The 57,671-nt window shown below is 39.8% G+C and carries 55 protein-coding genes, 1 pseudogene and 1 riboswitch (2 of these 57 cut by a window edge); of the genes and pseudogenes, 47 read left to right on the top strand and 9 right to left on the bottom strand.

Annotated elements, in window-relative coordinates; translation table 11 throughout:
- Window positions 1-126 carry the end of a TetR/AcrR family transcriptional regulator gene (locus ACZ5B7_RS16760; protein WP_464490196.1) on the top strand. The gene continues 510 nt to the left of window position 1, outside the view, so the window shows 126 of its 636 coding nt (coding positions 511-636); its start codon lies beyond the left edge, outside the window; it ends in the stop codon at window positions 124-126.
- Window positions 127-556: 430 nt separating this feature from the next.
- On the opposite strand, the gene purF is transcribed toward ACZ5B7_RS16760, so the two are convergent.
- Window positions 557-1,936 carry an amidophosphoribosyltransferase gene (gene purF / locus ACZ5B7_RS16755; protein WP_464490195.1) on the bottom strand — a complete coding sequence of 460 codons (1,380 nt, stop codon included), beginning with the start codon at window positions 1,934-1,936 and terminating at the stop codon, window positions 557-559.
- A 212-nt stretch (window positions 1,937-2,148) separates the two neighbouring features.
- Between purF and purK the strand changes: the two genes are divergently transcribed.
- The 10 genes and pseudogenes from purK (at window position 2,149) to ACZ5B7_RS16705 (ending at window position 11,911) form a co-directional block, all read left to right on the top strand.
- The gene (gene purK / locus ACZ5B7_RS16750; RefSeq protein ID WP_464490194.1) at window positions 2,149-3,276 is read left to right on the top strand and encodes a 5-(carboxyamino)imidazole ribonucleotide synthase; all 1,128 of its coding nucleotides are present in this window, start codon (window positions 2,149-2,151) and stop codon (window positions 3,274-3,276) included.
- A gap of 66 nt (window positions 3,277-3,342) precedes the next feature.
- A complete protein-coding gene (gene purC, locus ACZ5B7_RS16745; RefSeq protein WP_464490193.1) occupies window positions 3,343-4,062 on the top strand; it encodes a phosphoribosylaminoimidazolesuccinocarboxamide synthase in 720 nt (239 codons plus the stop codon).
- The gene (gene purS / locus ACZ5B7_RS16740) at window positions 4,055-4,309 is read left to right on the top strand and encodes a phosphoribosylformylglycinamidine synthase subunit PurS (RefSeq protein WP_464490192.1); all 255 of its coding nucleotides are present in this window, start codon (window positions 4,055-4,057) and stop codon (window positions 4,307-4,309) included. The genes purC and purS overlap by 8 nt, the downstream gene beginning before the upstream one ends.
- 12 nt (window positions 4,310-4,321) lie before the next feature.
- Window positions 4,322-5,005 (top strand): phosphoribosylformylglycinamidine synthase subunit PurQ, encoded by a 684-nt coding sequence (gene purQ / locus ACZ5B7_RS16735; protein ID WP_464490191.1) that lies wholly within the window; start codon window positions 4,322-4,324, stop codon window positions 5,003-5,005.
- On the top strand, window positions 4,992-7,280 hold the full coding sequence (purL, locus tag ACZ5B7_RS16730) for a phosphoribosylformylglycinamidine synthase subunit PurL (protein WP_464490190.1): 2,289 nt from the start codon (window positions 4,992-4,994) through the stop codon (window positions 7,278-7,280). The genes purQ and purL overlap by 14 nt, the downstream gene beginning before the upstream one ends.
- A 13-nt stretch (window positions 7,281-7,293) precedes the next feature.
- Window positions 7,294-8,328, top strand: coding sequence for a phosphoribosylformylglycinamidine cyclo-ligase (purM, locus tag ACZ5B7_RS16725; protein ID WP_464490189.1), 1,035 nt, complete (start codon window positions 7,294-7,296; stop codon window positions 8,326-8,328).
- Between the two features lie 2 nt (window positions 8,329-8,330).
- Window positions 8,331-8,909, top strand: coding sequence for a phosphoribosylglycinamide formyltransferase (gene purN, locus ACZ5B7_RS16720; RefSeq protein WP_464490188.1), 579 nt, complete (start codon window positions 8,331-8,333; stop codon window positions 8,907-8,909).
- Window positions 8,906-10,438 (top strand): bifunctional phosphoribosylaminoimidazolecarboxamide formyltransferase/IMP cyclohydrolase, encoded by a 1,533-nt coding sequence (gene purH, locus ACZ5B7_RS16715; RefSeq protein ID WP_464490187.1) that lies wholly within the window; start codon window positions 8,906-8,908, stop codon window positions 10,436-10,438. Before purN ends, purH begins: the two co-directional genes overlap by 4 nt.
- A 14-nt stretch (window positions 10,439-10,452) precedes the next feature.
- Window positions 10,453-11,714, top strand: a pseudogene (purD, locus tag ACZ5B7_RS16710) (phosphoribosylamine--glycine ligase).
- Between the two features lie 47 nt (window positions 11,715-11,761).
- On the top strand, window positions 11,762-11,911 hold the full coding sequence (locus ACZ5B7_RS16705; RefSeq protein WP_464490186.1) for a hypothetical protein: 150 nt from the start codon (window positions 11,762-11,764) through the stop codon (window positions 11,909-11,911).
- Between the two features lie 504 nt (window positions 11,912-12,415).
- Here ACZ5B7_RS16705 and dapB read toward each other — a convergent pair.
- Window positions 12,416-13,180, bottom strand: a complete 765-nt coding sequence (gene dapB / locus ACZ5B7_RS16700; protein ID WP_464490185.1) for a 4-hydroxy-tetrahydrodipicolinate reductase — start codon at window positions 13,178-13,180, stop codon at window positions 12,416-12,418.
- A gap of 330 nt (window positions 13,181-13,510) precedes the next feature.
- Here dapB and ACZ5B7_RS16695 point away from each other — a divergent pair, with 330 nt between their 5' ends.
- Window positions 13,511-13,756 carry a hypothetical protein gene (locus tag ACZ5B7_RS16695; RefSeq protein ID WP_464490184.1) on the top strand — a complete coding sequence of 82 codons (246 nt, stop codon included), beginning with the start codon at window positions 13,511-13,513 and terminating at the stop codon, window positions 13,754-13,756.
- Window positions 13,757-14,162: 406 nt separating this feature from the next.
- Here ACZ5B7_RS16695 and ACZ5B7_RS16690 read toward each other — a convergent pair whose 3' ends face one another.
- The 3 genes from ACZ5B7_RS16690 to ACZ5B7_RS16680 all read right to left on the bottom strand — a co-directional run bounded on the left by ACZ5B7_RS16690 (window position 14,163) and on the right by ACZ5B7_RS16680 (window position 16,702).
- The gene (locus ACZ5B7_RS16690) at window positions 14,163-14,660 is read right to left on the bottom strand and encodes a P-loop nucleotide/nucleoside kinase family protein (protein WP_464490183.1); all 498 of its coding nucleotides are present in this window, start codon (window positions 14,658-14,660) and stop codon (window positions 14,163-14,165) included.
- Between the two features lie 289 nt (window positions 14,661-14,949).
- Entirely contained in the window at window positions 14,950-15,540 is a 591-nt protein-coding gene (locus ACZ5B7_RS16685; protein ID WP_464490182.1) for a GNAT family N-acetyltransferase, read from the bottom strand.
- 163 nt (window positions 15,541-15,703) lie between these two features.
- Window positions 15,704-16,702, bottom strand: coding sequence for a hypothetical protein (locus ACZ5B7_RS16680; protein WP_464490181.1), 999 nt, complete (start codon window positions 16,700-16,702; stop codon window positions 15,704-15,706).
- A gap of 138 nt (window positions 16,703-16,840) precedes the next feature.
- On the opposite strand from ACZ5B7_RS16680, the gene ACZ5B7_RS16675 reads away from it, so the two are divergent.
- From ACZ5B7_RS16675 to ACZ5B7_RS16650, 6 genes are all read left to right on the top strand, one after another.
- Complete coding sequence (locus ACZ5B7_RS16675) at window positions 16,841-17,110, top strand: hypothetical protein (protein WP_464490180.1); 270 nt, start codon at window positions 16,841-16,843, stop codon at window positions 17,108-17,110.
- A 30-nt stretch (window positions 17,111-17,140) separates the two neighbouring features.
- Window positions 17,141-17,431, top strand: a complete 291-nt coding sequence (locus ACZ5B7_RS16670) for a hypothetical protein (RefSeq protein WP_464490179.1) — start codon at window positions 17,141-17,143, stop codon at window positions 17,429-17,431.
- Window positions 17,421-17,705, top strand: coding sequence for a hypothetical protein (locus tag ACZ5B7_RS16665; protein ID WP_464490178.1), 285 nt, complete (start codon window positions 17,421-17,423; stop codon window positions 17,703-17,705). Before ACZ5B7_RS16670 ends, ACZ5B7_RS16665 begins: the two co-directional genes overlap by 11 nt.
- Window positions 17,706-18,574: 869 nt before the next feature.
- Window positions 18,575-19,006 carry a hypothetical protein gene (locus ACZ5B7_RS16660; RefSeq protein WP_464490177.1) on the top strand — a complete coding sequence of 144 codons (432 nt, stop codon included), beginning with the start codon at window positions 18,575-18,577 and terminating at the stop codon, window positions 19,004-19,006.
- 36 nt (window positions 19,007-19,042) lie between these two features.
- Window positions 19,043-19,945, top strand: a complete 903-nt coding sequence (locus ACZ5B7_RS16655) for an Rpn family recombination-promoting nuclease/putative transposase (protein ID WP_464490176.1) — start codon at window positions 19,043-19,045, stop codon at window positions 19,943-19,945.
- A gap of 622 nt (window positions 19,946-20,567) precedes the next feature.
- Entirely contained in the window at window positions 20,568-21,191 is a 624-nt protein-coding gene (locus ACZ5B7_RS16650) for a class I SAM-dependent methyltransferase (protein ID WP_464490175.1), read from the top strand.
- 198 nt (window positions 21,192-21,389) lie between these two features.
- Here the strand turns inward: ACZ5B7_RS16650 and ACZ5B7_RS16645 are convergent, their stop codons facing one another.
- Window positions 21,390-22,187 (bottom strand): SDR family NAD(P)-dependent oxidoreductase, encoded by a 798-nt coding sequence (locus ACZ5B7_RS16645; protein ID WP_464490174.1) that lies wholly within the window; start codon window positions 22,185-22,187, stop codon window positions 21,390-21,392.
- A 490-nt stretch (window positions 22,188-22,677) separates the two neighbouring features.
- Here ACZ5B7_RS16645 and ACZ5B7_RS16640 point away from each other — a divergent pair, with 490 nt between their 5' ends.
- The 3 genes from ACZ5B7_RS16640 (at window position 22,678) to ACZ5B7_RS16630 (ending at window position 24,834) form a co-directional block, all read left to right on the top strand.
- The gene (locus tag ACZ5B7_RS16640) at window positions 22,678-22,947 is read left to right on the top strand and encodes an HU family DNA-binding protein (protein ID WP_464490173.1); all 270 of its coding nucleotides are present in this window, start codon (window positions 22,678-22,680) and stop codon (window positions 22,945-22,947) included.
- Window positions 22,948-23,112: 165 nt separating this feature from the next.
- On the top strand, window positions 23,113-23,313 hold the full coding sequence (locus tag ACZ5B7_RS16635) for a cold-shock protein (protein WP_213145849.1): 201 nt from the start codon (window positions 23,113-23,115) through the stop codon (window positions 23,311-23,313).
- A 69-nt stretch (window positions 23,314-23,382) separates the two neighbouring features.
- Window positions 23,383-24,834 carry a DEAD/DEAH box helicase gene (locus ACZ5B7_RS16630; RefSeq protein WP_464490172.1) on the top strand — a complete coding sequence of 484 codons (1,452 nt, stop codon included), beginning with the start codon at window positions 23,383-23,385 and terminating at the stop codon, window positions 24,832-24,834.
- 129 nt (window positions 24,835-24,963) lie between these two features.
- Here ACZ5B7_RS16630 and ACZ5B7_RS16625 read toward each other — a convergent pair whose 3' ends face one another.
- Together ACZ5B7_RS16625 and ACZ5B7_RS16620 are read right to left on the bottom strand one after the other, a co-directional pair.
- Entirely contained in the window at window positions 24,964-25,182 is a 219-nt protein-coding gene (locus ACZ5B7_RS16625; protein WP_464490171.1) for a helix-turn-helix domain-containing protein, read from the bottom strand.
- Window positions 25,183-25,192: 10 nt separating this feature from the next.
- On the bottom strand, window positions 25,193-25,678 hold the full coding sequence (locus ACZ5B7_RS16620) for a DUF2975 domain-containing protein (RefSeq protein ID WP_464490170.1): 486 nt from the start codon (window positions 25,676-25,678) through the stop codon (window positions 25,193-25,195).
- Window positions 25,679-26,130: 452 nt separating this feature from the next.
- Between ACZ5B7_RS16620 and ACZ5B7_RS16615 the strand changes: the two genes are divergently transcribed.
- Complete coding sequence (locus ACZ5B7_RS16615; RefSeq protein WP_464490169.1) at window positions 26,131-26,556, top strand: hypothetical protein; 426 nt, start codon at window positions 26,131-26,133, stop codon at window positions 26,554-26,556.
- Window positions 26,557-26,711: 155 nt separating this feature from the next.
- Here ACZ5B7_RS16615 and ACZ5B7_RS16610 read toward each other — a convergent pair whose 3' ends face one another.
- Entirely contained in the window at window positions 26,712-27,452 is a 741-nt protein-coding gene (locus ACZ5B7_RS16610) for a hypothetical protein (RefSeq protein ID WP_464490168.1), read from the bottom strand.
- A 362-nt stretch (window positions 27,453-27,814) separates the two neighbouring features.
- Here ACZ5B7_RS16610 and ACZ5B7_RS16605 point away from each other — a divergent pair, with 362 nt between their 5' ends.
- The 25 genes from ACZ5B7_RS16605 to ACZ5B7_RS16485 form a co-directional block, all read left to right on the top strand.
- The gene (locus ACZ5B7_RS16605) at window positions 27,815-28,456 is read left to right on the top strand and encodes a DUF1510 family protein (RefSeq protein ID WP_464490167.1); all 642 of its coding nucleotides are present in this window, start codon (window positions 27,815-27,817) and stop codon (window positions 28,454-28,456) included.
- A 1,004-nt stretch (window positions 28,457-29,460) separates the two neighbouring features.
- Window positions 29,461-31,605 carry a hydantoinase/oxoprolinase family protein gene (locus ACZ5B7_RS16600; protein ID WP_464490166.1) on the top strand — a complete coding sequence of 715 codons (2,145 nt, stop codon included), beginning with the start codon at window positions 29,461-29,463 and terminating at the stop codon, window positions 31,603-31,605.
- Between the two features lies 1 nt (window position 31,606).
- Window positions 31,607-33,796 (top strand): hydantoinase B/oxoprolinase family protein, encoded by a 2,190-nt coding sequence (locus ACZ5B7_RS16595; RefSeq protein ID WP_423798118.1) that lies wholly within the window; start codon window positions 31,607-31,609, stop codon window positions 33,794-33,796.
- Window positions 33,797-34,044: 248 nt separating this feature from the next.
- Window positions 34,045-34,234: riboswitch (cobalamin riboswitch) on the top strand.
- A 168-nt stretch (window positions 34,235-34,402) separates the two neighbouring features.
- On the top strand, window positions 34,403-35,383 hold the full coding sequence (locus ACZ5B7_RS16590; protein ID WP_464490165.1) for an ABC transporter substrate-binding protein: 981 nt from the start codon (window positions 34,403-34,405) through the stop codon (window positions 35,381-35,383).
- A complete protein-coding gene (locus tag ACZ5B7_RS16585; RefSeq protein ID WP_464490164.1) occupies window positions 35,380-36,420 on the top strand; it encodes a FecCD family ABC transporter permease in 1,041 nt (346 codons plus the stop codon). Before ACZ5B7_RS16590 ends, ACZ5B7_RS16585 begins: the two co-directional genes overlap by 4 nt.
- 3 nt (window positions 36,421-36,423) lie before the next feature.
- Complete coding sequence (locus tag ACZ5B7_RS16580; RefSeq protein WP_464490163.1) at window positions 36,424-37,260, top strand: heme ABC transporter ATP-binding protein; 837 nt, start codon at window positions 36,424-36,426, stop codon at window positions 37,258-37,260.
- Window positions 37,261-37,555: 295 nt separating this feature from the next.
- The gene (locus ACZ5B7_RS16575) at window positions 37,556-38,386 is read left to right on the top strand and encodes a cobalamin-binding protein (RefSeq protein WP_464490162.1); all 831 of its coding nucleotides are present in this window, start codon (window positions 37,556-37,558) and stop codon (window positions 38,384-38,386) included.
- Window positions 38,365-39,753 carry a cobyrinate a,c-diamide synthase gene (locus ACZ5B7_RS16570; protein ID WP_464490161.1) on the top strand — a complete coding sequence of 463 codons (1,389 nt, stop codon included), beginning with the start codon at window positions 38,365-38,367 and terminating at the stop codon, window positions 39,751-39,753. Before ACZ5B7_RS16575 ends, ACZ5B7_RS16570 begins: the two co-directional genes overlap by 22 nt.
- The gene (gene cobT, locus ACZ5B7_RS16565) at window positions 39,750-40,793 is read left to right on the top strand and encodes a nicotinate-nucleotide--dimethylbenzimidazole phosphoribosyltransferase (RefSeq protein ID WP_464490160.1); all 1,044 of its coding nucleotides are present in this window, start codon (window positions 39,750-39,752) and stop codon (window positions 40,791-40,793) included. The genes ACZ5B7_RS16570 and cobT overlap by 4 nt, the downstream gene beginning before the upstream one ends.
- Before the next feature lie 29 nt (window positions 40,794-40,822).
- Window positions 40,823-41,374: a cob(I)yrinic acid a,c-diamide adenosyltransferase gene (gene cobO, locus ACZ5B7_RS16560; protein WP_464490159.1), complete on the top strand. Its 552-nt coding sequence runs from the start codon at window positions 40,823-40,825 to the stop codon at window positions 41,372-41,374.
- Between the two features lie 33 nt (window positions 41,375-41,407).
- On the top strand, window positions 41,408-42,922 hold the full coding sequence (locus ACZ5B7_RS16555; protein WP_464490158.1) for a cobyric acid synthase: 1,515 nt from the start codon (window positions 41,408-41,410) through the stop codon (window positions 42,920-42,922).
- Window positions 42,916-43,887, top strand: coding sequence for an adenosylcobinamide-phosphate synthase CbiB (gene cbiB, locus ACZ5B7_RS16550; RefSeq protein ID WP_464490157.1), 972 nt, complete (start codon window positions 42,916-42,918; stop codon window positions 43,885-43,887). Before ACZ5B7_RS16555 ends, cbiB begins: the two co-directional genes overlap by 7 nt.
- 13 nt (window positions 43,888-43,900) lie before the next feature.
- On the top strand, window positions 43,901-44,989 hold the full coding sequence (gene cobD / locus ACZ5B7_RS16545) for a threonine-phosphate decarboxylase CobD (RefSeq protein ID WP_464490156.1): 1,089 nt from the start codon (window positions 43,901-43,903) through the stop codon (window positions 44,987-44,989).
- The gene (locus tag ACZ5B7_RS16540) at window positions 44,986-45,534 is read left to right on the top strand and encodes a bifunctional adenosylcobinamide kinase/adenosylcobinamide-phosphate guanylyltransferase (protein ID WP_464490155.1); all 549 of its coding nucleotides are present in this window, start codon (window positions 44,986-44,988) and stop codon (window positions 45,532-45,534) included. The genes cobD and ACZ5B7_RS16540 overlap by 4 nt, the downstream gene beginning before the upstream one ends.
- Window positions 45,534-46,292, top strand: coding sequence for an adenosylcobinamide-GDP ribazoletransferase (cobS, locus tag ACZ5B7_RS16535; RefSeq protein WP_464490154.1), 759 nt, complete (start codon window positions 45,534-45,536; stop codon window positions 46,290-46,292). Before ACZ5B7_RS16540 ends, cobS begins: the two co-directional genes overlap by 1 nt.
- Window positions 46,244-46,870, top strand: coding sequence for a histidine phosphatase family protein (locus tag ACZ5B7_RS16530; protein ID WP_464490153.1), 627 nt, complete (start codon window positions 46,244-46,246; stop codon window positions 46,868-46,870). The genes cobS and ACZ5B7_RS16530 overlap by 49 nt, the downstream gene beginning before the upstream one ends.
- Window positions 46,825-47,253 carry a bifunctional adenosylcobinamide kinase/adenosylcobinamide-phosphate guanylyltransferase gene (locus ACZ5B7_RS16525; protein WP_464490152.1) on the top strand — a complete coding sequence of 143 codons (429 nt, stop codon included), beginning with the start codon at window positions 46,825-46,827 and terminating at the stop codon, window positions 47,251-47,253. The genes ACZ5B7_RS16530 and ACZ5B7_RS16525 overlap by 46 nt, the downstream gene beginning before the upstream one ends.
- Before the next feature lie 1,051 nt (window positions 47,254-48,304).
- On the top strand, window positions 48,305-49,021 hold the full coding sequence (locus tag ACZ5B7_RS16520) for a FadR/GntR family transcriptional regulator (protein WP_464490151.1): 717 nt from the start codon (window positions 48,305-48,307) through the stop codon (window positions 49,019-49,021).
- A gap of 48 nt (window positions 49,022-49,069) precedes the next feature.
- The gene (locus ACZ5B7_RS16515; protein ID WP_464490150.1) at window positions 49,070-50,047 is read left to right on the top strand and encodes a fumarylacetoacetate hydrolase family protein; all 978 of its coding nucleotides are present in this window, start codon (window positions 49,070-49,072) and stop codon (window positions 50,045-50,047) included.
- Window positions 50,048-50,514: 467 nt separating this feature from the next.
- Entirely contained in the window at window positions 50,515-52,089 is a 1,575-nt protein-coding gene (gene mhpA, locus ACZ5B7_RS16510; RefSeq protein ID WP_464490149.1) for a bifunctional 3-(3-hydroxy-phenyl)propionate/3-hydroxycinnamic acid hydroxylase MhpA, read from the top strand.
- Window positions 52,090-52,290: 201 nt separating this feature from the next.
- Window positions 52,291-53,175, top strand: coding sequence for a VOC family protein (locus ACZ5B7_RS16505; protein ID WP_464490148.1), 885 nt, complete (start codon window positions 52,291-52,293; stop codon window positions 53,173-53,175).
- 27 nt (window positions 53,176-53,202) lie between these two features.
- A complete protein-coding gene (locus ACZ5B7_RS16500) occupies window positions 53,203-53,493 on the top strand; it encodes an antibiotic biosynthesis monooxygenase family protein (RefSeq protein ID WP_464490147.1) in 291 nt (96 codons plus the stop codon).
- 153 nt (window positions 53,494-53,646) lie between these two features.
- Window positions 53,647-54,828 (top strand): acetyl-CoA C-acetyltransferase, encoded by a 1,182-nt coding sequence (locus tag ACZ5B7_RS16495; RefSeq protein WP_464494510.1) that lies wholly within the window; start codon window positions 53,647-53,649, stop codon window positions 54,826-54,828.
- A gap of 41 nt (window positions 54,829-54,869) precedes the next feature.
- Window positions 54,870-55,658 (top strand): enoyl-CoA hydratase/isomerase family protein, encoded by a 789-nt coding sequence (locus ACZ5B7_RS16490; RefSeq protein WP_464490146.1) that lies wholly within the window; start codon window positions 54,870-54,872, stop codon window positions 55,656-55,658.
- 83 nt (window positions 55,659-55,741) lie between these two features.
- Window positions 55,742-57,671, top strand: the 5' portion of a protein-coding gene (locus ACZ5B7_RS16485; protein ID WP_464494509.1) for an acetoacetate--CoA ligase. Its footprint extends 47 nt past the window's final position; the window shows 1,930 of its 1,977 coding nt (coding positions 1-1,930); its start codon is at window positions 55,742-55,744; its stop codon lies off the right edge, out of view.

Here is a 57,671-nt window from a genome sequence, read left to right as displayed (position 1 = left end):
TCGATGTTGTCTGATTACCACGAAAAACGGTTTAGGTCTTTTATGACGATAGAAGATGACATTGAACTAACACCTGAAAATAAAATTACTTTTATTTTGAACTCTATAAAGGTGTTTTTTAAATAAATTTTCCTTTTACACAATTGGATGGTTACATGAGAAAGGAAGACGATTAAGATGAATAAATTCTATGCACTGAGCCAATCAGTGCATTCTTCTATAACTGGTTTACAGGGATTACATAGAATAGAATTACTGTCTTTGCTAAAATTTTAAAAAGGATAAATCTACAAACATATTGCAATTAAATTATAGGAGGATCTTACCTCCCCCCCCCTAGAGGGAACCGTGAAGTGTTGTATTTTCATCATTTATACGATTCTGGTAACTATATGATATCAGGTTAGGTAGAATTACTCGAATCACGCAATTATAATTTGGAGCAAATTCGGGGTTGAAAAAAGGTAGCATACTCCCCCAAATTCATCGTCACCTGCATGAATTAGGGGGAGTATGCTAACCGCTATCTTCATAGTAAATTGGTACGAATCTTTGTTCATTTTAAATACAAATTGGTTGGATAAGCCCCGCTAAAACAGGCTATACAACGACTGCTAGTATCTGCAAGATCTACATCAACAGCCTCTAATAACCCTTCGGTGCTTAAAAAGGCCAATGAATCGGCTTCGATCACTTGTCCCATTGCTCGTTCATGTTCATGCTTATTTGCAAAAAGCTCATCTTTTGTTGGCATATCCACACCATAAAAACAAGGGTTTTTAACCATTGGTGATGTGATTCTTACATGGACTTCCTTTGCTCCTGCCTGGCGAATCAACTGGACAATTCGCTTGCTTGTGGTTCCTCGAACAATCGAATCATCGACAAGTACGACTCTTTTACCCTCGAGGAGCTCATGAACGGGGCTTAATTTAAGACGGACGGCTAAATCGCGTAATTCTTGAGTTGGTTCAATAAAGGAACGTCCTGCATATGGGTTTTTGATGATTCCCATTTCATAAGGAATTCCCGATTGCTGGGCATAGCCAATAGCGGCAGGAACACTCGATTCTGGAACAGCAACCACAACATCAGCTTGCGCAGGGTGTTCTTTAGCTAAAATTTGCCCTAATTCTTTCCTGATGGCTAATACATTTCTTCCGTGAATCACGCTATCAGGGCGGGCAAAATAAACAAATTCAAAAGAACAAAGGGAAACCTCCCCCTTTTCCGCAAATCTCCCCGTTTTTATTCCATTCTCGTCTACAAGAAGCCATTCACCGGGCTCAACGTCTCTCCAGAACTTGGCATCAACTGCATTTAAAGCACATGTTTCGGAAGCCGCTATGATAGACTCTCCGATTTTTCCGAGACTGAGAGGACGTAACCCATGACGATCCAGGGCAATAAGCATTTGTTTTTCAGTCATAATGAGCAAGGCAAATGAACCGTCCAGGCGTTTAAGAACGTCTGGTCCAGCTTCTGAAAAATACTTTTTACTGGAACGCGCTATGAAGTGAGCAATAATTTCCGTATCCGTTGTTGTCTGAAAGATGGCACCTTGTTGTTGCAGGACATTACGCTCAATTCTTGCATTTACAAGGTTGCCATTATGAGCAACAGCCAAATCCCCCTCACTATACTTAAATACAAGGGGCTGAGCATTTTGGAGTAAGCTTTCTCCAGATGTGGAATATCGTACATGACCAATGGCCATATTTCCGCTAAGCCCATCAAGGGTTTTTCGGGAAAATACTTGGGTTACTAAACCCATTCCCCGATGATGCCTAAATGTTTTTCCATCACTTGCTACTATCCCGGCACTCTCCTGTCCACGATGCTGAAGGGCATGAAGCCCGTAATAAGTTAAATCAGCCGCTTTTGGGTGATTAAACACTCCAAATACTCCGCATTTCTCCCGCATTTCCTCAACCATATGCGTAAGCCTCCCCGTCCCTATTCATTCTATTATTTTTGTCGAGTGATGATTTTCTATCCTAAATAATTTATTGCAGTCTTTGTTTATTCAATGGTACCAACAGAAAAAACTTTTTTGGTGTTTAATAGTGCGGATGAGGAGAACATAAAAAAATGAAAAGTTTGAAAAAATTAGAAGCATTTATAGGCTGTTGAGGGAGGCGAACGCTAATGAAAATAATTAAACCTGGCTCTACGATCGGTATTTTAGGGGGAGGACAGCTGGGAAGAATGATGTCACTTGCTGGGAGAAATATGGGATATCGCTTCATTACTTTGGATCCAACACCGGATTCTCCCTGTGGACAGGTGGCTGATCGACAAATCATCGCTCCGTTTTCCGAGTTAAAAGCAGCAAAAGAGTTAGCGGATTCCTCAGACGTTATTACTTATGAATTTGAGAATGTTGATTCTAATGTAGCCTCCATCTTAGAAACAACGTCTTTCGTACCACAAGGAAGCGGGCTCCTAAAAATAACCCAAAATCGTATTCGTGAGAAGACCGCGTTACAGACTTATGATGTGCCTGTTGCCCCCTTCAGGGTTATAGAATCTGAAAGTGATATTCGCTCGGCAATTGATGATTTTGGGATGCCTTGTGTCATGAAAACAGCAACAGGTGGTTATGATGGCAAAGGCCAATGGGTGATTCGAGATAAAGATCAACTGTCAACGGCTGTTGAGGCTATCGAAAATTCAGGTGTGGAAATGATTATGGAACAATGGATACCCTTCAGCAAAGAATTATCGGTGATTGTTGCCCGCAATTTATCAGGTCAGGCTAAGACCTTTCCTGTTGCTGAAAATATCCATATCAATAACATTTTGCATCAGTCCATCGTGCCTGCAAGAATCACGGATGATCAGCGAAGTAACGCAGAAGTCATCGCATTAAGAATTGCCGATTCCCTCCAAATCGTTGGATTAATTGCCATCGAAATGTTCCTTACGAATGAGGGGGATATTATCGTAAATGAGCTAGCCCCAAGACCTCATAATTCAGGTCACTTTTCAATGGATGCTTGTATCACATCACAATTTGAACAGCATATTCGGGCCATATGTGGACTGCCCTTAGGAGATACTACCCTTTTAAGTCCAATTATCATGGTGAATATTTTAGGTCAGCATGTAAGGAAAGTGTTAGATAAAATGGATCAACTTCCTAGTACGGCTAAACTACATTTATATGGGAAGAAGGAAAGCGTAGAAAATAGGAAGATGGGCCATATCAATTTTTTAGGTGCAACTTTGGAGGAAGTGGTCGAGCAAATCAATAAACTCCAAATTTGGTCCTGAAAAATGAAGTGTCATTTATAGGTATGGAAGTTATCGAAACGGGCTTTTAGAACAGGAGGGATAATCTTGGAAAAATTAGAACAGCTTTATGAAGGAAAAGCCAAAAAGGTGTTCAAAACATCAGAGCCTGGAAAGTATTGGATTGAGTATAAAGATGATGCCACTGCCTTTAATGGCGAGAAAAAAGCACAAATTGCGGGAAAAGGAAAGTTAAATAACGAGATTAGTACCATTTTTCTTAGTTTATTGAAGGAAAAAGGAGTGGACAATCATTTTATTAAAAGAATCTCAGCAACCGAACAAATCGTCCAGCAAGTGGAAATTATCCCCATTGAAGTGGTGGTTCGAAACATTGCGGCTGGATCACTGGCCAAACGGCTGGGATGGGAGGAAGGAAAGGATCTCCCACAGCCCATTGTGGAGTATTACTTTAAAAATGATGAGTTAGGGGACCCTTTCATTAACAATGATCATATTGCCATTCTTGGACTTGCAACAGAACCAGAATTAACTGAACTTCGAAGACAATCCCTGATCATCAATGAGATTTTAAAAGAGTATCTGTTAAACAGAGATATTATCCTAGTTGATTTCAAATTGGAATTTGGGAAAACTCCCGAAGGCAAATTAATCTTGGCGGATGAAATCTCTCCGGATACGTGTCGATTCTGGGATGCCCATACAATGAAAAAGTTAGATAAGGATAGGTTTAGACGAGATTTAGGGAATGTTGAGGAAGCCTATCAAGAAATCCTGCGGAGAATTGGGGGTAGTGTAAATGTTTAAAGCGACGGTCTATGTAACATTGAGGGAAAGTGTGTTAGATCCACAAGGGAATGCCGTTCATGAGTCGCTCCATTCTCTTGGCTATGACGAGGTTGGGGATGTTCGAATAGGGAAATACATGGAGATTGAAGTGAATAGTGATGATCAAAAGGCGGCGGAGGAACGGGTAAGGGATATGTGTGAGAAGCTGTTAGCCAACACCGTCATCGAAGACTATAGGTTTAATCTTAACAGGCTGGAAGGTTAGGAGGGGAACAAGTTGAACTTTGCTGTACTGGTTTTTCCTGGTTCAAATTGCGATATAGATATGTATAAAGCTGTTTTAGATACGATTGAACAACCTGTCGAATATGTATGGCATCCTGAGACGGACCTGGCAAAGTATGATGCGATTCTCGTCCCTGGAGGGTTTTCTTATGGGGATTATTTGCGTCCAGGAGCTGTAGCGAGTCTTTCTCCTGTTATGGAGCAAGTAAAAATAGCAGCGGAAGAAGGTAAATTGGTGCTTGGGGTCTGCAATGGATTTCAGATCTTAACGGAAGCAGGATTATTGCCAGGTGCTTTACGGAGAAATCAACGCTTAAAGTTTCACTGTGACACCATCGATTTAAAAGTAGAAAACAACAAAACACCATTCACCTTAGAATACCTGGAAGGCGAAACAATCCGTATTCCCATTGCCCATGGGGACGGAAATTATTATTGTGACGAGGATACACTAAAATCTTTGGAACAGAACAATCAAATCGTATTCAGGTATAAAGGGACGAATCCAAATGGTTCCATTTCTGAGATTGCCGGGGTAATAAACGAGAGAGGTAATGTTTTAGGTTTAATGCCGCACCCTGAGCGCGCCGTTCATAAATGGCTGGGGTCAGATGACGGAAGGCGGATGTTTTCTTCTATATTAAGTTACTGGAGGCGACAGCATGGCACAGTATAATGAACCGACTCCTGAGCAAATTGTTGAGCAAAAGATCTATCGAGAAATGGGATTGACGGACGAAGAGTTCGATAAAGTAATCGAGATTCTTGGGCGGAAACCCAATTATACGGAAACGGGCATATTTAGTGTCATGTGGTCCGAGCATTGCAGCTATAAAAATTCAAAGGTAGTACTCAAACGTTTCCCCACTTCCGGTCCTCACGTGCTGCAAGGACCTGGAGAAGGAGCGGGAATTGTTGACATTGGCGATCATCAGGCGGTTGTCTTTAAAATTGAAAGCCACAATCATCCATCGGCCATTGAGCCCTATCAAGGTGCAGCTACAGGGGTTGGCGGTATTATTCGTGATGTTTTTTCGATGGGAGCAAGACCGATTGCTTTATTGAACTCACTAAGGTTTGGCGAACTGGATAACCCAAAAACCAAATATATTTTTGAAAATGTGGTTGCGGGTATTGCCGGATACGGTAACTGTATGGGAATCCCTACTGTTGCTGGAGAGATCTACTTTGATTCATCCTATGAAGGAAATCCGCTGGTTAATGCTATGTGTGTTGGCTTAATCGACCATGATCAAATTCAAAAAGGGGTAGCCAAAGGAATTGGCAATCCTGTCATTTATGTTGGGGCATCGACTGGAAGAGATGGGATTCATGGAGCGACATTTGCTTCAGAAGAGTTGAGTGAAAATTCCGAAGCGAAACGCCCAGCGGTTCAAGTGGGCGATCCATTTATGGAAAAATTGCTGCTGGAAGCGACCCTTGAATTGATCACCTCTGGTCACGTTGTCGGTATTCAGGATATGGGGGCGGCGGGATTAACCAGCTCCAGCTCTGAAATGGCCAGTAAAGCGGGAAATGGCATTGAACTCGACCTGGACCTTGTTCCTCAACGTGAAAAAGGTATGACGGCCTATGAAATGATGCTCTCAGAATCCCAAGAAAGAATGCTGGTTGTGGCGAAAAAAGGGAAAGAAGAGGATGTAAAAAAGATTTTTGATAAATGGAGATTACACTCTGCTGTAATCGGCAGGGTCACAGATGATAACCTGCTCAGGTTGCTTCATAAAGGGGAGGTCGTGGCCGAAATCCCGGCAGACAAGCTGGCGGAGGATGCGCCGGTATATTGTAAGCCATCAAAAGTTGCTCCTTATTATGAACAGTCCTCCTCATTTGATCCGGCTGCAGCCATTGAAGAACCTAGCGACTATCATTCCGTCTTAAAGCAGCTGTTGGCGTCTCCTACGATTGCAAGTAAGGAGTGGGTCTACCAGCAGTATGATTATATGGTTCGAACCAATACAGCTGTCATACCCGGGTCGGATGCCGCGGTTGTGGCCATTCGTGGAACACGAAAAGCATTGGCGATGACAACAGATTGCAACGGAAGGTATGTTTACCTTGATCCATACGTTGGCGGAGCCATTGCCGTAGCCGAAGCCGCTCGTAATGTCGTCTGTTCCGGTGCGGAGCCATTAGCTATTACTGATAACTTAAACTTTGGTAGCCCTGAAAAACCAGAAATCTTCTGGCAGTTTGAAAAAGCGGCAGATGGAATTAGTGAAGCGTGCCGTCAGTTGAATACACCGGTTATTGGCGGAAACGTCAGTCTTTATAACGAGACAAAGGGAGAAGCCATTTATCCAACACCAACGATTGGAATGGTCGGCTTAATTAAGGATATCGATCATATTACGACCCAGGAATTTAAAAAAGAAGGAGACCTCATCTTTTTATTGGGGGAAACCAAAGCTGAGATGGGCGGATCCGAATACCAAAAAATGGTGACAGGAAAAATTGAAGGCAGGCCGCCGCAGATTAACCTTGATTTGGAAAAGAATGTTCAGGCTTTTACCCTCAAGGCAATTCAAGAAGGATTGGTGCAATCAGCCCATGATACAGCAGAAGGCGGATTGGCCGTTGCTCTGGCAGAAAGCTGTATTGGCGGGAAGCTCGGCGCGGAAATTCAATTAACTGACGAACTTCGCCCAGACTTTAGCCTTTTTAGTGAATCGCAATCTCGAATTATTCTTTCCGTATCAGGCGAACACGCTGAGAAGATAAAGGAAATAGCGAAACAGCAGGGTGTGTCAATAAAAGAAATCGGGAAAGTGAGAGGCAAGGAATTGACGATTACACACAATGGAAGAAAGGTCATCTCAGAGCCAATTGCTACTTTGGAAGAAGCTTGGCGGGGTGCAATTCCAAACATAATGCGTTCAGGATTAGTAAAAAAGTTAAACATGCAGGAAATCTCGGCAAGTTTACCGTAAAGGAGTGAACCGGATGAGTGAGGCGTACCGTCAAGCGGGTGTCAATATAGATGCAGGTAATGAAGCGGTTGAAAGAATGAAAAAGCATGTGAAAAAAACCTTTCGTCCAGAGGTGTTAACCGGATTAGGAGGGTTCGGCGCTCTTTTTAAGCCAAACTTAACAGGGATCGAAGAGCCAGTGTTTGTTTCCGGTACGGATGGGGTAGGGACCAAATTGAAAATTGCCTTTGCCATGGACAAGCACGATACGATCGGAATCGATGCTGTCGCCATGTGTGTAAATGATGTCATCGTCCAAGGGGCCGAGCCCCTTTTTTTTCTAGACTATCTGGCCTGCGGCAAGATCATTCCTGAAAAAATTGAAGCCATCGTCAAAGGGATCGCGGATGGCTGTGAACAGGCCGGATGTGCCCTAATCGGCGGAGAAACAGCTGAGATGCCGGGGATGTACCAGGATGGGGAATATGATATTGCAGGTTTTACTGTAGGAATGGTCGACCAAAAACATTTAATTGATGGAACGAAAGTTAAGGATGGCCAGGTCTTGATTGGGCTGGCATCTAGTGGTGTACATAGCAATGGGTTTTCCCTTGTCCGTAAAGTGCTATTGGAGGATGCCAAGCTATCCTTACATGACTATGTGGATGAATTGGAATCTGAATTGGGACCAGTATTACTGGAACCAACAAAAATTTATGTGAAATCCGTCCTTTCAACCATACGGAAATACAATGTCTTTGGTCTTGTACATGTAACAGGCGGGGGCTTTTACGATAACATTCCTCGGATTCTTCCTAAGGGTTTACAGGCTGAAATTAGGGATGGATCATGGACGATTCCGAAAATTTTCTCCTTTATTCAAAAGGCGGGCAAAATTTCCGATTATGATATGTTTCGAACATTTAATATGGGAATTGGAATGATTCTGGTCGTAGATTCCGCAGATTCCGAGGGCATTATGGAGCACCTGCAATCGTTGGGTGAAGATGCCTATGTGATTGGTACTGTCCAAAAAGGTGCCGAAGACGTCGTGTTTAAGAAGGAGTAGGTATGAAGATTGCCGTTTTTGCTTCTGGTACGGGTTCTAATTTTTCAGCGATTCTCGAATCAATCCAATCGAAAAAAATCACGAACGTTGAAGTGGTTTTACTAGTCAGCGACCGCCCCGAAGCCCTTGCGGTTCAGAAAGCAAGGGAGGCAGGGATCCCAGTGTTTACTTTTAGAGCGAAAGATTTTCTAGACAAACGAGCCTCTGAAGAAAAGATCCTCGAAGAGTTAACACAAAGGCAGGTTGAGTTTATTGTATTGGCTGGGTATATGAGACTGTTAGGACATGTTTTACTCATGGCCTATGATGGAAAAATCATCAATGTCCATCCATCTTTATTACCTGCCTTTGCAGGTAAGGATGCCATTGGCCAAGCGCTCGATTATGGGGTCAAGGTGACCGGTGTGACGGTACATTATGTAGATGAAGGGATGGATACAGGTCCAATTATTGCCCAACAAGCTGTCAACATCGACCCGGATGAGACCAGAGAAACATTAGTAAAAAAGATTCAAGCCATGGAGCACCAATTATTTCCGGAAGTGATCCATCGTCTAGCGAATAGGGAGGCAGTAAAATGACAAGGGCTTTGATTAGTGTTTCCGATAAGGCCGGAATCGTCGAATTTGCAAAGGAATTAGAGAAGCTTGAGGTTGAAATCATATCGACAGGTGGTACGGCAAAATTACTTGCTGAAGAAGGTGTCAAGGTAACCGGAATATCTGAGGTTACTGGTTTTCCGGAAATACTGGATGGACGGGTGAAAACCCTTCATCCCAATATCCATAGCGGCCTTTTAGCGATAAGGGATAAGGAAGAACACCGAAAGCAAATCGAGGAACTTGGAATCCAGCCGATTGATTTAGTTATCGTGAATTTATATCCATTTAGAGAAACCATATCGAAGCCGAATGTTACCTATGAAGAAGCGATCGAAAACATTGATATTGGCGGTCCGACCATGCTGCGCTCAGCTGCTAAAAATCATGCCTTTGTGACCGTTGTCGTCGATGCGCTTGATTATCCAATTGTCTTGAATGAAATGAAAAATGGCGGAGTCACCATGGAAACGAAAAGACGGTTAGCAGCAAAAGTGTTCCGTCATACGGCTGCCTACGATGCCCTCATTTCTAATTATTTAACGAAGCAAACAGGGGAAGAATGGCCGGAGCAATATACGGTAACCTTTGAGAAAGAACAGGACCTAAGATACGGAGAGAACCCGCATCAAAAAGCGGCCTTTTACCGAAAGCCATTAGCTAGCTCCGGGACATTGTCCACAGCTGAACAATTGCATGGAAAAGAGCTGTCCTACAATAATATCAATGATGCTGATGCGGCTTTATCCATCGTAAAAGAGTTTGATCAGCCAGCAGTTGTTGCGGTCAAACATACAAATCCTTGCGGTGTGGGTATTGGAAACACCATTTTTGATGCCTATCAAAAGGCTTATGAATCAGATCCTGTATCGATTTTTGGAGGAATCATTGCCGCGAATCGGAAAATTGATCGGCCAACCGCAGAGAAGATGAAGGAAATCTTTCTTGAAATCATCATGGCGCCTGATTTTGATGAAGAGGCCTTGGAACTGTTAAAGGGAAAGAAAAACCTTCGCTTGCTCAGGCTCGGTGAGGTGAAAATGGCATCTCAGCCAGAATTCAAGCTTTCCTCTGTTTCAGGAGGAGTCCTTGTTCAAGAAGAAGATGTCAAGCAAATTCGTTCTGAAGATCTTCGTGTCGTTACCGAAAGAAAGCCTACCCAGGAAGAAGTGGAACAGCTTCTTTTTGCCTGGAAAGTGGTTAAACATGTAAAGTCTAATGCCATTGTCCTGACAAAGGGATTTCAAACAATTGGGGTTGGAGCGGGCCAAATGAACCGGGTGGGATCGGCAAAAATAGCGATAGAGCAAGCCGGAGGAAAAGCGGCAGGCTCCTTCCTAGCCTCCGATGCCTTTTTTCCGATGCCGGACACGGTCGAGGAAGCCGCAAAGGCAGGTATTACCGCCATCATTCAACCAGGTGGGTCCATTCGGGATGATGAATCGATTGAAGCGGCAAATAAACATGGAATCGCCATGGTGTTTACGGGCATAAGACATTTTAAACACTAGGAGGGGTCACCAGAATGAAGGTGTTAGTCGTGGGGAGAGGCGGTCGTGAACATGCCATTGTGTGGAAATTGTCTCAAAGTCCCAAGATTGAACAAATTTTTTGTGCTCCAGGCAATCCGGGAATCGCAGCATTAGCGAAATGCATACCCGTTTCTGTTTCAGAGATCGAAAAATTAGCTGATTTTGCAAAAAATGAACAAATAGATGTAACGTTTGTAGGGCCGGAGGAGCCTCTCTCAAAGGGGATTGTCAACCATTTTAAAAAACAGGGATTAGCGATTTATGGACCTACAAAGGAAGCAGCAATGATCGAGGGCAGTAAGGCCTTCGCAAAAGAATTAATGATGAAATATCAAATTCCCACTGCGAAATATGCTGCTTTTACAAATTATGAGGAGGCCCTAACCTACGTTCGCAGTGAGGGGGCGCCAATCGTCATAAAAGCCGATGGCTTAGCAGCGGGAAAAGGTGTGGTTGTAGCAAGAAGTCTGGATGAAGCTAAGGAAGCGCTAAAAAGTATGTTGAAAGATGTCACGTTTGGTTCGGCTGGAGCAAGAGTAGTTATCGAGGAGTATCTAGAAGGAGAAGAAATGACCTTACTCGCCTTTGTCAATGGGACCACTGTGAAGCCAATGGTTCCGGCCCAAGATCATAAGCCTGTGTTTGATGGTGATGAGGGGCCTAACACGGGTGGAATGGGAACGTACGCGCCATTACCGCAAATTGATTCATCCCTGGTTGAAAGGATTGTGCGAGAAATCGTCCAACCAACGGTAAGAGGAATGGAAGCGGAAGGCTGCCCCTTTGAGGGGATTCTTTATACGGGTTTGATGCTGACAAAGGATGGGCCTAAGGTGATTGAATATAATGCACGCTTTGGTGATCCGGAATCACAGGTTGTTCTCCCTCTTTTAGAAACAGATCTAATAGATATCGTAATCGCGAGCATCACCGGTGAATTAGAAAGTGTAGACGTGAAATGGAAAGACAAGTCGGCTGTTGCGTGATTATGTCTTCTGCCGGCTACCCAGGTCCATACGAAAAAGGCTATGTCATTCATGGATTGGATCAGGTTTCTGATCCGGCGATCGTTTTTCATGCTGGTACCTCTGAACAGGAGGGCAAAATCGTGACCAGCGGCGGACGTGTTCTGGGGATTACTGCAATAGGGGATACCTTGAAAGAAGCGAGGAATTTGGCGTACCAGTCCGTAGAAAAGATTTCTTTTGCAGGTGCTCATTACCGGACCGATATAAGTTCCAAGGCTTTTCAATAAACATGCTGGAAGCATATATAAATAAGTTGAAAGGAAGGAATGAAAGTATGGATAAAAACAAAGGGAAGACACCAAATATTTCAGGTAGTTTTCAAGTGGTTGCAGATGACCGAAAAGAAACTATTGAGGAATTGAAAAATGACAATAAATTAGATGAAGAAACAGAATACTACGCACGAATTTTTATGGAAGATTAGTGGTAAATGCTAGCGATTGGTTTTGCTAGTTTAATCGTAACCATTCTGTCATTTAACCGAAAAAAATAATCCACCCTTGAAGCGCTTGGATTATTCCCGCTTTCAGTCGACCCACCGAGGGAACCGTCTATTGCTAGACCGGACATGTTACTGCATGTTCGGTCCTTTTATTATCAATCGTGGGATGTAATGAACTTAAAGCTAATGGATTTTATGTTTTATTTAGAAAACACTTCTCAGCACACTGATTTTTAAATTCAAGTTAGATTGCCGAGGCAATTAGGAAATAAAATTTAAGAGCCTAAAATATGCAAGTTTTTTTGAATGCTTGCGTATTTTAGGCTCTTTTAAATTTATGAAAGACACTACCCTGCTATAGCCAAATATAATTTTTCTTTGAATATACGAGATTTGACACATTCCACTTTACGGGAAAGGGGTATTTTAGTTTTTAAAACAATTAATGTCAGATTTGAAAATAAATCAGGTCCGTAGTTTTTATAATTATATTAAATCTTTCATATTATATAATCCTGGCTCTTTTCCTTTTAAGAAAATGGCTGCGTTAACCGCCCCTACAGCAAATACTTCTTTAGAAGCTGCATGATGGGAAAGAGTTATGACTTCATCCCGGCCGGCAAAAATAATATCGTGTTCTCCAACGATCGTGCCCCCACGAATAGCATGAAGGCCGATTTCTTTCTTTGTTCTTTTTTCACGAACGCTGTGCCGGTCGTATGTATAAGAATATTGATGATCTAATTCTTCGTTAATCGAATCAGCAAGCATAAGTGCGGTGCCTGAAGGGGCATCGATCTTTTGGTTATGGTGTTTTTCAACGATTTCAATATCAAACTGATCACCTAAAACAGAAACCGCTTTTTTAGCTAGCTCGGCAATCAAATTTACACCAATAGACATATTTGCAGTGAAGAATAGAGGGATTTCTTTTGCAGCTCTATGGATCTTTTCAACTTCTTCTTTGCTATATCCAGTTGTTGCAATAACGAGTGCCACTCTGTTAGTGAGACAATAATCAAGTAATTCATCAAGAACGGATGGGTGAGAAAAATCAATAATGACATCCGGTTCAATTGAAAGAGAAGAGAGCTGTTTAGGAGTCGACACCACTGGAAAATCAGTGGAATCTTCTGTGTTCTTGTCAATTCCCGCCACAACTTTACTGTCGTCTCTAGTAGAAATGATATTATAAATCACTTTTCCCATTTTACCTGAACTGCCACAAATTATAATATTAGCCAAAATCATTCATTCCTTCCAACAGTTGATAGTTTGTTTTTATTTTACCAAGAATTTCTTTTGCCGACAGCTAATTTTTCTTTATCTCTTGAGACAGATGTTTTGCCATTTGAATCCTCCTGAAAGCGGTTTACTTTATTATTTTAGCTTACTATTTTGATAATTGATAACAAAATATCTTCCAGAGAAAAAGGCTCTAGCAGAAGGACAGGGGTGGGGGAGTGGCTGTGACTTGAGGGGGTGCGTTTTGTTGTCTTAAAAAATGTTATTTAGCTAATATTTTAGTAGAATGAAAGTATGATGCTCGTAAATAACTGAATCTTTGAATGGGGGATTTATATGAAAGATTATAATGAAATACAAGTAACAAAAAAAGTTTTGAAATCAATCACTTGCAACAAATGTGGAAAGTCTAAAAAAATTTCTGACTTCGGCTTCGAACAAGATGAATTCCATTCCTTTAATTTAACATTTGGATATGAATCAATGTATGATAAACAAAGATGGAAATTTGATCTTTGCGAAAGCTGCCTGGTTGATTTTGTAAAAACTTTCAAACATGCTCCCGACATCTTTGAAGACTAGTGTTTGCTAGAAAAAACAATCCACCCTTGAGTTAGAAACTCTGGTGGATATTTTTTCGTGTAATTTAATCAGAGACATTAAAGAGAATGATTATTTTCAATCGTCCTTGTTAACTCTATTTTGACTAACTTCACCAAATGTTCCCTATTAAGCGAATTATCATTCTTGGTATAAACATTAAGATGTTCCAAATCACTTCAAATATAAACTCAATTAGGGTATCTTTAAAAAAGCCGTCTCTACTTCTTTTTTTATTTTTCATCTTCTAACTCCCAATTAATCAATCGTTGTTTAACTATCGATTTTAGCACATTGAAACTTTTGGTAATCACATTTCATTTTATATCATATAGAGCACCTCCCAGAACAAAAGGTACTCTATACACACGAATCTTTGAACTCTGTGTTATTCTTTTCCGCTAAACTCTAAAATATTTAAACCCTCAGATGCCTCTGGTGCTTCAAAAAATTTAGTAACATGAATAAACACCGCTTCCGTGTCAAAAGCTGCTCTTTCGGGTTGTTCGTTACGCCTTTTTGCAATTTGGCGTAAGCATTGCTCGTTATTTAGATTAAGGAAAATTAGTTGATGGCTTGCATTGACCTCTGACACCATATCCAAAAACCACGTTCGCAGTTTTTGAGTGTTAGCCGGAAAATCCATCACTACATTTGTACCGACACTTAATATGTTTTGGACATGCTTTTTCACCAACGGCTTGAGCTGCGCTGAGAACTTTAGATAATCATCAAATGATGCAATCTGATTGGGATAAAGTGATGAAAGCCATTCATCCTCAGACAACAGTACCGCATGTTTATCTATCGCCAATTGTTTTGATTTAGTTGATTTTCCAGCTCCCATTTTTCCGCAGAAAAAGTATAGCGTCCCCATTTGTTTCATATTTTTTTACCCCCCGCGCTTATTTTAGTTTAAACTTTTTCCTTCGTTTAGTTCCCGTAGACTTTTTCTCTTATTAATATTTAGATGTTAAGATTTATATCCAATTTACTTATTCTATCAATTTGATTTATATTCCTTTTTTAACAAGCCTGCCGGTTACTTCAATAAGAAAAAGCATTACCGATTTCCAGTAATGCACCCGTTTAAGTGTAAAATTTCACAATTTTGGTTTTTAAAAAGCAACCCCTTGTCAATCCCTATGCTCCGTTAGTTAATATTAATTAATTAATTATTTGTTTATGTAGTCTTCATTTGTCATTGCATAAATTAAGTGGTTTTCCCAAGAACCATTTATATTAAGGTAATTTATTGCCAATCCTTCTTTTCTAAATCCATTTTTTTTAAGCACTCGAATAGATGCTATATTTTTTTGCATAACGGCAGCCTGAACTCTGTGGAGATTTAAATCCTCAAAAGCAATTTTAATGATTAAAGAAACTGCTTCAGAAGTATACCCCTTACCATTATGGTCTTTGTCTAAATAATAACCAAGATTCGCATTCTGAAAAGGTCCGCGAACAATGCCTGATAAAGTAATCCTACCAATTAGTTGTTCGGAAGTTTCTAAGAAAATACCATATGTATAAGTTTTGTCGTTTTCTACGTCAGATTTATATAAGCATATTTCCTTTAATTGTCCTTCAAAGGTATAGTGTGATTCGGGTTTTATTGGTTCAAATGATCCAAAGAAATCACGATTTCGACTACGAAGTTCAAGTAATTGCGCTACGTCACCTTCTTCTAAATACCTTAAATACACCTTATTATTCCTCATTTTATCATCCTTTTTTATATTATTAGTTTGCTTTTCTTTGTTCAACTATATTGCCGTTAGTTTAAGTGAAATTTCTCGCAATCTTCACTCTAAATTGCAACATAAATATCCAGTTATTAAGTGGTAAACTGTCTGTCATTCAGTGTTATTCTCTTGGTCATTCAGTGGTAAAGGCTATGACAAGGATGGTACATTTCATTGGCTGTAATCAAAGAGAATCATAGTAATCTCTATAGAAAACCTTTACATCTTTCATAGCCCTTTCCATTTCGTACTCATCATCTGTTTCTGGATCAAACGGAATAAGATGTGATATTGAACTTATTTGGATATCCATTGAGCTGACAGGCTTTGCTGAGTGGTAATCCTCTGGGTAGTCAATCGGGTTATAAACCTTTTCCTTTACTCTTTCCGCATCCTCAAGCTGCTTCATCATTTCCTGTATGCTAGGGAAACGGTCTAAATGCATCCTCCAATACTTCCATTCATTTTTTGTTATGTTCGTAACAGTGGATGCAAGTTCTTCGAGTGGAAACTTAAATTCCTTGGAGATTAAATATAATAATCTCAGTACTGTTATTTTCCTCGCTTTATAAAGTTTACGTTCAAATGTGCCTTCTGTTAGCAGATTATAATTTGTCTGTTGTGCATATAGCAAACTACAAAGGATGGTAAGAATTTGGTTGAATACTGTTGTTTGGAACCATTTTTCCTTAAGCGTTTTATCATAGGAATCAATTAATTCAAGTTCTTTATCTTCGAACTCCTCCTGTCGGGCAAATACGGCAAAACCATAGTTAATAACCTCAACAAGGGACTTCAATGGAGGGGATACGTCCTCAGGTAATTGGAAAGAAGAATGATTTTGATCCGATGTGAACTTTTCTACATACTCCATTAACATAGATTTATCTTCATCCAGCTTTTTTAAGTTGGTTTGATACTCAACATTTAGATTTTGTTTATCGGTAAAATACGCATTTATAATGGGGATTTGAGTGCAAAGAAAATGAGTAATCGTAAGGACAACCTCTGATTCAAAGAATGTCAGCTGTTTAAAGAACCTCTTAACGTCGTCATCATCACCAAAAATATCTGCTAATTCTTCCTCAGAAGATTTTATAATTTTTTCTAATTGTTCTGAGCTTTCCAAGTAACGGATTAAGGGAATAAATTTGGTACCTCTCATTCGTTTAATAGAAATCAATGGAGCATCCTCCTTTCTCAAATATTATATGCTTTTGTGCGTATTTCCGCACGAGAAAAAAGTGCTTTTCAGAAAAGAATATTTTATAGTTTAAGTGAGAGGAACAAGAGAACTTGTAAGATGGAAGGGGGAGAGGAAATGAATATTTATGATATTTTGCAAGAAGTGTATGAGGAAGCTCTTTGGATTGAACCTAAGTTTGGATTGCCAATTGATACGAATCTGCAGCGTCTAATGACAATAAGCTTTCCTTCTGTTTGCGAAGTAGATTTTATTATTGATGCAAAAAGTATCATTTTACCTGTTAATAGTGATTCTATCATTTATCCGTTTACCGAGTTAAACTACTCATATTTTAGTGAAAAAGAGCAAAAAATCATTCATTCACCACTTGTTACAGTTTGGTAATTTATAAAACTAAAGAAGGGAGGAAGCTCCATGGCACTGTATGTTAGCATGTTACAGGAAAAATTGGATGAAGTTATAGAGTCCCAAGGAAAATTGACTCCAATAATCGAGGATATTCAAAGCTTTATAGAATATCCTAATATCGTACAAGATGTCTTAAATAAAGAGGCTCGCTTATTAGCCAGACGAATGGAGGAAATCCAAGCTAAAATCGAGGAATATGATCGTGTTAACGAAGAAGAACGAGCAAGGATGGATATGACAGCCTGGTATTTTAAAGAGAAAGATAAACGGAAGGGGAGGGAGAGAAATGAGCTTTAATTGCTGGTGGTGTGATGAAACAAATCAAGATAATCAAAAAGTGACCCGTTCCTATCGAGGTGTTAGCGATGAATTATTTTGTCCAGCGTGTGCAAGGGAATTGGACCAATGGACAGAGGAAAAATGGGAAGAGCATTATGATAAACTTTCCTTTGGTGATGGGGGCTGGGTTCCGGCTGTTCCTAAAGTCAGAAGACGATGTCGGGTTGAGGGCTGTGATGGTATTCCTGAGCCAGATGAAAATTATTGTGATGAACATATTAGGGAACCTTAATTTCTTTAGTGGAGTGGAGGAAATACACTCTTTGTAGGTAGCATGGATGACTGCTCAAGCATAACAAGCTTTTTAAATAAAAAGCTCTGTTATAGCTTAATGTTGATTTAAATTTGTTTGAAGTAAACGGAAAAATTCCGTTTAACTTGGGGAATACCCTTATTTCCCTAAAAATAAAGGAAGATTTTCCGTTTATATGATCCAAATCTTTGGATTTTGTCTAATTTAGAGCAGTTAATCGGAATTTCTACGCTTATAGCTGCTTCTTAGTCTTCATCTATATACATTAGCCGGAAATTCTCCGCCTATGAATTCTCATGCCTACACGAAAATCAACAATGAATAATAACAGAGCCAAATAAAAAAGCGTAATATCAGAAGGCTCAGAGCATAAGACTCTGGGCCTTTAATAGTTACATTTTCTTCTTGCCGCATTTCTTTAATTACGTAGAAATATTGATTACTAGAAGCTTTTTGAGTCTAAGGAATTGCCACCTAGCCGATTCCTTTTTGAGGGAACCGGCTATTGATAGATGGACACCTTACTATCGAAAAATATGTCAAGCCAATTCTCTTCGACAGTTATTGACAATTTTGTGGATATTATCAATTAAATCTAATAATTTCATAATAAAATGTTAAAATATCTTTATCTTTAACATTCCTTTTAACAACGTACTTCAATTTTTATAACCACTCAATCCTCTTTTGATTCTGTCTTTTCTTCTGAATGGTCAATTATTCCAAAAATTCTTTTTCTATGTACATTTTATTATATTAGCTATTAGTTATTTCCATTAACCATTATGTTTTATTAGTTTCTTGGAAGGATTTCTTATTAAATAAAACTATAAAAAGGGTGATGATCAATGGATTTTCTTATACACAAGGCTTGTCCCCAATGTGGGAGAGCGGCAGTTGAAGATTATGATGAATTGAATGATGAAAAATTTGTTTACTGTGACTGCTGCGGCTACAATTTGACAAGAGAAATAAAATACGATGCAAAAGAAGGAAAATATTATCATAATGAAATAGAATTTAGGGGATATGGAGTGCTTGTTATTGCAAGAAAAAATGGAAGAGTGAGAGAAACGCTGTTGAATAGACCATTAACTGTCAAAGAGATAACTAGATACAGCGAACTATTTAAAAGTAAAAAATTAAAACGTAAAAAGAGCTACCTTGTTCTTTATCAAGCTGGTAAATTTAATATTATTTTTGGACAGATCCCGGAAAAGTTTCATTTATCATATGAGCAATTCAAAGAGGAATATAACGATGCCCCCTTTAACGAATAGATGCTTATTAATATCTAGAATAAAGGAGTGTCATTAATGGCAGATTACGACCGTTTATGGAAGGAAATAATTACTGAACTGTTTGAAGAATTTCTTTTATTTTTTGCCCCTGATTTATTTGAACAAATTGATTTTTCAAAGCCTCCTATTTCCCTTGAACAAGAACTTCACAAGATCTTCCCTAAAGCAGATTCGAAAAATCGCAGAGCTGATAAATTAGTTAGAGTTAATTTAAAAAGTGGTGTAGAACAATGGATTCTTGTTCATATTGAGGTTCAGGGCACTTCAGAACACAATTTTGCCAAGCGGATGTTTCAATATTTTTATCGAGTTATGGACCGCTACCAACAACAACTATACACGATAGCACTTTATACTGATGCAAGTGAAGATTTTAAACCAAACACTTATCAATATTCTTTTTTTGGTACGAAATTAGTCTACACATTTAATACATACAAAATTTTGGAACAAGAGGAGCAAGAATTACTTCAATCCCAGAACCCTTTTGCCTTAGCTGTCCTTGCAGGATTATATATGTTAAAATCTAGAAAACAGGATCAAAAGTATTTTAAAACCATTTTATTTAAATTATTGCTTACGGATAATCGGATTACTAAGGAAAAAATTCGTCCTTTGCTTATTTTTATTGACCATTTGATTGAGCTTCCTGAAAAGGATACGGAACAATTATTAGAAGAAATATCTGTATTTTTGGATGAGGGGGAAATAATCATGTCGCTTACATTGGATGACACATCTTTCGCTAAGTACTATAAAAAAATTGGGAAAGAAGAGGGGAGAGAAGAAGGCAGAAAAGAAGAAAAGATTGAAACAGCGAAAAAAATGTTACACGAAGGCATTGGTCTTGAAATTGTTATAAAAGTGACAGGCCTGAGCAAAGAAGAAGTATTGAAATTAGTGGAAAAGAATAGATAATCAGGACTGCTAGGAAGTCACAGCTCGATTCCGCAGTATCTGTAATTGATAATATTGCTCTAAGTCGCTCCCTTTAAGGTAACCGTCTGTTGTTTGATCGAACAATTGCTTGTGAATAAGGCTAATTGTTTAATCGTTGGGCCATTGTACGTTAAACACATGGAGTCATGGCTGATGACGAGATATGGTTGCTTCTAAAGGGAGAAAGAATAAAAAATCTTGATGTGACAATATGTAACTATTTATATTACCAAGACCAGAACAAATAAAATTAAAAAAGCATACCTTTTTTGCAAGTAAATCGCAGGAATGTTTTCATTGATTTACAACGTTTTATAAGATAATAACAACAAAATATCATAGCAAATAGCACTCCAAATAACATCTTGACAATAGATATTGTCATCGTGTGAATTAGGGTGCTATTTTACTTGTTATTTGATGCGATTTCAATCTGTTTCAGAAAACTCAAGGATTTATAACATTATATGGTGAAATATACTTAAAGATTATGAGAATTCAGTTCTTCAACTGCCCGATAGTTGAAGAAGGGAATACAGGTACGTTATGGAAATCATTTATATAATAATGTCCAAATAAATCAAAGGTGGAAGATAAATTAATGCGTTTTATTGATAACGTTAAGAAATTTATTGATAACCAGTATGCCAAACCAAAAGGGCTTATTGGAACTTACATTGGCGAAAAGATGGTTCGCCAACACAAACCAGAAACTTTGTGGACTATTGAATTACTAAATGTTAAACAGATCGATAGTATATTGGAACTTGGATGTGGTTCAGGATATGCAATGAAACTTATTATAGAACAAAAACAAGTAGATAAAGTAGTTGGATTGGACATTTCTCCTACTGTAATCAGGTCAGCCACGATAAGAAATAAAAAAGGAATAAATAAAGGGAAAGTAAAAATTGTTCAAGGAACCGTTAAGGAATTACCTTTCGAAGATGAAGTATTCGACAAAGTATTTAGCATACATTCTATTTATTTTTGGGAAGACTTGTCTGAAACAATATCAGAAATATATAGAGTTCTTAGTCCAAGTGGAAACTTTATTCTTACTCTTAGCGATGGGAAAAATGGCGAAGAATGGGAAGGAATACGAAATTTAATAGAAGAAAAAGTAATTCCTTTATTAATAAGTAAAGGGTTTGTTGATGTAGAATTAATAAAAGGTCCGAATTCAAGAGAATATCATACCGTTGCAGTTGTAGGTAAGAAATAATAAATCAACTTATTCAATTAACTGGTGTTTTAATTGAAGAAAAAACAACTCATACAAAACAGAAAGCTTGGGATATACCAAGCTTTTTTGTGTGTTAATTGTATTGCTAATACACTTGCTATTTATTCTACACGTATGTTATTTGGAATGCGATTTTAAGTTTTCTCCACATTTATCGAAACTACTTAATTTAAGAGGTCATTCTTTTTTGTCAGGTGTTTTGATTTTTTTTAAAATGAGGTCGGTTGCTTTTTTTGGATGTAAACGATATAGGAAGTCCATGATTTTTGCATCGTTTCCGGCTAATACTCGGTATTTATTATTTTCCATCCCTTTAATAATGATCGCAGCCGCTTCATTTGGACTGATCATCTTATAGGAATGGTTGTCAGTTCCTTCGAATTCTATTTTCGCATTTTGGACTAGGTTGGTGTCGACTGCACCCGGAAAGACGATGGTTACGCCTACATTGGTATCTCTAAGCTCTAAATGCAGGCCTTCCGTTAACATTTTGACCGCTGCTTTTGAAGCGGAGTAAATCGATTGAAGTGGTACCGGAAGAAATCCACCCATGCTCGATACATTGGTAATGTGCGCTTCTGGTCGAATTAAAAGGTATGGCAAGAACGATTTGCACATATAGAGCGTTCCGTAAAAGTTGACATCCATTACTTTTTGAATTTGTTCATAATCAAGATTATTGACGGTCCGAAACTGTTGAAGAATTCCCGCATTATTAATGATTCCATCTATGCAGCCGTGAGACGCGTTGATCTCTTCTGGAAGCTTTTCCACATCATCTCTGTTAGCTACATCAGCCATGTGTATCGAAATCTTATCGCCGTATACAGTAGCGAATGATTTTATTTCCTCTAGCCCGTTTTTGTGAATGATGGCAGCTACTTTAGCTCCTTTTTCCAGGAGTTGGAGGACGAGCTCTCTCCCAATCCCACCACCAGCACCTGTTACGACAATCACTTTATTGAATACTTTCATCCTATTCCCCCATATTTTTGTTATGTAAAATTACCTATTCATCATATGTGAGTAAAGTGGATGAAATTCTTCTTTTATGTGTAGAAAGTGACGACCCGTTCCTGCATCGTCATACGATACGTAACTGGGCAAAAATCATTGACACAAAGCGAATACTAATGATATTATAAAATTTTTGATAAATAAGACAGAATGTGGTATCCTAATAAAGGTAACAAATATTAAATGATTAGTTTCTTAAGTTTGTTTTTCCATCGTTATCCAGTTGCACATATTTTTAATGCGCCTCTTTATTTCCTCATAATCGATTATTTCTTATTTTTTCCGCACAAATCGATATTTTCTGAATGAGTTAATTAAGTAATTTTTTGAGTTTACAATCCTGATTCATACTGGCACGGTCAAGGAGCCGTAAGGATGAAAGAGAGGTAGGGCTTTCATTGTTTTAGAGTCAGGAAAGCAGGTTTTTGACAAAATGGAGGGATTACTTTTGAACAAAACAAAATTAATAAATGAAGTTTCAGCGAAATCAGAGCTGTCTAGGAAAGATGCAGAAACAGCTGTGGAGGCTGTATTCGATTTAATCACACAATCACTAGTTAGCGGAGATTCTTTTGCGCTTTCAGGGTTTGGTAAATTTGAAGTTTGTCAACGTGAAGCTCGTACTCGTATCGACCCTAAAACGGGGGAAGAATCGATCATTCAAGCAGGCAAAGTTCCTGTTTTCCGGGCAAGTAAGTCATTAATACAGCAAATATAGGTTTAAGGGTTATCCCAATTTAAGATGTGCCATGTGTTACGAAAATCAGCATTTGTTCCTTAAACTTCCCTTCTTGGATGGCTTCATATTAAATAATATACTGAATAAACTTTCATCTTTCTAGGTAATAATATAATCATATTTACACAATAGGAGGCAGCAATATTGGAAAAAGGTAAAGTAAAATGGTTTAACAGCGAAAAAGGTTTTGGATTCATCGAACGTGAAGGTGGAGAAGACGTATTTGTTCATTTCTCAGCTATTCAAGGTGAAGGCTATAAATCATTAGAAGAAGGTCAAGAAGTTACATTTGACGTAGAGCAAGGTCAACGTGGACCACAAGCTTCAAACGTTCACAAAGCTTAATAATAAAAAGAACGAATAAATAACAGCCTCTTTATGAGTCTGTTATTTATTTTTCAAAGGAGTTTTGATATGACAACATTTCAGGAAATGGGTATTCGTGAGCCCATTCAAAGAGCGATTACAGATATGGGATTCGAAGAAGCATCTCCTATTCAAGAGAAAGCCATTCCCATAGCTTTGACGGGTAAGGACATTATTGGACAAGCGCAAACAGGTACCGGAAAGACGGCTGCCTTCGCCATACCGATCTTGGAGAAAGTGGATACGAGTAAAAAATATGTTCAGGCGATTGCCATTGCACCGACAAGAGAATTAGCTATTCAGGTTTCAGAAGAGATCAATCGACTGGCGAAATACATGGGCATAACCTCTCTCCCGATTTATGGAGGGCAGTCGATAGATCGCCAAATTAAGGCATTAAAAAAGGGACCCCACATTATTACGGGAACACCCGGAAGACTTTTGGACCACATTCAACGGAAGACGCTAAAGTTAGACCGCATCTCTATGGTGGTATTGGATGAAGCTGATGAAATGTTAGATATGGGCTTTCTCGAGGATATCGAACGAATTCTCAAAGAGACCCCTGAAGAAAAACAAACCTTGCTGTTCTCCGCAACCATGCCAAAACCGATTCAAAATCTTGCGGAAAGGTTTATGAGGGATCCAGAGCTCATAAAGATGAAAGCCAAGGAAGTTACCGCTCCAACTGTTAAGCAAATTTATTATGAGGTTAATGAACGGGATAAATTTGATGTTCTTTGCCGTCTGCTAGACGTGGATAACCCTGAATTAGCGGTTATTTTTGGAAGAACAAAAAGACGTGTGGATGAATTAAGTGATGCATTGAATAAAAGAGGATATCTTGCTGATGGATTGCACGGAGATTTAAATCAACGACAACGAGATGTTGTGATGAATAAATTTCGTGAGGGTAACATTGATATATTAGTTGCGACCGATGTGGCTGCGAGGGGAATTGATGTTTCAGGGGTTACCCACGTCTACAATTTTGACATTCCTCAAGACCCGGAAAGTTATGTTCACCGAATCGGCAGAACGGGGAGAGCTGGTAAGACGGGGTTAGCTATTACATTTGCTACACCGAGGGAAACCGGACAGATCCGCAGTATTGAAAAAGCCTCTAAAGGAAATATCCAGCGCAAATCAATACCGACGGTAGCGGAGGCAAGGGAGTCAATACAGCAAGCCGCAGTAGAAAAGATGATTCAATTGGTTGAAGAGGAGCAGTACACACAGTTTAAACGCGCAGCAGGCGAATTGCTCGATCAGTACGATTCTATCGCGTTAGTTTCAGTTGCCTTGAAATTGTTGTCAAAGGAACAGAGGGATGTTCCCGTTCAGCTAACTTCCGAGGCACCGCGATATGCCAGTAAGCCTAAAACAAAAGTCCAAGAGAAATCAAGGAAAAACACTAAAGGGAATATGGAATTTAGGGGGAAAGGGGGAAATAGCAATCGTAAGAAAACTTCCATGTCCTCTCGAAAAAAGAAAGCATAATAAAATGAATACGGGAAGGATATTCTCGATGCATTAATACATCAATATATACAAAGAAGGGATAGCTTAGTCGCTATCCCTTAAATTCTCTATCGACTCCCGAAAGTTAAATAAATTTGTTGTCTAATTTTATTGAGTGTCATCGTCGCTTTTGTATTCCAAAATATCACCTGGCTGACAATCCAAAGTCTTACATATCGCTTCTAATGTTGAAAAGCGAACCGCTTTTGCTTTCCCATTTTTCAGAATGGAAAGATTCGCCATCGTAATTCCAACCCTTTCCGAAAGCTCCGTAACGCTCATTTTTCGTTTTGCTAACATTACATCAAGATTAATAATAATTGCCATATCATCCACCTCAGATTGTCAAATCATTTTCTGATTTTATGTTAATCGCTTCTTCTAGAAGTCGTTGGAGGATAGCAGCAAAAACGGCTATAACCATCGAAGCAAAAATGATGATGAGTCCCATTAATCCAATAGGAGGGTCAACTTTCTTCGCTATAAAATGAAAGAATGGCAAACCTAATACATACAAACCACTGATTGTAATCGCACAGTACTTTATGTTCTTTAATGCCTTTACAGATAATTCCGAGAACGCTGTGTTTTGGTCAATGTACCGTAAAAGATTGAAAGCCTGATAGAGAGCAAAGTAAAAAGGCACAGCCGCTCCATACATCACGATGAAAACGAGATATTTCATCGGGGCAATATTTGGATACAATTTTGCTGCGAAATTCGCAAAAAGGGGCACTAAAAATATACAAAAAGCAAGAACTGCAATTCCAGCCAGAAAAATAATTACCTTTAAGAAAGTGGTTGACCCTCGTTTAACATTCATTTAAAACACCTCACTTATTTAATGACAACATGATTTTATCATGTAGTTTATCGTTTTACAATAAATTAATATTGTTTTTTATTATATTATTGTTGTATTGAAATATCCCTTTATTTTTACAAAAATAAAAAGCATTTCTCGTTACAAAGAAATTCTCTTACTTTTAAAACGTGAATTCATGTCTGAATTCACGTTGAACATGTATTGTGAAATTTTTTTGAACCTCAAAAGAGAACCCGTTAACATGAAGAACGGTCTTTTTTTTTATGTACCTTATTAATAAAAGGGAGTATAGTCCATAACAAAAATTATGAAAAATGACTCTTGTTACATTATGCAGGCGTATTATATTGTTAAAACAACTTCAACATGCCAATTTAATAGTTGCTTTGTTTATTACATACGAAGAACTAATATAGTTGAAAATGTTTTTTTGAGAAAGGAAAAATCATATGCTTTATATGTGGGATATTGAGAAGATCATTACAAATACATTAAAAGAGCTTAAACTAAAAATAAATGTTGAATTCACCAACAAACTCAATGCACCAATGAGTTATAACGTATCGACAAATACGATAAAGTTTAACTATCTACAAATTAACGGATATAACGCTAAAATTAACTTTAAAGTGAGAGAATCAGATGAAAACTTTACCAAAATTATTCTTTATCATCAGCTAGGTTATTATTTGGAATTCAGGAAAAATCCTCGAGTTTTAAAGACTCTCTATTATGGCAAAGAAGAAGAAAAGAAACTGCTTTTAGCAGAAGTCGAAGAAAATGCTTGGGTACATGGAAGAACACTGGTACCGGTACATCTATTAAAAGCATATGATCAAGTACGTGAATTGGATAAACAACTGTTAAAGGTGTGAAAAATTGATTCTATTATAAAAATACTTAAGAAGGTTGTTTTTGACTAAACATATGTCTTACATATTTGAAATTTTTAATAGGCCGAAAATATACAAGTGTTTTACACTAAATGTATATTTTCGGCCTATTTTCATCCAAAATATATATTTTTCTATTAAGCTGATTGCTTTATATTTCTTTTTATTCTATCTTCCTCTTTTTTAGATGATTTAGGCATTCTAAATAATAATATCAATCCGGCATTAAACATTAGAGTCCATACAAGTGCGAATTTATTACCACTAAAATAGATTCCTAAGACAGGTATAACCAGTAACAAGATGTTTTTCAAATAATAATTTATTTTTGGATTTATGACCATTAATAACGAAATAATAACAAGCACTGAAGCTATGGTGTTAACACCCAAAAAGGAAAGATTCGTATAATTTACATAGATGTAATACGCAAATGATCCTACTATTGCAAATAGGGAGAGATAAAACCTTATCAATGAATTTTTATAAAACAGAATCCAAACGGCAATAAAGTTAATTCCTGCACACATTCCAACTACAGATAATGTATGCGGAAAATTACTAATAGGATCTTTCATAAAGTTCAGAATGAAGTTGATGTCGAAAAAAACAGCCGCTACAACTAAAATCTTACAGACTAGTTTTATCCAGAACATCTTTACTTTCTTTTTCTTATTTGTCGAAAAGAACTTGAATATCGAGGATACTCCTGCAAAGCCATTATCATTGGCTTTTTTGTTCTTCCCCATAGACAATTTATTATGTTCCTTTTTTTCTCGTTCCCTTTTGAGAGCTTGCCTCGTCGGGTAATCTCTTTCTATATATTCTTCTTCATTCTCTTTTTCTACTTGTTGATCTGACTGTGAATCATAATCCAATGAAAATCACCTCAAGTATTTTTTTTCATTATATCTTATTTTGATATAATAATTAATTTCGAAGCTCTTTTAAAGCAAAGGAGCTTGGAATTACTCCAATTGTTTTAAATGGGGGGTGGAGGCTCCCATTAGGATTGGATAGAATCATAGTACTTAAAAGTTAGGAAACAATAAAGTTGAAATGTGACTGGTAACGAAAAAGGGGCATATAGTTGCTTTCCGAAATAGTTAAAAAGCTTCATGAAAGGTATCAGAAAATAGAGAAAAGGTACCAAAATGTGGAATATGGTGATAGAATACTTCAAGTTATTCCCCACACATGGTAGAATGTTGAGAGTCTCAGTTTTGGGAGAGTGGTTATTTTGAAAAATTTTCTAGACAACTCACGTGCAACGCACAGAGCAAAGAAGAAAAAAATCAATATCATTTTAAACGGTTCAATTGTAATTGTCCTTATACTTATTGCATTTGTATCTTATTCGATTTTTTCGGGTGGAGATGACAAGGCAGCATCTCAAAAAAGTGTTCAAGCTTCAGCCGAAAAACAATCAGTTCAAAATATAAAGAAGGATGAGCCAGCAGAGAAAAAGAGTTCATCAAGTGATCAAACAAATGACGAATCATCGTCTGAGGATCAAACCCAAAGTGATCAAACGAATAGTGATCCAGCAGCAGGCAATGCATCCTCATCTTCATCGGATAGCTCACAGGTAAATTCAACAACATCACCTGCACCGGAAACACCGGCACAAACGGATCAGCAGCATGTTACAAACTATGATTCAAGTTCTCAAGATTGGCAGCAGATGCTGCAAACAATCTCTTCTGCTACTGGAATAGATCAAAGCAATATGACTGTGTGGTTTTTAGGGAGCGACAAAAGCAACCCAGGCGGCTCAGTCGGGACGATATCAGCAAAAGCACAAGGCTCGCCAAAATATCGTGTGTATCTGCAATGGAATGGCTCAGGCTATCAAGCAACAAAAGTTGAACCAGCTTCATAAAAAGGAAAAAGGGATGTACCAAAGAATGTCATAAGGCTGTCTAGAAATACTAGGCAGCCTTTTATTTTGCTTGGATTTATTAATAGTTTAAAGCATATGAACCAATACTTAAAAAAAGCCGAATAATCATCATTATATGTGATTTTGGCCTGGGGTTATTTGCTCATATTCTAAAGGGTAATACTTCTATTCTATTATTAATTTGGCAGCATTTTGTTTGGTCTAATATTAAATAAATTAAGTAATTTTGTAGAAAAGTTTTCAGTGAAATGATTCTAGATAATATTGACTTTTCAGAATATTGTAATTAAAATGGTAAAGTGAGTGAAAGTTAAAAAATGAACGTTCATTTAAAAATAAAACCTCTTTAACCTCTAAGCATTTCAAAAATTCCCACCTCCAGAAAAGCAAAAGCATATTTAAACCGGCAATAGAAAGAGATTCCAAAGCAATTTGTAGATCCTTTAATATCCTTACATAATCTGATTTTTAAAGAAGTGGAATTGATCGTGTAATTGACGTTCCAATTGATGGGAATAGGTTTATCAACCGAAAACTGGCGGAAATTAAAGTTCTGCATCATGTGCGGTTTTTAATTCTGTCTCAATCTGCCGTCCATCTTTTTGATAACGAAAAATCCACTGACCTAAGGAAGGGTAGACAAGGATTTAGATTGACTTTGATGCGACATTTGATGCAGAAACGATTGGATATTGAGATGAGTGAATGCACGATAAGTACTATACCTTTCAAGCCATCTTCCAGGTATTTAAGAAAGAGATCCTTCCTTGCATAACAAATGTTATGGCATCAGAAAACAGATTAATATGGAAATGACGATAATCTATTAAATCAATACTGATTATAAATAAGGGGGCAATTATGAGAGTTGAACATTTAAGGAGGTGGGAGCGGGAGTTTCAATCTAGCGGAATATATCTTTTATGTTTATCTAAAATCTTTGTAAAATAGCAGTCCTAAAAATGTGCAAAGGAGAATCACTAATGGCTAACCATCAATTTAGTATCGGCGTCGATATTGGGGGAACATTTACCGATTTAGTTGTTGTGAACGAAGAGGGGAAAGTTTTTCGATCAAAAGCATTTACCACACCGGACGATTACCCTGAAGGAATCATTCATGCATTAGAACGCATATGCAATGAAGAATTGCACATAAGTGTTTCCGAGCTCCTCCGGCAAACGAAAGTGTTTGTGAATGGGACGACCATTGTGACAAATGCGCTTGCCGAATTAAAGGGCATGAAGGTAGGCCTGCTTACGACACAAGGATTTAAAGATACATTGCGCATCGCCCGTTCTGCACGGACGAATGAATTCGATTTACAAACACAAGTGCCTCCTCCAGAGCTTGTTCAACGAGATTGTATTGCAGAGGTTTGGGAGAGGGTTGATTACTCCGGTAAAGCGGTTGTTCCATTAAACGAGGACCAGGCACGGCAGCAAATCCGTTATTTGGTTGAGGAAAAAGGCATTGAAGCCATTGCGGTTTGTTTCTTATGGTCTTTCCGCAATCCAGGTCATGAACAACGAGTGAAATCAATCATTCATGAGATGTACCCGGATTTATTTGTTTCAGTTTCTTCCGATATTTACCCTGTGTCCCGGGAATATGAACGAATGGTAACCACTACTTTGAATGCGTTTACATCTAGAGGGGCCCGTGAATATCTGACAAGCTTAGAAAAACGGCTTGCAGAAAGGGGATTGAGAGTTCCTGTAGGAATGATCCAATCTACCGGAGGAATTACCACAACAAGCGAAGCCAGTGAAAAGCCTATCAGCCTATTAAATTCCGGCCCTGTTGGCGGAGTGGTTGCAGCCAACAGTCTTGGAAAAGCACTTCAATTGAAAAACATCATTACGGCCGATATGGGCGGCACAAGCTTTGATACATCGGTCATTGTAAACAATGAAATTACCCATATTCACCGTGCCCGTGTCAATCGTCTTGATACAGGCCTATCGCTTGTTGATATCAATGCGATCGGGGCTGGCGGGGGAAGCGTTGCTTGGCTAAATGAGCAGGGACTCCCGCAAGTTGGGCCAAAGAGTGCAGGCTCACAACCGGGACCAGCCTGTTATAACCGCGGCGGAACAGAACCAACTGTAACGGATATTGCCGTTGCCCTCAATTTTATTGACCCGGACTATTTTCTAGGCGGGTCCGTTAAATTAAATAAAGCGGCAGCCATTAAAGCGATTGATGAAAAAATCGCCCGGCCGCTTGGTATTCCAACCGTGGAAGCTGCAGCGGGTCTATTTGATCTAGTCATCGCGAACATGAGCAATGCGGTTCGAGCCGTTTCCATTGAAAAAGGTCATGACCCTCGTGAATTTACGATGATTTCTTACGGCGGGGCATCGGCATTGTATATTGCAGCTATTGCTCAGGAGCTTGGCATCAAAAATGTGATTATCCCAAATAATGCTTCGGTTTTCTCGGCATACGGCTTACTTTGGTCTGATTATAGCAGAAGCTATGTCCAAACCGTGAATTGGAATTTGGCAAATGGTGATGTCAATGCATTGAATGATAAATTAACTGAATTAACCGCCCTTGCCCAGAAGGATTTGGCGGATAATGGTTTTAATGAAAATGATATCAGGATTGTTTGGGAAGGCGACTTTAAATTTGGAACTCAAGCCTTCGAGTTGACGATTCCGCTTCCAAAACGGTCCTTGACCGAAGACGATCGCGCTGTATTAGCAAAAGCCTTCTCCGAAGAATACGAAAGATTGTACGGTACTGGAACATCATGGGATGGGGCCGATCACTTAACGATTCTATTAAATGTTAGGGTTACCGGAATCGGAACCATTCAAAAGCCATCGTTACAAACCTTTAGCCGAAGCCATTCCATCACAGGTTCTGCCAAGACAGCCGAAAGGGAAGTTTACTTGCCTCAGGAACGGCAGACAAAAGTAGTTTCCATCTATAAGGCTGAACTTTTAAATACTGGAATGGAGGTCAATGGCCCCGCGGTCATTGAAGCAAAAGATACCACCATTTATATACCTGAGGATGCCTACATCAGGGTGGATCAATATGGCAACTATTGTCTGACACTTGAAACTGTGGAGAACGAACAAAAAACGTTAGTTACCGAAGGTCAAGGAGGCAAATAATATGGCAATGGAAAAAGTCCAACCACAAAAAGAGTTTGATGCATTTACCGCCCAGGTGATTCAATCACGGTTGAAAAGTGTTGTGGAAGAGATGGCTACCACACTATTGCGGACTTCCGGTTCTCCAGTCTTAACGGAGGCGCAGGATTTTTCCACAGCTGTCTTTGATGTGAATGGTGAACATATTGCTTTTTCCGGTTACGTTGTAGCCCATATTGGTTCTTCGTTAATTGGCGTACAAGCCGTCTTAAGGGAATATGAGCTCGAGGATATTCATCCGGGGGACGCCTTTATTTGTAATGATGTTTATTCCGCCGGGGCTATTCACCAAGGGGATGTTGGGATTATCTCACCGATTTTTTATCAGGATGAATTGGTCGGATGGTCATTTTCTAACGCTCACGTTCTCGATGTTGGCGGAATGTCGCCAGGTGGCTGGGCGCCTGCAGCTTATGATGTATATAGTGAAGCGATCAGCTTCCCTGCTGTTCGGATTATGGAAAGAGGAAGAATGAATCGGGATATCCAAAGGATCCTGATGAACAATGTTCGCCTTCCAATCCCTGTCATTAATGATGTGAAAAGTTTAATCGCCGCCAATATTACCGCCGAACGAAGGGTTAATGCGCTGATCGATAAATACGGTTTAGAGGATTACAAGCGGTATTGTGAAATTAACAAGGATTTAGCCGAACAAACGATTCGCAAACGCATCCGGGATATTCCAAATGGAGTTTATCACACAAAAGAATGGGTGGAGTACGATGGCCATGGAGCGGATAATCTCTATCCGGTGGAATGTAAATTAACAGTGGAAGAAGATCACCTCCATGTTGATTTAAGTGGATCCTCCCCACAGGCAGATGGGTTTATCAATGCGGGACCAGGTGCTATTTATGGAGGTTTGTATGGCGTCATTGCGATGACCATTGGCTGTGATATTCCGGTCAATGCAGGAATGTTGCGACCGCTCACAATTGAACTCGGACCGCCTGGAACGATTGTAAACCCTGTGATCCCGGCTCCTGTTTCGTGCGGGCACATGGAAACAACAGGAAAAGCGGGTAAAGCTTTTTACGAGGGAATTTTTAAAGCGTTGCAGCTCAGCGAAAATCCTTGGCTGAGGAACCGGGTTGCTGCGATTGGTCACAACAATTGGCCGGGGAATTCTTGGGTCGGGTTGGATCAATATGGCCAGTATACAGCGTTTCCTGCATTTGATTGCGGTTCTGGCGGTGTGGGTGCCCAGGCTACCTGCGATGGACTGGATATTGGCGCATTTGAAATGCAGCAGAATAATGGAATTCCTGATGTGGAAACAAATGAAGGGCTGTACCCGATGTTTTATTTTTACCGAAAAATTAACGTGAATTCCGGAGGTCCCGGATATCATCGCGGCGGTCAGGGAATGGATTATGCCTGGATGCCGTACAACAATCAAGGATTACTCGGTACCATTGAAAACGCCTGTGCCGAAATGCCTGCACATGGCACTCTGGGCGGATACCCGGGTGGAACGAGTTCCTTTAATAAGATTGATGAATTTGATATCAACCAGTTCATTGCCGAACATGGACGTCTGCCAATTCCTAATGAGCTTACCAATTATACGACCCTTCCCAACCATATTGCCGGAATGCCTCTTGGTCCAAAGGCAGTGTTTAAGCAAGTGACAGGCGGTGGGGCCGGAATCGGAGATCCGTTATTGCGTCCGATTGAAAAGGTGGAAAAAGATTTACAGGATGGATATATTACCCCTGATCTGGCTGAAAAAGCGTATGGAGTAATCTGGAATGCATCTGAACGAAGAGTTGACTTAGAGGCAAGCCATGAAAAACGCCGCTCCATTCGTCGTGACCGGATCGGCCGAAATCCTGAAGTTGAGGTCTCTGAACAGGAGAAATTAAAGGTTCCGTTAAAATTTGTCAATAAAGCAGGCAAAAAATTAGTTTCTTGTAACTTCTGCGATCATGAACTGTCCGAAAGCAATATGAACTGGAAGGAAGGAGCCGTACAGCGAAAAGCTGATTTAGTGGAAACAATGTCTGAACTGGGGATTTATGTCCAGCCCAGGGAATCTGGGAAGGCTGAACTACACGAAGCAATTTGTCCTTCCTGCGGCACCTTGCTGCAATCAGACGTGTTAACGGAAGATGTTAAAGAATTTAACGATTATGTCCTCACAAACTAATCATTAGATAGACACGACAAACTGAGTTCAGCTTACTGGACTCAGTTTGTCGTTATTTCCTAAATCAATAATTATATTATGTTAATTTAATGAGGAATATCTTTTCCTAAATCGATGATAGAAGGAAGTAAATATGCCCCCCTTTCTTAATTAGTAAGCATGGTCTTTTCCTTTATCCCTAAACCAAATATTTGCTAATCATGAAGTATTTGCTATAATACTAGTTGAGTAATTTGCTTGACCAATTGAATCTGACATAGCTAGTAGGTGCCTTATCATTGGATAAGGTTAAAAGGGAAGCCGGTGTGAATCCGGCGCGGTCCCGCCACTGTTATTCGGGGATAACCTCGCAGTACCACTGTTCCAGTTAAGGAATGGGAAGGAGAGGAAGTCATGTTACCCGTAAGCCAGGAAACCTGCCTATTAAGCTTGCCAACGAAATCCTTCGCGGAAAAGGATCGGCATAATCAGTATAAATATGTTTATTTTTTCTGATTTTCGCGCGCCCTGTTTCCGAATGGAAGCAGGGCTTTTTCGTTGTTATGGGAAAGACTTCAAGATATCAAGCTCATCTCGAACTATTAACGAAGGGAAGAGAATTGAGTAATGAGAAAGTTTTTGGCATTAATTTTGACTGTATTAATGATGGTGACGATCAGCGCATGTGGGACAACAAAAGAATCTTCAGGTGCAGATAAAAACCGAAAATCCGAAACAGCAACGAAGGAGGTAACAGACAAAGCAACCGTTTATCCGCTTACAGTGAAGGATGCAACGGGTACTGAAATAACTTTTGATAAGGCGCCGGAACGCATTGTTTCCACCTCTCCTTCGGAGACAGAAATTCTTTTCGCTCTAGGCCTGGGCGATAAAATTTACGGTGTATCTGATTTTGATGATTACCCTAAAGAAGCAACGACAAAGCCAAAAGTAGGCGGGGTGACAAAGCCAAATGAGGAAGCCATTATGGCGGCTAATCCGGATTTAGTAATCGGTGGCATCTCAATGAAAAATGATATTGCTGAGAAATTTCGTGGTTTAGACCTTAAGTTATATAAAACTGAGCCGAAAAAGCTGGAGGATATTTTAAATAATATTATCCAAATTGGTATCATTACAGATACTCAAGAAAAAGCAGAAGAACTCGTGGCACAAATGAAGGATGATATTCGCACAGTAACAGAAGCTGCTGCAAAAATTAAGGAAGAAGATAAGAAAAAAGTCTATATTGAATTTTCTCCAGGCTGGACGGTTGGCAAGGGTGAATTTATGGATGAGCTGATTACGATGGCTGGCGGTGTTAACATTGCCTCAGATATGAAAGGCTGGAATGCAATTAACGAAGAGAAGATCATTCAGGATAACCCGGATGTCATTCTGTATTCCGCAAATGTTGTTGATGATAAGTCTGGCAAACCGTTAGAGGAATTAATTAAATCTAGAAGCGGCTGGGATAAGATTACAGCCATTCAAGAAGGTCGCCTTACGGGGATCGAAGGAAATATTATGTCCAGACCCGGACCAAGAATAACAGATGCACTGAAGCAAATTGCCGAAGCCATTTATCCGGAATCGTTTAAGAAATGAAAAGAAGATTAGCGATATGGGGGGGAGCGGGTTTCGTTCTCCTTCTTTTCTCAGGGGTTATTAGTTTATCGCTTGGTTCTGCTAATTTGCCGCTTTCGCAAGTTTGGGGAATTCTCTTACACCAGCTGCCTTTTTTACATAGTCTCATAGATTCCAACTGGCCTGAATCAGCTGAGCAAATCATCTTAAAAGTTCGATTGCCACGGGTTTTTCTTGCCATTCTTGTTGGAGCGTGCTTATCACTTGCTGGTGCTGGCTTTCAAGGGGTGTTACGCAACCCGTTAGCTGATCCCTATACATTAGGGGTAGCATCTGGGTCGGCGGTAGGTGCTGCTTTCATCATTTTATTCGGTTTTCATACTAGTTTATTTGGTATTTGGACGATACCATTGGTTGCATTTGTGACAGGGCTGATTAGTTTGCTTGTTGTCCTCCGTTTAGCAAATGTACATGGAAAGTTTAAACTAGAAACCATCATTTTATCTGGGGTTGTCGTTTCTGCTTTTCTTGGGTCACTTGTTTCCTTTATGGTGTCACTGTCCGATCAAGTGGTGAATGAAATCGTCTTTTGGCTGATGGGGAGTTTAGCCTTAAGAGGTTGGTCATTTACCTTTGTACTCATGCCTTATTTAGCAATTGGGATAGTGGTGTTGATGTCATATGGACGTACATTAAATTTATTTGCATTAGGAGAGCGGCAGGCAGCACATTTGGGTGTCAACATTAAACGGACACGGCTCGTTGTGTTGGTCGTTTCCACCTTAATCACTTCTGCTGCAGTGTCAATCGTAGGAACGATTGGTTTTGTCGGACTTGTCGTTCCACACTTAGTGCGTCTTATCGTTGGGCCGGATTACCGATTATTACTGCCGTTGTCGGTGATTTTCGGTGCAATATATGTCCTTTGGGCAGATACGTTTGCCCGTACATTACTTAGCCCAACGGAGATTCCGCTCGGGGTTGTGACCGCATTTCTTGGCGCTCCATTCTTTGCGTACTTACTTCGTAGAAGCAAGCAAATGACAGGGGGAAGTTGATGGATGCTTATTGAAGTGGAAAGCTTAAGTAAACGTTTTGATAACCAGTCTGTGCTTGATGAAATTAGTTTTTCTGTCAAACGTGGAGAATGCCTGGGGATCATTGGACCAAACGGAAGCGGCAAGTCTACATTGATAAAGCTATTGTCGGGAGTGGATAGTCCGACGGCCGGAAAAATTGAATTAAATGGAAAACTGATTGAACAATATACCCGCAAGGAGCTAGCCAAATGGTTGGCGGTTTTGCAGCAGGAATCTCTACCTCCAATTGGATTTACAGTAAGAGAGGTTATAGAAATGGGCCGGTTTCCTTTTCAAAATTGGCTAGGAGAAGAAAAAACAGAGATTGAACCACTAATCGATTCCATTATAGAGAAAATGGGGTTAACTAAGTTAAGTGATCGCCACCTAGAAAGCCTAAGCGGCGGGGAGCGGCAGCGAGTGGCTCTTGGAAAGACGATGGCACAGCAGCCAAAGCTGCTGATGCTTGATGAACCGACCACCTATCTCGATATTGGTCATCAAGTACTTTTAATGGATCGGATTCGAGAATGGCAGCAAGAAGATGATATGACCGTAATCGCGGTTCTGCATGATTTAAATCTAGCTGCACTATATTGTGATCGTTTGCTACTGTTACATAATGGGAGACTAGTAGCGGCTGGAGCTCCAAAGCATATCATTCGAGCAGATTTGATTCAACAAGTTTACGGTACTACACCAATTGTAATGGAGCACCCCGTTTGTGGTGTACCACAAATCATCCTTCAAGGAGAAAGTATAGCTGAGCGTACAATTCCTATGAAGATAAGAGAGGTAAAGAAGGTAATCCTGCAATAACGGACAGCTGAAAATATAAAATCATTTTTCTAATAGATTTGGTGCAGCTGTTGTATTTAAAGTTTTTTTCTAAAAAATGGTTGCTTTTTTGATTCGCTAATAGAACATCGACATTCGCTAATAAAATAGTAAAATTCGCTAATAGAACCTAAAGATTCGCTAATAGGACGCCGCAATCCGCTAATAGAGGGTAATTTTATTCCGGAATCAGAACTGTTTAGAGTTAAAACTCACTTAATAACAACAAAATTTACGAAATCTGCCTATTTAAATAAAGAGAAGAGGTTAAATTCTGATGAGAATTGTATCGTTATGCCCAAGTAATACCGAGATTCTTGGGTTTATGGGATTGACATCAAAGATCGTCGGTGTTGATAACTATTCGGACTGGCCTGTGGAGGTAAATGGTTTACCTAGGCTCGGTTCCGATTTGGAGATCGACATGGATGCTGTTGAAGCGCTTCAGCCGGATTTAGTTCTTGCATCATTGACGGTTCCTGGCATGGAAAAGAACATTGCCGGCTTAAAGGAGAGGGGATTACCTTTTATCACACTTAATCCAAAGAGCCTATCTGATATCGGGGATAATATGATTGAGTTGGGGAATGCAACGGGACAAGACAAGATTGCACAGGAGGCCTGCCATAAGTACTGTACATTTTTGGAGAAGTTAAAGGAATTTGGACGGAAGATAGAGGAACGGCCACTGTTGTATTGGGAATGGTGGCCAAAACCGGTATTTACTCCGGGTGGTACGAATTGGTTAACAGAAATTAGCGATTTGGCTGGCGGGCGCAATGTATTCGCAGATGATGAGCGGGCCAGTGTCAAGACTGATTGGGAGGATGTACGAAAGCGTAATCCTGATTATATATTGCTGGCATGGGTTGGTGTGATGGAAAAACAAGTCAAACCAGAATTGCTAAAAAAACGGCCAGATTGGCCAGAGATGAAGGCGATCAAAGAAAATCGGGTATTAGTGATGGAGGAGTCGCTATATTGCAGGCCGTCTCCCCGACTCTTGCTTGGTATTCAAAAATTAGGTGCCCAGCTTCATCCGAATTTATTTCCCGCATATGATCAGCGGAAAGCGGAGGAATGGCTATGTCCATCAATAGAATTGTAGTTGCAGGTACGGGAAGCGGTGTTGGTAAAACAACACTGACAATTGGTTTAATGGCAGCGTTAATAAAGCGCGGTCTAACGGTTCAAGGATTTAAATGCGGTCCTGACTATATTGACCCTTCTTATCATACAGCTGTCACCAATCGAGTTTCTCGTAATTTAGACACTTGGATGCTTACCCATGATCGAGTTTTGGATATTTTCACGCATGGAAGTCGGGAAGCTGATATTTCGATTATAGAAGGAGTGATGGGGTTTTTTGATGGGAAAAGTCCGGAAACCAATGAAGGCAGTACGGCAGAGATCAGTATCATAACCAAAAGTCCTGTATTGCTCGTTGTTAATTGTGAAAGTATGGCCCGAAGTGCAGCAGCGATCGTGAAGGGGTTTCAAATGTTTGCAGAAGGGCCCAAGATTGCAGCAGTAATTGCCAACAAAGTTGGGAGCGAAGGTCATTTTCAGCTTGTCAAAAAGGCGATTGAACAAGAATGTCATGTTCCTGTGATCGGCTATTTGAAACGAGAGCTAGACATTGAAATTCCAGAAAGACATCTTGGACTTATTCCTTCTATTGAACGAGGAGAACTTACTCCATTTTTCGATCAATTAGGAGACTTGATTTTAGAGACGATTGATATTGACAAACTGTTTGAATTAGCTGTTGCTGAGCCGCTAACTGTAAGTGAAGAAACCTCCATGTTTGAACAGAAGAAAGAAAAGATCATGAAAATGGCAGTTGCAAAGGATGAAGCCTTTAATTTCTATTATCCTGAGAATCTAGAAATGTTGGAAGCGAATGGTGTAGAGATTGTTTATTTTTCTCCATTGGCTAATGAAGAACTGCCAAAAGATGTGGATGGCCTTTATATAGGAGGAGGCTTCCCAGAGGAATTCGCTCATTTGCTGGAATGTAATCTGAAAACAATGGATTCTATCAAAAATTCAATTGAAGCAGGATTACCGACTCTTGCTGAATGTGGCGGGTTCATGTATTTAACCGAGTCCATCGAAACGACGGAAAAGAAGAAGTATCAAATGATTGGGGTAATCCCAGGTAAGGTACAAATGAAAACATCTTTGCAAGCTTTAGGGTACAGAGAGATTAGTGGTTTGAAAGACAACTTTATTCTAAAAAACCAAAAAGCAAGAGGGCATGAATTTCATTATTCCTCCTTTTTGCCTAACGAAGAGAAGCTCCCACATGCCTATGAAACGAAAGGGATGCGGGGTGTAAGCGAGGAAGGATATCTACAGCACAATTTAGTAGCTGGCTACACCCATTTTCACTTTGGCTCCAATCCAGCGCTGGTTGAGAATTGGATTGAAAAATGTTTGGAGTATAAAGCTAGTAAGGGGAGAATAGGATGAAGCAACTTTTCGAATCAATTCCAAAAGTTAACAAGGAAATGGGAAGACAGGTTAGTGAATATATTAATACGTTGACAAAGCCAATCGGAAGCCTTGGGAGGCTGGAGGAATTGGCGATTGAACTAGCAGAAATGAAAAATGAAGCATTTCCAAGTGTGACACCACCTGGAGTCCTGGTTTTTGCAGCGGATCATGGAATTACTGACGAAGGTGTTTCTGCCTATCCGCAAGCCGTGACAGAGCAAATGGTTCGGAATTTTTTAAACGGTGGTGCAGCGATCAATGTCTTTAGTAGACAAATAGGTGCCTTACTTGAGGTAATCGACATTGGAGTAGCAAACGATATTGAACATGAGAGTCTGATAAATAAAAAGATTCGTTATGGTACTGCCAATTTTTATCGTGAGGATGCGATGAGCCGTGAAGAAGCTGAACAAGCAATTGAAGTAGGCTATCATCAAGGCTTACAAATCATCAAAAGAGGGGCACAGTGTCTCATACTCGGCGAGATGGGTATAGGAAATACGACTTCAAGCAGTGCAATCTTAGCTGTATTAAGCAGTAGAGATATTTCTTTACTAGTTGGTAAAGGGACTGGAATTTCAGATGAAACCTTATTACATAAAACCGAAATTATTAAACAGGCACTTGAAAGAAGGAACCCTAATCCAAATGATCCGATCGATCTCATTGCTAAAGTAGGAGGACTAGAGATAGCTGGAATAGCAGGTGCAATGCTTGCAGCGGCGAGCAAAAGAGTACCGATTCTTGTAGATGGATTTATTTGTACCGTTGCAGCTTTAGTTGCGAAATCAATCTCTCCAGGTGTTGCTGACTATATGATTGTCACGCATCAATCCATTGAACCTGGTCATCAAATCGCCCTTTCACTATTAGGAAAGAAGCCCATTATTGATTTAGGACTAAGACTTGGGGAAGGAACAGGAGCAGCCATTGCACATTCGATTATCCAATCGGCTGCATTAATGCTAAAAGAAATGGCAACCTTTGACTCGGCTGGAATTTCAAAGAATGACTAATGAAGTCTTAACAAAACTAGGAGGCCAACATGGAACAAGTTAACAAAAAGAAGCAAGGCTTAACACTTGTGTACACAGGTCACGGTAAAGGAAAAACGACAGCAGCTATAGGTTTAACCGTACGAGCAGTTGGTAGAGGGTTAAAAGTAAAGATTTATCAATTTATAAAATCACCAGAGCGTTCGTACGGGGAACAAATTGCCTTACGTAAGCTTGGGGTTGAGATGGAACAGCTAGGAAGAGGATTCACATGGACAAAAACCCCTGAGGAGCACAGAGAAGCGTTAAGGACAGGTTGGGCAAAGGCAAAGGAAACAGTTATTAGCGGAGAATATGATTTAGTGATTTTAGATGAAATAAACAATGCGTTAGCCATTGATACATTTCCTATTGAAGATGTTTTACCACTAAATGAAGTGATGAATCTAATAAAAAATAGACCGTCCCATGTTCATCTCGTTTTGACAGGAAGAGATGCCAAGCAGGAAATTAGAGATATCGCTGATCTAGTTTCTGTTATTGAAGTGGAAAAACATTACTACGATGAGGGCATACCAGCTGTAAAAGGGATTGAATTTTAAAGGGCAAGACCCAAAATGGAGGAGTGAATGCTTATGGGGAAAGCTGTTCCTTTAATGATTCAAGGTACTCATTCAGATGCTGGCAAAAGTGCGCTAGTTACCGCTTTATGCCGGATATTTGTTCAGGATGGTTTTAAAACAGCCCCTTTTAAATCACAGAACATGGCTTTAAATTCTTATATTACCTTTGATGGGAAAGAAATCGGCCGTGCACAGGGTGTGCAAGCAGAAGCAGCAGGCATTCTTGCAACAACGGATATGAATCCTATTTTGATTAAGCCAAGCGGTAGCTATGAATCACAAATTGTTGTTCATGGAATGCCATTTAAAAATATGAAGGCAGGAGAATATCGCCAGGACTTTTTTCAACAAGGCTTAGCATTAATTCGAGATTCATATGAGAAATTGTCTGTTTGTTATGACCGGATCGTTATTGAGGGAGCAGGCAGTCCTGCTGAGATTAATTTAAATGATCGGGAGCTTGTCAATATGCGGGTGGCCAAAATCGCTAACGCACCCGTGATTTTAGTTGGAGATATTGAAAAGGGTGGAGTATTTGCCAGTTTAGTAGGAACCCTGCAGCTGCTAGAAACGGAAGATCGAAATAGAGTCATTGGTGTCATCATCAATAAATTCAGAGGTGATGTATCATTACTGCAGCCGGGATTAACCTGGTTTGAAGAATATACTGGTGTTCCGATTTTAGGTGTTGTTCCCTATATCGATAACCTACTAATTGAAGCAGAGGATTCAGTTGTGTTAAACAACTATACTTCTAAACTCGATGCTACAAAGGAAATTGATATTGCGGTCATCCGTCATCCATTGATATCTAATTTTACTGATATCGATCCTTTTTTTGAGGAAAAGGATTGTCATGTTCGCTTTGTAAAAGCTGTAGAAGACTTAGGAGAACCGGATTTACTGATTTTGCCTGGGAGTAAAAATACCATTGAGGATATGATGGTTTTACACAGTACAGGACTAGCCAATCGGATCTTGGATTTAGCACAAAAGAATACGATGATTGTTGGCATTTGTGGTGGGTACCAAATGTTGGGAAATCGTATCGAAGATCCATACGAAGTTGAATCATCACATAAAAGTGTAGAGGGACTAGGGCTCCTTCCGATGCAAACCTCCATGACCACACATAAGACAACGGTTCATTCTGAAGGAATGGCCAGTTTTGGCGGAGAATGCATTCCAGTTGCGGGTTATGAGATTCATATGGGCGAATCGTACTTTGACGAAGAATGTGACCATTTTGTTCAGTTAGCTGACAGAAGGGAAGGAACGATAACAAAGGATAAACAAATTATCGGGACTTACTTTCATGGTATTTTCCATAATGATCGATTCCGTGAGGTTTTTCTAAATGAGATAAGGTTAAAGAAGGGATTAGAGCCTATCAATAACCGAGCCTCTTTTTCTCAAAAAAGAGAAGAAGGATTCGATGTATTAGCCAAGGTTGTGAGAGAAAATATCCAGTTAGATCGAATTAATAAGCTAATAACGGACTTTCAAAAGGAATCGAAAAGATGTTAATGGGATATGAGCCAACCATTATATTCTGCACGATTTTATTTGCAGCGATTGTATTAGATTTGTTGATGGGTGATCCTAGGTGGCTTCCGCATCCTGTTGTACTAATGGGAAAATTAATCACATTGTTAGAAAAGAGCTGGAATAGTGGCGAAGGCAGAGTCTGGAAGGGGATATCCCTTACCGCAACAGTTGTTCTACTCGTTTTTTTCATTTCCTTATTTCTCGTCTTTGCTGCCTATCAAATCCATCCATTTGTTGGTGTTTTTGTACAGATCTATCTTATTTCCACTTCGATTGCGATAAAAGGTCTTTCGTCTGCTGCAAAAGAAGTCCTAGTTCCTTTAGTGAATGGAAATTTAGTAGAAGCAAGATTAAAGCTTAGTATGATCGTAGGTCGTGATACGGAAAGCTTACCGGAGAGTGAAATTGTTAGAGGAACTGTTGAAACTGTTGCTGAGAATACAGTCGATGGCATCACAGCGCCGTTATTTTGGGCCATCATTGGGGGAGCACCGCTTGCTATGGTGTACCGCGCCATCAATACATTAGATTCTATGGTTGGACATAAAGATGAGCGATTCAGGCAATTTGGATGGGCATCAGCCAAGCTTGACGATCTAGTTAACTGGATTCCTGCGAGACTAACAGCCCTTTCGATGTGGCTAGCCGCTTTTTTTATAAAAGGATCTAAAAAGAGAAATGGATGGAACATAACGTGGAGGGATGCAAGGAAACACCCCAGTCCAAATAGCGGCTGGTCAGAGGCAATGGCAGCGGGGTTAATCGGAATTCAGCTAGGTGGAATCAATTACTATCGGGGAAGAAAGTCAGTTCGTGCACAAATGGGAGATCCTTTAAGGAATTTGGTGCGCTCTGATATCGAACAAGCCATTCGATTGATGCATGGAGGATGGATTGTATTTTTTCTAATAGGTGTAAGCTTGCTCCTGTTCGTTAGATCGTGAAAATGAGGTGTAAATGATGAAATGGCCAAATCATGGCGGACAACCTGAAACTATAAAAAAACTTTTCCATATGGAAGACGATAAAACATTGCTCGATTTTAGCGCAAACTTAAACCCTTTAGGACCTCCTTCCTGGTTGCAAGATGCCTTACAAGATGGTTATAAGACGATCACAAGGTATCCGGACCAAACTTATTCGAATAGTACCGCTTCGGTTGCAAAGCATGAAGGTATAGACCAAGACATGGTCCTATTAACAAACGGGGGAGCAGAGGCGATTTTTTTAGTAGCAAAATATTTTGAAAATGGGAAAGCGCTCATTGCTCACCCTGCCTTCCTGGAATATGAAAGAGCCTGTCATCATTACCATATTGATGTGGAAGATATTTTAGTAGGTCATGAAAGTGGATTTACATTACCAGTTCAATTGATTCGACAAAAGTTTATCGAAAAAGATGTTATCTTTCTTTGCCGCCCAAATAACCCAACTGGGACGGTAATAGCTGAAGAAGATTTGCAGCTATTGTTAGAAGTGGGGAAAAAAACTGGTACCTATGTAGTAGTGGATGAAGCTTTTGTCGATTTTCTACCGACTTCCATTCCTACACTTACTCCATGGTTATCGTCTTACCCAAATTTAATATTATTACGTTCATTAACAAAAATGTATACCATCCCTGGGCTGAGGATCGGATATATAATGGCTCACCGAACTATCATAAATGTTTTGAAAAACGAACAAATTCCTTGGAGTATTAACTCCTTAGTAGATGCGTTAATTCCGAGATTACTTGAAGACCGTAGTTTTGTTGACAAAACAAGAGCATGGCTGCATGAGGAATCTCGAAATGTGTTTAAGAGATTAACTTCATTAGGGTTTTACCTTTCCCCATCACAAGTAAACTTTTATCTTTTGCGAGATCAGAAACAGCCGCAACGAACCGACGAGCTTTATCACTTTTTATTGGAGTGCGGAATATTGACGCGGCACACTCATAACTTTAAAGGACTAAAAGGTGAGTTCTTACGGATTGCCATCAGGTCAAACTTGGAAAATGAACGGTTACTAGCAGTCCTTCAAAAGTGGAGAAATGAGTCATGATCCTCTTTATTTCAGGTGGTGCTAGGTCGGGGAAAAGTCATTTAGCAGAGCAAACAGCTCTTTCGTTTTTTCAAAAAATGAAGGAGGAACATCAAAGAGGTTCTCTTTATTACATTGCGACAGCGAAAAAAAGTGATGATGAAATGGAGGAAAGGATTCGATTTCATCAGCAAGATCGCGGGAAGAAGTGGCAAACGGTTGAAGAGTCCTTTTACCTTGAACCGATTCTGTCACAATTTAAAAAAGGTGATGTTATTTTAATAGACTGTTTGACCATATGGTTAAGTAATGTCATGTTCGAGCTTGACCATAGCATGGAAAGGATAGAAGCCATTGTGAATTGCTGGTTATGTCTTGCACGTGAAAAGCAATTTCACCTTCTCATTGTTTCGAATGATGTGAATGAAGGAATTCCTTCCACTGATGAAGCTGTACAAAGATATATGTATACCTTACAGCGTCTCCATCAATCGATTGTGCAGCAATCAGACCTTGCCGCCCAGGTCCAGGCAGGGATTCCTATGTATTGGAAGGGAGAAATTTGATGAAGCAAATGTTCTTTGGATTTATACTTGCGGTTCAATTTCTAACACGAATTCCTCTTCCCATTGAATGTCCATGGACCAAACAGACAAGTAGATGGGCATTAAGGAGTTATCCGCTTGTCGGTGCAGTGCTGGGGTCTATCATCACGATCATTTTGTACATATTTCAATCTTATCTTCCTATACCGATCATGACATTGCTCATCGTTTCTTTATGGGTCTATCTCACTGGAGGATTACACTTAGATGGGTGGATGGATGTAGCAGATGCAGTAGGTTCAAATGCTCCCCTAGAGAAAAAATGGGAGATTATGAAAGACCCACATGTCGGAAGCTTTGGTATCATTTCACTTCTTTTTTTACTGGCATGGAAAACATTATTGATTTATTCGTTGATTGAATCTGGTCTTCTCCTGTATTCTTTTCTTTTTATCATGGCGTTTTCTCGTTTAGGAGCCGCTGTTTTAATGGTTTTTCTACCTACCGCTAAACAACATGGCTTGGCATGGGAGTGGCAGAAAAACGTAAATCGGCTTGATTGTTTGTATGCAGCAATCCCTGTATGTGTACTATTATTCTTCTTTCCTGACTTTCTATATTTACTTCCCGCCTTCATTGTCTTTATTGGCTTTTTTGGAGCTTGGATGAAACATACCTTTAAAGGGACGAATGGAGATTTATTAGGCACAGCGATTGAAGGAGGCGAATTATGGGGACTTGCAATCACATGGATGTATATCTCGTTCGTCATGGGATAACAAATTGGAATAAAGAGAAAAGGTATTTAGGCCATACTGACATCGGTGTAATAAGAAGTGGACTATCTCAGTTAAATAATCTACAAAAAGTGTTATCAGCATTAAACTTTGACCAAGTATTTACTAGTGATTTACGACGTTGTCAGGAAACTTTAGCCTATTTAAGCATTCCGTCACAGGTTTCAATTGATTGTAGATTAAGAGAAATTCATTTTGGCGACTGGGAAGGAAAGACCTATGACGAGCTAAAGAACCAAATCGCCTATCGAAACTGGCTAGTGGATTGGGAGGCCTATTCTATACCGAATGGAGAGTCAGCTGATACATTTAAATCTAGAATTGATTCCTTTTTTAATGAGTTATTTCAGCAAGCGATGGAAACTACTCCTGCTAAAATACTTGTTATGACCCATGGAGGTGTCATTCGCTATCTTGTTTCAAAATATGGATCCTCCAGGTCTTTTTGGGATCTTACCATTTCACATGGACATGGTATTCGATTAACATTTGAGCAACAGAAGGGGGAATGGGTATGCAGCTCGTTATTGGCGGTGCCTACTCAGGAAAAAGAAAAGTAGTCAAAGCAAATCATGGAACATGCAGCTGGGTATCTGCCTATGAGGGAGATAGTGTGGGAGATTGGGAGGCAAAATGGGAGAAAGGTTCAACGTTAGTAATGGAGGGCTGGGAAAAATGGATTGCGTCTGAGCTTCAGAATCGCGAAAACATTGACGAGATTCGAAGGGGATTTAAAACCGTTTTTAAGTCCCTCCTTCAGGAGGAGGAAAATAGAAAGAACAAAATAGTCCTTATCATGTTAGAGGTTGGAAAGGGGATTGTTCCTTTGCAAAAGGATGAAAGAATACTAAGGGATCTAGCTGGGTGGGTCGCACAGGATGCTGCAATTGTTTCTGATGAAGTGGATTTTGTTTGGAATGGATTAGTGAAGAGAGTCAAATAGTTATACGCTGAGATCCTATCAAGCTGGAGCGATACTTTTCTTGGGCTGCACGAGCAAAATAAGCCGCCTATTTTTACCGATTTGCTATTTTTCTAGCGCTCACGGGTAGAATAAGCCGCCTATTTTTACCGATTTGCTATTTTTCTAGCGCTCACGGGTAGAATAAGCTCCTTATTTTTACCGATTTGCTATTTTTCTAGCGCTCGTGGGCAGAATAAGCTGCTTATTTTTACCGATTTGCTATTTTTCTAGCGCTCACGGGTAGAATAAGCCGCCTATTTTACCGATTTGCTATTTTTCTAGCGCTCGTGGGTAGAATAAGCTGCTTATTTTTACCGATTTGCTATTTTTCTAGCGCTTGTGGGTAGAATAAGCCGCCTATTTTTACCGATTTGCTATTTTTCTAGCGCTCACGGGTAGAATAAGCTGCTTATTTTTACCGATTTGCTATTTTTCTAGCGCTCGTGGGCAGAATAAGCTGCTTATTTTTACCGATTTGCTATATTTCTAGCGCGCACGGGCAAAATAGAAGGCTTATTTTTACCCGTACGACTCTTTTCTTAAACTCATGCGCAGAATAGGCCTGTTTATTTTTACCAGTGCGATACTAATCTTAAGCACACGGGCAAAATAAAAGGCTTATTTTTACCCGTACAACTCTTTTCATGCACTCACGGGCAAAATAGAATGTGTATTAAAGCCATTTTACATTCACAGAAGCTGTTTTTTTATTTGAACCTAAACTTAGGAGTGTTCTTCATCGGTCTCGGTGGGTTCTTTTGCTTCCTCTTTATACTTCATTTGTTCAAATTTAAAAATAAAAATTCAGAAAATATATTGACGAAATAATAAATATTACTTATTATAATATTCAGATAAGTAATATTTATTATTTCCGGTTTCAAGCATACCCTTTAAAAGGCAGGTGTTTAATTCAAGTATACTAGCACCGACATGGTTTATTCTACAAAATAACCTCCAATCCAATTTCATATCATGTATTCTATTAAAGAAGGTAAAAAGCCATGACAGGGGAGGAGGAGGTTTCAAAATGAAAAATAGAAGTGATCAGTTAGTCCATGAGCTTGGCAAGAAAATCGTAACAGGGGAGTACACTCCTGGTGAGATCTTACCAAAGGCAGAAGATATCAGTGAACGATATGAGGTAAGTCGAACCGTAGTGCGTGAAGCCTTTAAAGGGTTAACAACACTTGGGCTTGTGAGATCCAATCAAAAAGCTGGGACGATTGTCCTTCCTCGTTCTGAGTGGCAATGGTGGAATCTTGATGTATTAACTTGGGTTATAGAGGATGAGAATAATACGGACTTTTTAGTGCATTTGACAGAAGTGAGATTGGGCCTTGAACCAATGGCCGCGGCATTGTCAGCTAAACGAGCAACTGATCAGGACATGATGAAAATGAAAGATGCTTTTGAGCGTCTGGAGCAATCAATTGGGGATGAAAAGGCCTGGGCAAGTGCGGATTATGATTTCCATGAAAGCATCCTGCAGGCTTCCCACAACGATCTCATGATTAACACAGTTAAAACACTTCGAAAAGCGCTAGTTAAAAGCCGCGAAAAAACGATACAGGCTGCCAAGGATTTTCCGGAATCACCGTATGATACGCCAACAAAAGAAGTGCTTGATCGACACCGTGCTATCTACGATGCCGTCATAGCAAGGGATGAAGAGTTGGCCCGGCAAAAAATGACGGATTTAATATTACGTGTGAAAAGAATTTTAGATAAAATATACGGGTTTTAAAGCTAACTTTTTACTAAAAAATAGTTCGACTTAGAGAGGAGCAAAAACATGGGATTACAAGTTGTAAGATTCGAAAAGCAAGGTAAAGAGTCTTGGGGTGTTGTTTCAAACAATCAAATTATTGCCCTGAAAAATTCTTATAGCACTTTAGCACAATTTTTAGAAGAAGGTTTAGTAGAGGCTAGAAAAGTGAAAGAAACTGGAATTGGCGAGACTGTTTCACTTGATGAAGTGACTGTCCTAAGCCCGGTGACACAGCCGGCAAGAATTGTCTGCCAAGGAGCAAATTATTCTTCTCACCGCGCTGAAGCTGGCTTGGAAGCTACACGCCCGCCATTTAACCTAATTTTTGGCAAGGCAGATAGCTCACTTTGCGGAGCATATTCGGAAATTATCCGACCGTCACATGTGCAGCTATTAGACTATGAAATTGAATTAGGATTAGTAGTAGGAAATGAGATTTCCCAAGCCGTAGAAGTAACAGATGATACCCTTCATCAATATGTTGCCGGTCTTGTCATTATGAATGATGTATCCGCAAGGGATGTCCAGCTTTGTGAAGGTCAATGGTTAAAAGGGAAAAGCTACCGAACATTTGGACCTACAGGGCCGTACCTATACTTATTAGACAAAGATGAAACCGCTCTCATTCATGACCTTGAATTAAAATGTTTTGTCAATGATGAGCTTCGCCAAGCGGCCAACACGAACCAACTGCTTTTCAAACCAGCAGAGACACTTACTGAACTATCAGAAATCATGAATCTATCAAAAGGAGATTTAATTATTACCGGTACAACAGGCGGTGTAGCCTTAAATCTTTCTCCAGAAATACTTGGTCAAATTTCAAGCTTAGCAGTCCCATACCAACAGAAATTAGAATTACTTGTGGAAAACCAAATCAACAATGGTAAATATCTTGAAGATGGTGACGTGATTCGCTGCCAAATCAGAAGTGCAGATGGAACCATCGATCTTGGTGAGCAAGTAAACAAAGTAGTACCAAGTAAGGTTGCCATTTCCTAATTTACTTATCATATTGCTGGGAATTACATAAGCCGCTCTCATCATCCTGATCCCAGCTTCCCTTTATTTTAACCCAATTAGCATTACATTTTGAAAAGCATCATAAGTACTTAGTTGTTTGCTCTATTATTATTCATTGTTGATTTTCGTGTAGGTTTGAAAATTCATAAGCGAAGAATTTCCGGCTAATGTATAAAGAGGAAGCTTAAGAAGCAGAGATAGGCGGAGATATTCCGATTAACTGCTCTAAATAACACAAAATCCAAAGTTTAGATGATATAACCGGAAAAACTTCCTTTATTTTTAAGTAAAAATAAGTATTTCACAAAATACACGGAATTCTTCCGCTTATTTTGAGAAACTCAGTAAAATCAACATTCAGTTATAACAGAGCCTAGTTGTTTTAAATGTATCCGCTTTCACGCAGGGTTCATCCAATTATTAATAGTTGAAAAGGGGTTTGGTAGATGAATCAAGAAATTCATGATGTTGCTATTGTCGGTTATGGTCCTGTATCAAAGCTATTAGCCACCTTGCTCGGACAAAAGGGATGGAAGGTTGGCATATATGAAAGATTTCCTCACGAATATCCGTTGCCGAGAGCCGTTCATTTTGATGATGAAATTGCTCGGATTCTACAATCGGTTATTCCCGCTAGTGAAGTTGAGAGAATCACAGAGGTCGCCAACGATTTATACACCTGGTGTAATGCCGAGCGGAAAACTCTTTTAGAATTGAACTTTTCTGAATTTGGGGTTTCGGGATGGCCAGGTCATTTATTCTTTAATCAGCCGCAGCTCGAAGGATTATTGGATCAAGCCTGCCGCCAACAGGCAACAGTAGACGTGAATATGGGAAAAGAAGCTGTTGCATTAAACGAATTTGATGACCACGTCGAGTTAGTTGTAAAGGATTTACAGGGAGTAGAAACCAAAGTCAGTGCAAAATATGTGGTTGGCTGTGATGGCGCGAATAGTTTTGTCCGTAGAAATATGGAACATACGATCACAGATCTTGGATTTGTAGCCGATTGGCTAGTGGTAGATATCATTCCTCAAACCAAGAGGGAATGGAAACCAATGAATTTACAACTATGTGACCCAGCTCGTCCCACTACCGTTGTTTCAGGTGGTCCCGGAAGAAGACGATGGGAATTCATGGCCCTTCCAGGAGAAACAAAAGAAGATTTGAACAAGGAAGAAGTCGCATGGAAGTTATTGGAGCCTTGGGATATTACTCCTGCGAATTCTGTATTAGAACGGCAAGCGATTTACACATTTAAAGCCTTATGGGTGGATGAATGGAGAAAAGGCAGACTGGTATTGGCTGGCGATGCTGCCCACTTAACACCGCCATTCATGGGTCAAGGAATGTGTGCAGGCCTTCGTGATGCCAAGAATTTAGCTTGGAAGCTTGATCTGGTCTTAAGTGGAAAAGTGGATGACAACTTCCTCGATATGTATACGAAAGAACGTAACCCACATAATCGGGATGTGGTCGAAGCAGCCTTGTTTTTAGGAAAAGTGATTTGTGTAACCGTTCCAGAGGCTGCTGCACTTCGGGATGAGGCATTCTTTACCGGCAAGGTGCCGCCAATGCCAGAATTTCCATTTTTGACTGATGGCATTCTTGGTGAAACAGGGAATTACACGGGAAAACTATCTTTCCAGAGTCAGGTAAACTATCAGGGCAAGACTGGATTGTTTGACGATGTCGTTGGAGACGGGTGGCTGATAATGAGTCCAGTCGATGACCCTAGGAACGTTTTACAGGAGGAACAGGTAACCTTCCTTGAGAATTTAGGTGCGAAATTTATAAAAGTTTTGGAAGCCTACGATCCACAATTAGAATCAGCTCATCAGGTAGTAGATATTGAGGGAAAATACAAACAGTATTTTCATACAACTGGCTTAGAGGCTGTTGTGGTTCGCCCTGATTATTATATGTTTGGGGGCGCTGCAAAATTGGCTGAATTATCCTTAGTTGTTGAAGATTTAATCAAACAAATGGGGCAGTTCATCAATAAGGCAGCTGTTAGATAATGATACGCTTCTAAGACAGCTGCCGAAGGATCATAAAGGACGGGCATCCTTTATGATTCGTTTCTGATTTGTTTGGGGCAAACCAGAAACTGTTGGTAGACTTGGGAAAGTCTAGAAGTACATTATACAATATTTTTTTAAAAAAATAATAATTTTGGGATTATAAGCTTTTTAAAAATAAACCTTATGGGGGAATGTGCGATGTCAAACGTAAAAATATTTCGTTTAGTGTACTTGGATTTTTTTGCAAAAAACAGTGAAACCATGGTCGAGTATTATACTAATACAATGGGATATCGGATTACAGAGGAAAAGGATGGAGTTACCTATTTAAGTAACGGTTTCGACCATCATAATATTGTGATCACGCCAGCAGAGGAAAAAGCGGTTCGCAGATACGGCTACCAATTAGACGGGAATCACACCTTAGAAGAGGTACAGGAACAATTACATGCAAATGGAATTGCTTCTAGCTTGAAAATAGACGCCAAGCCGGGTGTTTCAAGATTACTAGAATTACAGGATCCAGCCGGCAATGTCATTGAATTATTTACAGAGATGGAGCAATCGGCTGTTGGCTTTGGTTCTTCAGGCATTGTTCCACTTAAATTAGGGCATGTGGCATTTTATGCGAAGAACTTTCAGGAGACCATTGAATTTTACCGGGATGCATTAGGCTTCTCATTTACTGACCAAATTGGAGTAGGCTTCGCTAATTTCTTAACATGCAATACAGATCATCATGTATTAAATGTTGTTGCTTCAGATGAGACGCGTTTACATCATATTGCTTTCCAATTAAAGGATGCAAGTCATCAGTATGCTAGCTCAGATTTATTGGCCAAGCATGGTCGCCCAACTCTTTGGGGCCCTTCCCGCCATACTGCAGGACATAATATTGCGACTTACCATCATGATCCGGAAGAAAATGTTGTGGAGCTGTATATTGATATGGATGTATTTGTTCCAGAGCTTGGGATCTTCGAGCCTCGCCCATGGCATGAGGTACTTCCGCTTAAACCAAAGGTTTGGGAAGCTTTGAGTGCTTGGGGAACAGAGTTTGAACTGGATTTGGCTAAAGTATAAGAAGTTACTGTAAGGGGATTCGACTCTATGGTACAAGAAATCATGTTGATTGATGTGAAACCGGGAACGGAGCAGGAATTTGAGAACGCTTTTAAAAAGGCAGCCGTTATCGTATCGTCTGCCAAGGGTTGCTTAGGATATGAACTACACCGATGCATGGAGCAAGAAAATAAATATTTGGTTTTAATTAAATGGGAAACAGTAGAAGACCATGTAACGGGATTTAAAAATTCAACAGATTATCAGGAAATGAAGTCTCTAATTGGTCCTTATTATTTACACATTCCACATGCAGGGCACTATGAAAAAGTAGACTGAGAATAATTCGGTTATTTAGATGAATTTTTATTAACGCAGGGGACATAGGTCATATAAGCTGACTTTTTCGTCCCCTTTTTTTCTAATTGAAATTGCAGGATTCTACATATAAAAAGAAGAAATTAAACAAAAAAAATAATGAATAGGAGAGATATCATGACAACTTATATAGTTGATGGAGCAAGAACAGCTTTTGGTACATACGGAGGCTCATTAAAGGATATTAGTGATTTGGAATTGGGCGTGGCGGCGACTAAAGGGGCACTTGAAAGAAGTGGCATACCTGCTTCCGATGTTGATGAAATTGTATTTGGAAATGTCGTCCAGACTGGAGCACATTCCGCCTATTTGGCAAGACATATTGGTTTAAATAGCGGATTAACAGAGTCATCATCTGCCCTTACCTTGAATCGGCTCTGCGGTTCAGGATTACAGGCAATGGTAACAGGGGCAACGTCCATTGCATTGGGGGAAGCAAAGGTCATTGTGGCTGGTGGCACCGAGAATATGAGTTTAGCTCCGCAAATCTTAAAGGGAACGCGGTTCGGTTCCCCTGGTAAGGCACCAGTGGTGGTGGATATGCTATGGGAAACGTTAATTGATCAATATGTTGGCTGCGGAATGGGGATGACCGCAGAGAATCTATCAGAAAAGTATCATATTTCACGAGAAGAACAGGACCAGTTTGCGGTTGCCTCGCAGCAAAAGGCTGGAAAAGCAAGAGATAACGGACGCTTCGCAGATGAAATAGTCCCAATTATCATCCGTGATAAAAAAGGGAAAGAAACCATTATTAAAGTGGATGAACACATTAGAGATAGTGTTAGTCTAGAAGGTTTAGGAAAATTAAAACCGGCATTTAAGAAAGACGGTACTGTAACGCCGGGTAATGCCAGTGGAATTAATGATGGCGCTGCGGCGGTCGTATTAGCTTCAGAAGATTATGTAAATGAACATAGTTTAAAACCGTTAGCGAAGATTGTTTCCTGGGCAGTAGCAGGAGTGGATCCAAAAATCATGGGGATTGGACCCGTACCAGCAAGCAAACGGGCATTAGAAAAAGCAGGCTTAACCTTGGCTGACATTGATTTATTTGAATTGAATGAGGCTTTTGCGGCACAATCATTAGCCGTCATCAAGGAATTGGGAATTAACCAGGAAAAAGTAAATGTTAACGGGGGAGCAATCGCTTTGGGACACCCGCTTGGTGCAAGTGGTGCGAGAATTACCTATTCTTTAGCCCTTGAATTGAAGAAAAGGAATTTAAAATATGGCTTAGCTGCCCTTTGCATTGGCGGCGGTCAAGGAATTGCCATGATTATTGAGAGAGTCTGATTTTGAAAAAAATAATCTATTAAACTTAAGGAGGAATCGATTTGGAAAACAAAGTTGTTGGTTTATCGGTTGAAAACCATGTTGGAATTATCACGTTAAACCGTCCGGAAGTAGGAAATGCACTGGATTTGCAAATGGCCAAGGAACTGATGGATGCAGCGATTGTTTGTTCTGAGCGTGATGACATTAGAGTAGTCGTGATCACTGGAGCGGGTAATAAGTTTTCAGTTGGCGGTGATTTAAAAAGTTTCGCAAAGGAAGGGGACGAGATAAGTTCTCATCTGAAATCGGTAACGGCATACTTACATCAAGCGATTTCCTTTTTTGCAAGAATGAATAAACCGTTTATTGGGGCGGTTAATGGAGTAGCAGCAGGTGCCGGAATGAGTCTTGCATGCGCATGTGATTTAGTCTATGCATCGGAGAAATCAAAATTCGTAATGGCTTATAACCGAATTGGATTAACACCTGATGGATCAGGCAGCTATTTTTTACCTCGTCTTGTCGGGATGCGTCGTGCCCTTGAGTTAATGTATACGAATCGACAGTTAACGGCACAAGAGGCATGTGACTGGGGAATTGTCAATCAAGTCGTTCCGGATGACCAATTATGGGAGGTTGTCCTTGGCGTTGCAGAAAACTTGGCAAAAGGACCGATGAATGCATTCGGCGAAACGAAAAAATTATTCTTTCATTCGCTCCAAGAAACATTGGAAACACAAATGAGCAAGGAATCCCTGCTGCTCGCTTCAAGAGCATGCAGTGAAGAGGGAAAAGAAGGAATCGCTGCCTTTCTTGAAAAGCGCGAAGCTGATTTTTTAAAGGGTTAGGATTGTATTCCTAGTAAAATAGTGAAATTTTCTATTGATTCATAGTTTGATCTTTAATCGGAGGGATTGGATTGGAAGCTGAAATGCTGAAAGGGCAGTTACTTTGGGAGCCCTCACAACAAACGATAAACCAGTCGAATATAAAGAAATTTATGATGTGGCTGGAGGAAAATAGAGGGCTCACATTTGAAGATTACAATCAGTTGTGGGATTGGTCTGTAACAGAAATTGAACATTTTTGGACAGCTATTTGGGAGTTTTTTAATATAAAATCAGAAACAGATTACACGGCTGTTTTATCTGGAAAAAGAATGCCAAACGTAAAATGGTTTGAGGGAGCCACTTTAAACTATGCAGAGCATGTATTCAGGAATGAAGATCCAGAAAAAGCTGCTGTCATTCATAAATCTGAGATTCGTCCCGTACAGGAAGTTACCTGGGCTGAACTAAGAAAGAAAACAGCTGCAATGGCTGCATACTTAAAGTCATTAGGGGTCAAAAGTGGAGATCGGGTCGTAGGGTATGCACCGAACATTCCTGAAACGTTAACTTCCTTTCTGGCATGTGCTAGTATTGGAGCGGTTTGGTCGAGCTGTGCACCTGAATTTGGCATCCAAAGTGTCATTGACCGCTTTAAGCAAATTGAACCGACTGTTATGATTGCTGTTGATGGCTATCAGTATGGGGGAAAGAGATATGACCGGTTGGAGCTTGTAAAAAAGATACAAGCTGAACTTCCATCACTAAAAGAGACCATTCTAGTACCTTACCTAGAAACGCAGCCGGAACTATCCGAGTTGAATAATACAGTCCTTTGGGACCAAGTTATTTCTGAAAATGATAATGCCATTTTAACATTCGAGCCGGTGCCTTTTAATCATCCACTCTGGATCCTATATTCATCAGGTACCACCGGAAAACCTAAAGGGATTGTACAAAGTCAGGGGGGAATCCTCCTTGAGCATCTAAAATTCCTTGGTCTTCAAGTGGATCTTAAGAGGGGCGATCGGTTTTTTTGGTATACTACAACAGGCTGGATGATGTGGAACGTAACTGTTAGCGGGTTACTGACAGGCGCGGCCATTATTTTGTATGATGGACATCCAAGCTACCCAAATGATGAAACATTGTGGAGCCTTGCCGAATCTACAAAAATGACAACCTTTGGCACCAGTGCCAGCTTTTTAATGGCCAGTTTGAAAGCAGGAGTTAAACCAAAAGAACAATTTGACCTTTCTCATTTAAGAAGCATTGGCTCCACAGGTTCACCACTGCCGGAAAGCGGATTTGACTGGGTTTATGAGCATGTAAAAGAAGATATATGGCTGACTTCTACTAGCGGTGGAACAGATATTTGTTCTGGGTTTGTCGGGGGAAGCCCGACCCTGCCTGTTTATTCCGGGGAAATCCAAGCTCGTGTTTTGGGGTCAGCTGTGAAGGCATATAGTGATGCAGGAGAAGAAGTGATTGATGAAATCGGAGAACTTGTCGTGACCGAACCGATGCCGTCTATGCCCATTTATTTTTGGAATGATAAAAATGGAGAACGCTATCAAGATAGTTACTTTAATGTTTACCCTGATATTTGGAGACATGGCGATTTTATCAAGATTACCGACAGAGGATCGGCGATTATTTACGGCCGGTCAGATGCGACGATTAACCGTGGAGGCATTCGAATGGGTACGAGTGAAATATATAGTGCCCTTGAGAGTATTCCAGAAGTAATCGATAGTTTAATTGTAGATATTCCAATAAGTGCCGAACAATCCTACATGCCTTTATTTATTGTGTTAAAGGAAGGCTTCAGCATAACAGATGAATTGAAAACTAGGATTAATCAATCCATTCGGCAAAACTGTTCTCCAAGGCACGTACCGAATGAAATTTTTCCTGTAAATGAACTGCCGAAAACACTGAACGGGAAGAAACTAGAGGTACCGATTAAAAAAATATTAATGGGAGTACCTATTGAGCAAGCTGTTAACTTGGGTTCCCTGAACAATCCAGAAA

It is taken from the genome of Neobacillus sp. S1115 (assembly GCF_055385565.1).
This window is presented reverse-complemented; position numbering and strand designations above follow the sequence as displayed.

What these genes read in the sequence shown, in the direction of transcription:
- ACZ5B7_RS16690 (WP_464490183.1), bottom strand. Translation starts at nt 14,660, where the DNA reads ATGAAACAAATGGGGACGCTATACTTTTTCTGCGGAAAAATGGGAGCT.
- ACZ5B7_RS16505 (WP_464490148.1), top strand. Translation starts at nt 52,291, where the DNA reads ATGTCAAACGTAAAAATATTTCGTTTAGTGTACTTGGATTTTTTTGCA.
- purS (WP_464490192.1), top strand. Translation starts at nt 4,055, where the DNA reads ATGTTTAAAGCGACGGTCTATGTAACATTGAGGGAAAGTGTGTTAGAT.
- ACZ5B7_RS16625 (WP_464490171.1), bottom strand. Translation starts at nt 25,182, where the DNA reads ATGGCAATTATTATTAATCTTGATGTAATGTTAGCAAAACGAAAAATG.
- cbiB (WP_464490157.1), top strand. Translation starts at nt 42,916, where the DNA reads ATGTTAATGGGATATGAGCCAACCATTATATTCTGCACGATTTTATTT.
- ACZ5B7_RS16655 (WP_464490176.1), top strand. Translation starts at nt 19,043, where the DNA reads ATGGCAGATTACGACCGTTTATGGAAGGAAATAATTACTGAACTGTTT.
- ACZ5B7_RS16705 (WP_464490186.1), top strand. Translation starts at nt 11,762, where the DNA reads ATGGATAAAAACAAAGGGAAGACACCAAATATTTCAGGTAGTTTTCAA.
- cobS (WP_464490154.1), top strand. Translation starts at nt 45,534, where the DNA reads ATGAAGCAAATGTTCTTTGGATTTATACTTGCGGTTCAATTTCTAACA.
- ACZ5B7_RS16530 (WP_464490153.1), top strand. Translation starts at nt 46,244, where the DNA reads ATGGGGACTTGCAATCACATGGATGTATATCTCGTTCGTCATGGGATA.
- ACZ5B7_RS16525 (WP_464490152.1), top strand. Translation starts at nt 46,825, where the DNA reads ATGCAGCTCGTTATTGGCGGTGCCTACTCAGGAAAAAGAAAAGTAGTC.
- ACZ5B7_RS16630 (WP_464490172.1), top strand. Translation starts at nt 23,383, where the DNA reads ATGACAACATTTCAGGAAATGGGTATTCGTGAGCCCATTCAAAGAGCG.
- ACZ5B7_RS16675 (WP_464490180.1), top strand. Translation starts at nt 16,841, where the DNA reads ATGAATATTTATGATATTTTGCAAGAAGTGTATGAGGAAGCTCTTTGG.
- purM (WP_464490189.1), top strand. Translation starts at nt 7,294, where the DNA reads ATGAGTGAGGCGTACCGTCAAGCGGGTGTCAATATAGATGCAGGTAAT.
- ACZ5B7_RS16540 (WP_464490155.1), top strand. Translation starts at nt 44,986, where the DNA reads ATGATCCTCTTTATTTCAGGTGGTGCTAGGTCGGGGAAAAGTCATTTA.
- ACZ5B7_RS16695 (WP_464490184.1), top strand. Translation starts at nt 13,511, where the DNA reads ATGAAAGATTATAATGAAATACAAGTAACAAAAAAAGTTTTGAAATCA.
- ACZ5B7_RS16580 (WP_464490163.1), top strand. Translation starts at nt 36,424, where the DNA reads ATGCTTATTGAAGTGGAAAGCTTAAGTAAACGTTTTGATAACCAGTCT.
- purK (WP_464490194.1), top strand. Translation starts at nt 2,149, where the DNA reads ATGAAAATAATTAAACCTGGCTCTACGATCGGTATTTTAGGGGGAGGA.
- ACZ5B7_RS16520 (WP_464490151.1), top strand. Translation starts at nt 48,305, where the DNA reads ATGAAAAATAGAAGTGATCAGTTAGTCCATGAGCTTGGCAAGAAAATC.
- ACZ5B7_RS16645 (WP_464490174.1), bottom strand. Translation starts at nt 22,187, where the DNA reads ATGAAAGTATTCAATAAAGTGATTGTCGTAACAGGTGCTGGTGGTGGG.
- cobT (WP_464490160.1), top strand. Translation starts at nt 39,750, where the DNA reads ATGAAGCAACTTTTCGAATCAATTCCAAAAGTTAACAAGGAAATGGGA.
- purL (WP_464490190.1), top strand. Translation starts at nt 4,992, where the DNA reads ATGGCACAGTATAATGAACCGACTCCTGAGCAAATTGTTGAGCAAAAG.
- purN (WP_464490188.1), top strand. Translation starts at nt 8,331, where the DNA reads ATGAAGATTGCCGTTTTTGCTTCTGGTACGGGTTCTAATTTTTCAGCG.
- ACZ5B7_RS16670 (WP_464490179.1), top strand. Translation starts at nt 17,141, where the DNA reads ATGGCACTGTATGTTAGCATGTTACAGGAAAAATTGGATGAAGTTATA.
- ACZ5B7_RS16590 (WP_464490165.1), top strand. Translation starts at nt 34,403, where the DNA reads ATGAGAAAGTTTTTGGCATTAATTTTGACTGTATTAATGATGGTGACG.
- purH (WP_464490187.1), top strand. Translation starts at nt 8,906, where the DNA reads ATGACAAGGGCTTTGATTAGTGTTTCCGATAAGGCCGGAATCGTCGAA.
- ACZ5B7_RS16600 (WP_464490166.1), top strand. Translation starts at nt 29,461, where the DNA reads ATGGCTAACCATCAATTTAGTATCGGCGTCGATATTGGGGGAACATTT.
- ACZ5B7_RS16665 (WP_464490178.1), top strand. Translation starts at nt 17,421, where the DNA reads ATGAGCTTTAATTGCTGGTGGTGTGATGAAACAAATCAAGATAATCAA.
- ACZ5B7_RS16620 (WP_464490170.1), bottom strand. Translation starts at nt 25,678, where the DNA reads ATGAATGTTAAACGAGGGTCAACCACTTTCTTAAAGGTAATTATTTTT.
- ACZ5B7_RS16615 (WP_464490169.1), top strand. Translation starts at nt 26,131, where the DNA reads ATGCTTTATATGTGGGATATTGAGAAGATCATTACAAATACATTAAAA.
- ACZ5B7_RS16660 (WP_464490177.1), top strand. Translation starts at nt 18,575, where the DNA reads ATGGATTTTCTTATACACAAGGCTTGTCCCCAATGTGGGAGAGCGGCA.
- ACZ5B7_RS16575 (WP_464490162.1), top strand. Translation starts at nt 37,556, where the DNA reads ATGAGAATTGTATCGTTATGCCCAAGTAATACCGAGATTCTTGGGTTT.
- ACZ5B7_RS16585 (WP_464490164.1), top strand. Translation starts at nt 35,380, where the DNA reads ATGAAAAGAAGATTAGCGATATGGGGGGGAGCGGGTTTCGTTCTCCTT.
- ACZ5B7_RS16500 (WP_464490147.1), top strand. Translation starts at nt 53,203, where the DNA reads ATGGTACAAGAAATCATGTTGATTGATGTGAAACCGGGAACGGAGCAG.
- mhpA (WP_464490149.1), top strand. Translation starts at nt 50,515, where the DNA reads ATGAATCAAGAAATTCATGATGTTGCTATTGTCGGTTATGGTCCTGTA.
- ACZ5B7_RS16555 (WP_464490158.1), top strand. Translation starts at nt 41,408, where the DNA reads ATGGGGAAAGCTGTTCCTTTAATGATTCAAGGTACTCATTCAGATGCT.
- ACZ5B7_RS16595 (WP_423798118.1), top strand. Translation starts at nt 31,607, where the DNA reads ATGGCAATGGAAAAAGTCCAACCACAAAAAGAGTTTGATGCATTTACC.
- cobD (WP_464490156.1), top strand. Translation starts at nt 43,901, where the DNA reads ATGATGAAATGGCCAAATCATGGCGGACAACCTGAAACTATAAAAAAA.
- dapB (WP_464490185.1), bottom strand. Translation starts at nt 13,180, where the DNA reads ATGATTTTGGCTAATATTATAATTTGTGGCAGTTCAGGTAAAATGGGA.
- purF (WP_464490195.1), bottom strand. Translation starts at nt 1,936, where the DNA reads ATGGTTGAGGAAATGCGGGAGAAATGCGGAGTATTTGGAGTGTTTAAT.
- cobO (WP_464490159.1), top strand. Translation starts at nt 40,823, where the DNA reads ATGGAACAAGTTAACAAAAAGAAGCAAGGCTTAACACTTGTGTACACA.
- ACZ5B7_RS16515 (WP_464490150.1), top strand. Translation starts at nt 49,070, where the DNA reads ATGGGATTACAAGTTGTAAGATTCGAAAAGCAAGGTAAAGAGTCTTGG.
- ACZ5B7_RS16570 (WP_464490161.1), top strand. Translation starts at nt 38,365, where the DNA reads ATGTCCATCAATAGAATTGTAGTTGCAGGTACGGGAAGCGGTGTTGGT.
- ACZ5B7_RS16650 (WP_464490175.1), top strand. Translation starts at nt 20,568, where the DNA reads ATGCGTTTTATTGATAACGTTAAGAAATTTATTGATAACCAGTATGCC.